Origin of the sequence: Nocardiopsis valliformis DSM 45023 (assembly GCF_000340985.1) — a bacterium.
Lineage (GTDB): Bacteria > Actinomycetota > Actinomycetes > Streptosporangiales > Streptosporangiaceae > Nocardiopsis > Nocardiopsis exhalans.
In genome coordinates, this window is the sequence record NZ_ANAZ01000040.1 from 1 (window position 1) to 57,304 (window position 57,304).

The 57,304-nt window shown below is 70.8% G+C and carries 51 protein-coding genes, 3 pseudogenes and 1 riboswitch (1 of these 55 cut by a window edge); of the genes and pseudogenes, 36 read left to right on the forward strand and 18 right to left on the reverse strand.

The window, feature by feature from the left end; genetic code table 11:
• Together D457_RS0126870 and D457_RS0126875 are read right to left on the reverse strand one after the other, a co-directional pair.
• Window positions 1-454 (reverse strand): annotated as a pseudogene (locus tag D457_RS0126870) (RNA-guided endonuclease TnpB family protein); the annotation flags it as partial.
• 331 nt (window positions 455-785) lie between these two features.
• Window positions 786-1,505: pseudogene (locus D457_RS0126875) on the reverse strand (NADPH-dependent F420 reductase); the annotation flags it as partial.
• A gap of 770 nt (window positions 1,506-2,275) precedes the next feature.
• A riboswitch (TPP riboswitch) is annotated at window positions 2,276-2,377 on the forward strand.
• Here D457_RS0126875 and tenA point away from each other — a divergent pair.
• Together tenA and D457_RS0126885 are read left to right on the forward strand one after the other, a co-directional pair.
• The gene (gene tenA, locus D457_RS0126880) at window positions 2,367-3,020 is read left to right on the forward strand and encodes a thiaminase II (protein WP_017583777.1); all 654 of its coding nucleotides are present in this window, start codon (window positions 2,367-2,369) and stop codon (window positions 3,018-3,020) included. It overlaps the preceding riboswitch by 11 nt.
• A gap of 79 nt (window positions 3,021-3,099) precedes the next feature.
• Window positions 3,100-4,368, forward strand: coding sequence for an NAD(P)/FAD-dependent oxidoreductase (locus D457_RS0126885; protein WP_017583778.1), 1,269 nt, complete (start codon window positions 3,100-3,102; stop codon window positions 4,366-4,368).
• 101 nt (window positions 4,369-4,469) lie between these two features.
• On the opposite strand, the gene D457_RS0126890 is transcribed toward D457_RS0126885, so the two are convergent.
• Window positions 4,470-5,339, reverse strand: a complete 870-nt coding sequence (locus D457_RS0126890) for a universal stress protein (protein ID WP_017583779.1) — start codon at window positions 5,337-5,339, stop codon at window positions 4,470-4,472.
• 221 nt (window positions 5,340-5,560) lie between these two features.
• Between D457_RS0126890 and D457_RS0126895 the strand changes: the two genes are divergently transcribed.
• The 10 genes and pseudogenes from D457_RS0126895 (at window position 5,561) to D457_RS0126940 (ending at window position 17,690) form a co-directional block, all read left to right on the forward strand.
• A complete protein-coding gene (locus D457_RS0126895) occupies window positions 5,561-6,487 on the forward strand; it encodes a universal stress protein (protein WP_017583780.1) in 927 nt (308 codons plus the stop codon).
• 256 nt (window positions 6,488-6,743) lie between these two features.
• On the forward strand, window positions 6,744-7,694 hold the full coding sequence (locus D457_RS0126900) for an alpha/beta hydrolase (protein WP_017583781.1): 951 nt from the start codon (window positions 6,744-6,746) through the stop codon (window positions 7,692-7,694).
• A gap of 29 nt (window positions 7,695-7,723) precedes the next feature.
• A pseudogene (locus tag D457_RS37850) lies at window positions 7,724-8,263 on the forward strand (cytochrome d ubiquinol oxidase subunit II); the annotation flags it as partial.
• Window positions 8,264-8,378: 115 nt separating this feature from the next.
• Window positions 8,379-8,591 (forward strand): hypothetical protein, encoded by a 213-nt coding sequence (locus D457_RS37325; protein WP_017583783.1) that lies wholly within the window; start codon window positions 8,379-8,381, stop codon window positions 8,589-8,591.
• A 288-nt stretch (window positions 8,592-8,879) separates the two neighbouring features.
• Window positions 8,880-12,251 carry a pyruvate carboxylase gene (locus tag D457_RS0126915; protein ID WP_017583784.1) on the forward strand — a complete coding sequence of 1,124 codons (3,372 nt, stop codon included), beginning with the start codon at window positions 8,880-8,882 and terminating at the stop codon, window positions 12,249-12,251.
• Between the two features lie 217 nt (window positions 12,252-12,468).
• Window positions 12,469-13,269, forward strand: a complete 801-nt coding sequence (locus tag D457_RS0126920) for an SAM-dependent methyltransferase (protein ID WP_017583785.1) — start codon at window positions 12,469-12,471, stop codon at window positions 13,267-13,269.
• A gap of 85 nt (window positions 13,270-13,354) precedes the next feature.
• Complete coding sequence (locus tag D457_RS0126925; RefSeq protein WP_026117071.1) at window positions 13,355-14,632, forward strand: hypothetical protein; 1,278 nt, start codon at window positions 13,355-13,357, stop codon at window positions 14,630-14,632.
• 9 nt (window positions 14,633-14,641) lie between these two features.
• Complete coding sequence (locus D457_RS0126930; RefSeq protein ID WP_026117072.1) at window positions 14,642-15,289, forward strand: HAD family hydrolase; 648 nt, start codon at window positions 14,642-14,644, stop codon at window positions 15,287-15,289.
• A 91-nt stretch (window positions 15,290-15,380) separates the two neighbouring features.
• Window positions 15,381-16,094, forward strand: a complete 714-nt coding sequence (locus tag D457_RS0126935; protein WP_026117073.1) for a PIG-L deacetylase family protein — start codon at window positions 15,381-15,383, stop codon at window positions 16,092-16,094.
• A 348-nt stretch (window positions 16,095-16,442) separates the two neighbouring features.
• The gene (locus D457_RS0126940; RefSeq protein ID WP_017583789.1) at window positions 16,443-17,690 is read left to right on the forward strand and encodes a lipase family protein; all 1,248 of its coding nucleotides are present in this window, start codon (window positions 16,443-16,445) and stop codon (window positions 17,688-17,690) included.
• A 60-nt stretch (window positions 17,691-17,750) separates the two neighbouring features.
• On the opposite strand, the gene D457_RS33530 is transcribed toward D457_RS0126940, so the two are convergent.
• Window positions 17,751-19,001 (reverse strand): PucR family transcriptional regulator, encoded by a 1,251-nt coding sequence (locus D457_RS33530; RefSeq protein WP_017583790.1) that lies wholly within the window; start codon window positions 18,999-19,001, stop codon window positions 17,751-17,753.
• 538 nt (window positions 19,002-19,539) lie between these two features.
• Between D457_RS33530 and D457_RS0126955 the strand changes: the two genes are divergently transcribed.
• From D457_RS0126955 to rpsN, 6 genes are all read left to right on the forward strand, one after another.
• Complete coding sequence (locus D457_RS0126955) at window positions 19,540-20,391, forward strand: NAD-dependent protein deacetylase (protein ID WP_017583791.1); 852 nt, start codon at window positions 19,540-19,542, stop codon at window positions 20,389-20,391.
• Between the two features lie 280 nt (window positions 20,392-20,671).
• The gene (locus D457_RS0126960; RefSeq protein WP_017583792.1) at window positions 20,672-21,892 is read left to right on the forward strand and encodes an FAD-dependent monooxygenase; all 1,221 of its coding nucleotides are present in this window, start codon (window positions 20,672-20,674) and stop codon (window positions 21,890-21,892) included.
• Window positions 21,893-22,101: 209 nt separating this feature from the next.
• Window positions 22,102-23,217, forward strand: coding sequence for a CobW family GTP-binding protein (locus D457_RS0126965; RefSeq protein WP_017583793.1), 1,116 nt, complete (start codon window positions 22,102-22,104; stop codon window positions 23,215-23,217).
• Between the two features lie 60 nt (window positions 23,218-23,277).
• Entirely contained in the window at window positions 23,278-23,529 is a 252-nt protein-coding gene (gene rpsR, locus D457_RS0126970) for a 30S ribosomal protein S18 (RefSeq protein WP_017583794.1), read from the forward strand.
• Window positions 23,530-23,589: 60 nt separating this feature from the next.
• Window positions 23,590-23,826 carry a 50S ribosomal protein L28 gene (rpmB, locus tag D457_RS0126975; RefSeq protein ID WP_026117076.1) on the forward strand — a complete coding sequence of 79 codons (237 nt, stop codon included), beginning with the start codon at window positions 23,590-23,592 and terminating at the stop codon, window positions 23,824-23,826.
• Entirely contained in the window at window positions 23,826-24,131 is a 306-nt protein-coding gene (rpsN, locus tag D457_RS0126980) for a 30S ribosomal protein S14 (protein WP_017583796.1), read from the forward strand. Before rpmB ends, rpsN begins: the two co-directional genes overlap by 1 nt.
• A 221-nt stretch (window positions 24,132-24,352) precedes the next feature.
• Here the strand turns inward: rpsN and D457_RS33535 are convergent, their stop codons facing one another.
• Both D457_RS33535 and D457_RS0126990 read right to left on the reverse strand, forming a co-directional pair.
• A complete protein-coding gene (locus D457_RS33535; RefSeq protein ID WP_017583797.1) occupies window positions 24,353-24,934 on the reverse strand; it encodes a hypothetical protein in 582 nt (193 codons plus the stop codon).
• 190 nt (window positions 24,935-25,124) lie between these two features.
• A complete protein-coding gene (locus D457_RS0126990; RefSeq protein WP_017583798.1) occupies window positions 25,125-26,141 on the reverse strand; it encodes a LacI family DNA-binding transcriptional regulator in 1,017 nt (338 codons plus the stop codon).
• Window positions 26,142-26,360: 219 nt separating this feature from the next.
• Between D457_RS0126990 and D457_RS0126995 the strand changes: the two genes are divergently transcribed.
• From D457_RS0126995 to D457_RS0127010, 4 genes are all read left to right on the forward strand, one after another.
• Window positions 26,361-27,656: an ABC transporter substrate-binding protein gene (locus D457_RS0126995; RefSeq protein WP_017583799.1), complete on the forward strand. Its 1,296-nt coding sequence runs from the start codon at window positions 26,361-26,363 to the stop codon at window positions 27,654-27,656.
• A complete protein-coding gene (locus D457_RS0127000) occupies window positions 27,653-28,540 on the forward strand; it encodes a carbohydrate ABC transporter permease (protein WP_017583800.1) in 888 nt (295 codons plus the stop codon). Before D457_RS0126995 ends, D457_RS0127000 begins: the two co-directional genes overlap by 4 nt.
• A gap of 1 nt (window position 28,541) precedes the next feature.
• On the forward strand, window positions 28,542-29,438 hold the full coding sequence (locus D457_RS0127005; RefSeq protein WP_017583801.1) for a carbohydrate ABC transporter permease: 897 nt from the start codon (window positions 28,542-28,544) through the stop codon (window positions 29,436-29,438).
• A 149-nt stretch (window positions 29,439-29,587) separates the two neighbouring features.
• The gene (locus D457_RS0127010) at window positions 29,588-31,219 is read left to right on the forward strand and encodes a glycoside hydrolase family 43 protein (protein ID WP_017583802.1); all 1,632 of its coding nucleotides are present in this window, start codon (window positions 29,588-29,590) and stop codon (window positions 31,217-31,219) included.
• 103 nt (window positions 31,220-31,322) lie between these two features.
• Here the strand turns inward: D457_RS0127010 and D457_RS37330 are convergent, their stop codons facing one another.
• A complete protein-coding gene (locus D457_RS37330) occupies window positions 31,323-32,042 on the reverse strand; it encodes a MerR family transcriptional regulator (RefSeq protein ID WP_017583803.1) in 720 nt (239 codons plus the stop codon).
• A gap of 106 nt (window positions 32,043-32,148) precedes the next feature.
• Between D457_RS37330 and D457_RS33540 the strand changes: the two genes are divergently transcribed.
• Entirely contained in the window at window positions 32,149-33,090 is a 942-nt protein-coding gene (locus D457_RS33540; RefSeq protein ID WP_017583804.1) for a CPBP family intramembrane glutamic endopeptidase, read from the forward strand.
• Between the two features lie 308 nt (window positions 33,091-33,398).
• On the opposite strand, the gene D457_RS0127025 is transcribed toward D457_RS33540, so the two are convergent.
• Complete coding sequence (locus D457_RS0127025) at window positions 33,399-34,154, reverse strand: LysE/ArgO family amino acid transporter (protein WP_017583805.1); 756 nt, start codon at window positions 34,152-34,154, stop codon at window positions 33,399-33,401.
• 92 nt (window positions 34,155-34,246) lie between these two features.
• Between D457_RS0127025 and D457_RS0127030 the strand changes: the two genes are divergently transcribed.
• Entirely contained in the window at window positions 34,247-35,152 is a 906-nt protein-coding gene (locus tag D457_RS0127030; RefSeq protein ID WP_017583806.1) for a LysR family transcriptional regulator ArgP, read from the forward strand.
• 305 nt (window positions 35,153-35,457) lie between these two features.
• Here the strand turns inward: D457_RS0127030 and D457_RS0127035 are convergent, their stop codons facing one another.
• Window positions 35,458-36,258, reverse strand: coding sequence for a hypothetical protein (locus D457_RS0127035; protein ID WP_017583807.1), 801 nt, complete (start codon window positions 36,256-36,258; stop codon window positions 35,458-35,460).
• 207 nt (window positions 36,259-36,465) lie between these two features.
• On the opposite strand from D457_RS0127035, the gene D457_RS0127040 reads away from it, so the two are divergent.
• On the forward strand, window positions 36,466-37,314 hold the full coding sequence (locus D457_RS0127040) for a TIGR03620 family F420-dependent LLM class oxidoreductase (RefSeq protein WP_017583808.1): 849 nt from the start codon (window positions 36,466-36,468) through the stop codon (window positions 37,312-37,314).
• A gap of 76 nt (window positions 37,315-37,390) precedes the next feature.
• On the opposite strand, the gene D457_RS0127045 is transcribed toward D457_RS0127040, so the two are convergent.
• Window positions 37,391-39,205, reverse strand: coding sequence for an AMP-dependent synthetase/ligase (locus D457_RS0127045; protein ID WP_017583809.1), 1,815 nt, complete (start codon window positions 39,203-39,205; stop codon window positions 37,391-37,393).
• A 549-nt stretch (window positions 39,206-39,754) separates the two neighbouring features.
• Here D457_RS0127045 and D457_RS0127050 point away from each other — a divergent pair.
• Together D457_RS0127050 and D457_RS0127055 are read left to right on the forward strand one after the other, a co-directional pair.
• Entirely contained in the window at window positions 39,755-40,969 is a 1,215-nt protein-coding gene (locus tag D457_RS0127050; protein WP_017583810.1) for an acyl-CoA dehydrogenase family protein, read from the forward strand.
• A 74-nt stretch (window positions 40,970-41,043) separates the two neighbouring features.
• The gene (locus D457_RS0127055; protein ID WP_017583811.1) at window positions 41,044-41,325 is read left to right on the forward strand and encodes a hypothetical protein; all 282 of its coding nucleotides are present in this window, start codon (window positions 41,044-41,046) and stop codon (window positions 41,323-41,325) included.
• Between the two features lie 13 nt (window positions 41,326-41,338).
• Here D457_RS0127055 and D457_RS0127060 read toward each other — a convergent pair whose 3' ends face one another.
• Window positions 41,339-42,058 carry a class I SAM-dependent methyltransferase gene (locus D457_RS0127060; protein WP_017583812.1) on the reverse strand — a complete coding sequence of 240 codons (720 nt, stop codon included), beginning with the start codon at window positions 42,056-42,058 and terminating at the stop codon, window positions 41,339-41,341.
• 163 nt (window positions 42,059-42,221) lie between these two features.
• On the opposite strand from D457_RS0127060, the gene D457_RS0127065 reads away from it, so the two are divergent.
• The 7 genes from D457_RS0127065 (at window position 42,222) to D457_RS33550 (ending at window position 49,913) form a co-directional block, all read left to right on the forward strand.
• Entirely contained in the window at window positions 42,222-43,094 is an 873-nt protein-coding gene (locus D457_RS0127065) for an FAD binding domain-containing protein (RefSeq protein WP_017583813.1), read from the forward strand.
• A gap of 2 nt (window positions 43,095-43,096) precedes the next feature.
• Entirely contained in the window at window positions 43,097-43,636 is a 540-nt protein-coding gene (locus D457_RS33545; RefSeq protein WP_017583814.1) for a (2Fe-2S)-binding protein, read from the forward strand.
• The gene (locus D457_RS0127075) at window positions 43,633-45,996 is read left to right on the forward strand and encodes an aerobic carbon-monoxide dehydrogenase large subunit (RefSeq protein ID WP_017583815.1); all 2,364 of its coding nucleotides are present in this window, start codon (window positions 43,633-43,635) and stop codon (window positions 45,994-45,996) included. Before D457_RS33545 ends, D457_RS0127075 begins: the two co-directional genes overlap by 4 nt.
• Window positions 45,997-46,100: 104 nt before the next feature.
• The gene (locus tag D457_RS0127080; RefSeq protein WP_039831960.1) at window positions 46,101-47,063 is read left to right on the forward strand and encodes an XdhC family protein; all 963 of its coding nucleotides are present in this window, start codon (window positions 46,101-46,103) and stop codon (window positions 47,061-47,063) included.
• 3 nt (window positions 47,064-47,066) lie between these two features.
• Complete coding sequence (locus D457_RS0127085) at window positions 47,067-47,978, forward strand: AAA family ATPase (RefSeq protein WP_017583817.1); 912 nt, start codon at window positions 47,067-47,069, stop codon at window positions 47,976-47,978.
• The gene (locus tag D457_RS0127090) at window positions 47,975-48,625 is read left to right on the forward strand and encodes an SRPBCC family protein (protein WP_017583818.1); all 651 of its coding nucleotides are present in this window, start codon (window positions 47,975-47,977) and stop codon (window positions 48,623-48,625) included. Before D457_RS0127085 ends, D457_RS0127090 begins: the two co-directional genes overlap by 4 nt.
• Window positions 48,626-48,683: 58 nt before the next feature.
• Window positions 48,684-49,913, forward strand: a complete 1,230-nt coding sequence (locus D457_RS33550; protein ID WP_017583819.1) for a vWA domain-containing protein — start codon at window positions 48,684-48,686, stop codon at window positions 49,911-49,913.
• Here the strand turns inward: D457_RS33550 and D457_RS0127100 are convergent.
• From D457_RS0127100 to D457_RS0127125, 6 genes are all read right to left on the reverse strand, one after another.
• A complete protein-coding gene (locus D457_RS0127100) occupies window positions 49,857-50,855 on the reverse strand; it encodes a LysR family transcriptional regulator (RefSeq protein ID WP_017583820.1) in 999 nt (332 codons plus the stop codon). The genes D457_RS33550 and D457_RS0127100 overlap by 57 nt on opposite strands.
• A 309-nt stretch (window positions 50,856-51,164) precedes the next feature.
• A complete protein-coding gene (locus D457_RS0127105) occupies window positions 51,165-51,650 on the reverse strand; it encodes a winged helix-turn-helix transcriptional regulator (protein WP_017583821.1) in 486 nt (161 codons plus the stop codon).
• A 70-nt stretch (window positions 51,651-51,720) separates the two neighbouring features.
• On the reverse strand, window positions 51,721-52,770 hold the full coding sequence (gene mgrA / locus D457_RS0127110) for an L-glyceraldehyde 3-phosphate reductase (protein WP_017583822.1): 1,050 nt from the start codon (window positions 52,768-52,770) through the stop codon (window positions 51,721-51,723).
• Window positions 52,771-52,845: 75 nt separating this feature from the next.
• Complete coding sequence (locus D457_RS0127115) at window positions 52,846-53,169, reverse strand: putative quinol monooxygenase (protein ID WP_017583823.1); 324 nt, start codon at window positions 53,167-53,169, stop codon at window positions 52,846-52,848.
• A gap of 111 nt (window positions 53,170-53,280) precedes the next feature.
• Window positions 53,281-53,478, reverse strand: a complete 198-nt coding sequence (locus tag D457_RS0127120) for a hypothetical protein (RefSeq protein ID WP_017583824.1) — start codon at window positions 53,476-53,478, stop codon at window positions 53,281-53,283.
• A gap of 29 nt (window positions 53,479-53,507) precedes the next feature.
• Window positions 53,508-54,011: a hypothetical protein gene (locus D457_RS0127125; RefSeq protein ID WP_017583825.1), complete on the reverse strand. Its 504-nt coding sequence runs from the start codon at window positions 54,009-54,011 to the stop codon at window positions 53,508-53,510.
• A 464-nt stretch (window positions 54,012-54,475) separates the two neighbouring features.
• On the opposite strand from D457_RS0127125, the gene D457_RS0127130 reads away from it, so the two are divergent.
• Window positions 54,476-55,732: a PucR family transcriptional regulator gene (locus D457_RS0127130; protein WP_017583826.1), complete on the forward strand. Its 1,257-nt coding sequence runs from the start codon at window positions 54,476-54,478 to the stop codon at window positions 55,730-55,732.
• A gap of 120 nt (window positions 55,733-55,852) precedes the next feature.
• Here the strand turns inward: D457_RS0127130 and D457_RS0127135 are convergent, their stop codons facing one another.
• A complete protein-coding gene (locus D457_RS0127135) occupies window positions 55,853-56,818 on the reverse strand; it encodes an LLM class F420-dependent oxidoreductase (RefSeq protein ID WP_017583827.1) in 966 nt (321 codons plus the stop codon).
• A gap of 201 nt (window positions 56,819-57,019) precedes the next feature.
• Here D457_RS0127135 and D457_RS0127140 point away from each other — a divergent pair, with 201 nt between their 5' ends.
• A protein-coding gene (locus D457_RS0127140) for a YbhB/YbcL family Raf kinase inhibitor-like protein (RefSeq protein WP_017583828.1) crosses the window boundary here: on the forward strand, window positions 57,020-57,304 show its 5' portion. Its footprint extends 246 nt past the window's final position; the window shows 285 of its 531 coding nt (coding positions 1-285); its start codon is at window positions 57,020-57,022; its stop codon lies beyond the right edge, outside the window.

Consider the following 57,304-nt stretch of genomic DNA (forward strand, 5'->3'; position numbering starts at 1 on the left):
TGAGCTGGTCCGGGGAGCTGGTGAAGCCCAGGTTCTTCAACCGTCCCGACACCGTCCAGATCGAGACGGTGCGGGCGTCCATCCGCCAGGACACACACCGGTCGTCGAAGGGTTGGGCGGCGTCCGGACGGAAAGCAATCGGGGTGGCCTCCACCTGTTCGCGCTTGGGTGAACCCTTACTCCCCAGGTTCCCCGCCTCCAGGTTGGCCTGGCGGGTGGTGTAGGCGTCGGCGACCTTGGCGATCACCCGCACCGCGGGCTGCGCCGAGAGACCGAACTCGGCCTTCAGCTGGTGGTAGACCTTCTCCTGCAGGGCGTACTTGTGCCGGGCCCCGCTGTCCTGGGCCACCTGCGAAGCGTGGTTCGCCGCCCGGTTGCAGGTGTGCAGGGTCGCCTCAAGCACCCTCGCCTGTACCGGCGAGGGCAACAACTTGACGCGCACGACCACCTTCATGATCGAACACACTAACGACACCACCCCCGCCCGCGGGGCCAAACCACAAAACTCCCCTGAAACCCACTGCCTGCCGCCTGCGCTCATGGTTCAGCGGGCAAGGCGATTCCTCCCGGGCGTGAACGCCCGGGCCTCCTCGCCAACAAGCAGGTGAACCCCACAGGCGTGAGCGGGGACTTGGGGCGAGGGCCGTTTCAGGACCGAGCGGACAAACCACAGTCACTCAACCGAGCTTTCCCGCACGGCCGCCGCCGGTGTCCCTGCCGGAGTGCCCTGGGTACGTATGAAGGCCTCCGCCGGTTCTGCGGCGGAGGCCTTCCGTCATGCCTGGTCAGAAGGTGCGCTCGGCCACCTTCACCCGCCGGCTCCCCTCCAGGGCGGCGCACAGCTCCCCGGCCGAGACCGGAGCGGCCGGGGCCTGCATCATCTGCTCGGGCGGCACCTCGGGATCGGCGAGGTAGATCCGGGTGTAGGCATCGGACTCGGGTTCGAAGCGCCAGCTTTCGGCCGGAGTTCCGGCGTCGACGGTGCCGAAGCCGAGTCGGTCGATCAGCGCGGCCGCCCGGGCCTTGGCGCCGGGGTCCTCACCGGCGATGGGCAGGGCGCTGCGGTCGGCGGCCCCGGCCGGGCGGGCGAGCTGGGGGATGTGGTGGGCCATGATGTTGTTGAAGGCCTTGACCAGCAGGGCGCCGGGCAGGAGCCGCTGGGCGAGTTCGGTCGTGGTCATCTCCTCGGAGTCGAGTTCGGCGATGCGACCGTCGCGGAAGGGATAGTAGTTGCCGGTGTCCAGCACCGTCCGCCCGCGCAGCAGTCCTTCGGGTAGAGCGCTGTAGGCGGTCAGCGGGATGCTGAGCACGGTCGCCTCCCCCGCACGGGCGGCCTCCTCCACGGTGGCGGCGGTGGCGTGCTGCCCCAGCTCTTCGACCAGACCGGTCAGGCTCTGCGGACCCCGTGAGTTGGCGATCACCACGTCGATGTCCGCCGCGACCGCCAGCCGCGCGATCGCGGTTCCGATGTTCCCGCTTCCGATAATCCCCAGAGACGACATCGTCTGCTCCTCTTCCTCGTGGTGGCCGTCCGGCGTCCGTGCGCACGTTGGCGCACGGAGCGCCTGGCCACGTTAGAACCTGACACCCGTGTCAGGGGCAAATCAGCGGTGGGTGAGGCGTGTCCGAAAGGAAGCAGGTGACCATGGACTTCTGGAAACACACGGACCGGGCGGCCGCGGCACACTTACGACCTCTCTCAGGATCTGGCGGGCGAGCTCGCCTCCCTCACCGACCAACTGGCTTCGACCACCGGCCTGGGTGCGTCCACTCGCGACAAGTACCGGCACAGCGCCGCCGCCTTCCTCATCTTGGCTGGCCCAGGCCCGCGGGGACGGCGCCGTGGACGGGGTCCCCTCACTGACCCGGCCGCGCGGAAGTTACGCGAGGCCCTTTGGTCGTGCTGGTTACCGCGAGCAGAAGCGGCTCTTGCGAACGATTCATGTTCGGGACGGGCAGCGAAAAAGAGCTGACCGATTGTCGGACTCTCATCATGACCGCGCCGGAACAGATGATCCGCTGCTGGTCAAAGACCTTTCTCAGATCAAGTCCCATGACGCTGGACACCCGCGCCTGCGGGGATAGTCCCCTGGTGACCGGGGTGGTCCGGCAGGTGCTGCCCGTCTCCGCGTCTGCGGGGGTAGTCCGGCATCGACGCCCTCGACCGGCCCGGGGTGGTCCTCGTCCCTGCGCCTGCGGGGTAGTCCCTGGGGCCGGGGGGGGGAGGCCGGACTCGCCCCGAACTCCTTGCGCCGGAGCGGAGCCGGTAGGGTCCGGCGCAGGCACGGGGTGCCCCGGCGAACGGCCGGGGCTGAGATCACACCCGTCGAACCTGCTCTGGATCGTGCTAGCGAAGGGATCGCCTGATGACTGGTTTCTGTGCCCGGGTATGGGAGGAGACCGCGTCGACACGAGACGCCATTGATGTCCTGCCGTTCGTCCAAGGGATCGGGGACGGGAGTCTGAGCCGGGAACGGTTCGACTACTACATGATCCAGGACGCCCTCTACCTGCGCGGATACGCGCGCGCTCTGGCCTCGGCGGCGGCCAAGGCCGAGACCAGCGACGAGATCGCGTTCTTCGCCAAGGCGGCGCACGGCGCGATCATGGTGGAGAGTTCGCTGCACGAGGGCAGCGTGGGCAGTATCGGGGAGGACGTTCGGCCCTCACCGACCTGCACCGCCTACACCTCCTACGTGCTCTCGATCGCGCACACCCAGGGCTACCCCGAACTGGTGGCCGGGGTGCTGCCCTGCTTCTGGGTCTACACCGACGTCGGGGAGCGGCTCATGGCCAAGGCCGGGGACCTCGCCGAGCACCCCTACGGCGAGTGGATCGCCACCTACGGCGACGAGGAGTTCGCCAGGTCCACCGAACAGGTCAAGGCGATCGCCGACCGGCTCGCCGAGGGTGCGGGTGAGGCGACGGTGGCGCGGATGCGCGAGGCGTTCGTGCGGGCCACGAACTACGAGTGGATGTTCTGGGACGCCGCCTGGCGCCGGGAGGCCTGGCCGCGATGACCGGGGGCGGCGCCGGCCGACCCTCGGTGCCCGGGCGATTCGGCCCGGCGGGCGGGAACCGCTTGCGTAGGCTGGTGCGATGACCGAGCTACCGCGCAACTGTGACGTCGTGATCGTGGGGGCGGGGCCGGCCGGCCTGGTGGCGGCGGCCGACCTCGCGGGCGCGGGGCTGGACGTGGCTGTCCTGGAGGCTGAGGACAGAGTGGGCGGCCGGGTCGGCGGCACCGTGGCGGACGGCTATGTCCTGGACCGCGGATTCCAGGTCCTCAACACCGGCTATCCCGCCGTGCGCCGTCGTCTGGACCTGGAGGCGCTGGACCTTGCGGCCTTCCCCAAGGGGATGGCCGTGCGCACCGACCGGGGGCTGCTCAGGCTGGCCCCCTCCCCTTCGGGTGCCCTGTCCGCACTGTCGCTGTTCTCCGGTGACACCGTCCGGGCCTCGGACCTGTTCCGTCTCGTGGGTATGGTCGCGGAGAACGCGCTACTGCCCGCCGAGCGCCTCAAGCAGCGCCCCGAGACGGACATACTCACCGAACTCCGGCGCCGGGGCCTGGGAAAGCGCGCGGTGGACACCCTGGTGCGCCCCTTCCTGAGAGGTGTCTTCCTCGATGAGAACCTCTCGACGTCCAGCCGGGTCAACGACCTGGTCTGGCGCTCCTTCGTCCGGGGTGCCCTGACAGTCCCGGCCGCTGGGATGCAGGCCGTTCCGGAGCAGTTGGCACGCAACGCTTCGGGAGCGTCCATCCACCTGGGCACCCGGGTGCGCTCGGTGGCCCCCGGCCGGGTCGAGGCCGAGGGGTCCGCCGTGCGGGCGCGCGCCGTCCTCGTGGCGGTGGGCCCGTCCCAGGCCCGGCGGCTCCTCCCCGACCTGGACGCAACGGACACCAACGCGACCACCACCTACTTCCACACCCGGCCCGTCACCGCCCACGAGGACCCGCTGTTGCACGTCGACGGGCGCACCGGCAGCGGCGGGCTCCGGCTGTCCGGGGTGATGGTGATGACCGCCACCGCACCCTCCTACGCCCCTCCGGGAAGGTCGCTCATCGCCTCTTCCGTCGTAGGGTCCCAGCAGCCGGACGAGGCCGTGGTGCGCGCCGAGGCCGCCCGCGTCCTGGGGACGCACCACGGCCACTGGGAGCACGTACGCACCGTGCACATACCGGACGCCCTGCCCTCAGCGCCCGCGCCGCAGGGGTACCTCCGGCTCCCGGTGCGGTTGGGAGAGGGTGTCTACGTAGCCGGCGACCACCGCGACACCCCCTCCATCCAGGGCGCCATGGTCAGTGGTGAGCGGGCCGCCGCGGCGGTACTGGCCGACCTGGCGGGCCGTACGGCGCCGGGATGACCCGGGGGTCCGTTACCGGGCGGACGGCGGGCCCGGGCAGAGGCGGCTCCCGGACGTCGCTTCGGCCGCGCAGGTCGGACCGATACCGGATCCGGCGGTTCTCACGCCTTCCGTGGTGCGCGCACCACGGCCACCGGGCAGCGGCTGTGCGAGATCACGCTCCGGCTGACCGACCCCAGCAGCAGCCCCGCGAAACCGCCCCGGCCGCGCGTGCCCACCACCGTCAGGTCGCAGTCCTGCGACAGCGCGGACAGCACCTGCACCGGGTGTCCCGCCTCAACGACCTCTTCGACCCGTACCCGCGGCCAGCGCCCGCGCACATCGGAGACCACCTCCGACAGCGTCCGGCGTGCCCGCGCCAGCGGCTCCGGAACACCCGGACCCGCTTCCTCGCGGCCGTGTTCCCGCACCGGGGCGGTCGAGACCGCGCGCAGTACCGCCCCTCGGGCGTCGGCCGCCGTGAACGCCCATTCCGCGGCCGCTCGGGCGTCGGCGGAGCCGTCGACACCGACCATGACACGTCTGTGGGCGGGGCCCGGTTCACGGTCGGGTACCACGACGACCGGGCACGAGGCAGCGACCAGCAGCTCCATGGCCATGGAGCCCGGCAGCACCGTGTCAACGGCTTTCATCCGACCGGCCCCGACGACGAGCGTGTGGGCCCTGTGGGTCTCGAGCAGCAGAGTCGGTTCGGGGTCGGCGGTGAAGTACTCGGCCTCCACCTCCAGTTCGGGCACGCGCTCCACCGCCCGCTGCCGTGCCTGGTCGATGACGCGGCGCGCGTACTCATCGACGTCGAACCCGGGCAGGCCACGGGGCAGCGCGTGATGGAGCGGCCAGGTGAAGGCGTAGACGACACGGAGGGGCAGCCCTCGCCGCCGCGCGTCATCCGCGGCCCAGTCCAGAGCCCGCTCGCTCGAAGGTGAGCCGTCGAAAGCGGCGACGACGGCCGCACGTGTTCGCGGAACCATTCTTCCTCCCCCACTCGTGCACGCCCTGTCCCTGATCCTAGAAGCGGGCGGCGCTCCGGGGCAGAGACGGACGCCCGCGTTTCGCAGGGCCGTAGGTCATGGAAAGGACAGGCCGGAGGCCGCTCCCCGTACCCCTACTGGGAGCGCAGCGATTCTGGTGCAAGACTGCTGAGCGGACCACAGGGTCCACAGCGCTGACGGCTGACCGAGGAGAGTTGTCGATGGTGGAGCACGAGTTGGTCGAACCGAAGGTGACGGTGGGGATCGACGGGTCACCGACGGCCGCCGCCGCCCTGCTCTGGGCTGCGGCGGAGGCCGAGCGACGCGGCTGGCCGCTGCACGTGGTGTACGCGCTGGCGATGCCGCTGGTGATGTCCGTCTACGCGGGACCCACCCGGTTCCCGCCGCCGGAGGAGGTCACCGAGCAGGGCCGTCGGGTCCTGACGGAGGCGGCCGGGCACGTGCACGGTGCGCACCCGGAACTGCGGGTGGAGGAAGTCCTGGCGTTGGAGGACCCGGCCACGGCGCTGTTGCGTCGAAGCTCACCGGAAGACCTCCTGGTCGTGGGTTCGCGCGGTCTGGGCGCGGCGCGTTCGGCGCTGGATTCCTCGGTGAGCGTCAGGCTGGCGGCGCGGGCCGACTGCCCGGTGGCGGTGGTCCCCGGTACCGCGGGGACCAAGCCCTCTGATCCGCCGCGCCGGATCGTGGTCGGCGTGGACGGTTCCGACAATTCCCGGCGTGCGTTGGCCTTCGCCCTGAGGGAGGCCGCACGGGTGGAGGACGGCTCGGTCGTGGTCGTACACAGCTGGCAGGTGCCGTTGCCGTTCGACTCCGAGTCCCTGGCCCGGGGCGGCTGGTCGCCCCCGGACGACCTTTTGGACCAGCGCTCCCAGGAGATGGTCGCGGACATGCTGGCACAGGTGACCGACGGTGAGAGCCGGGACGTGGGGGTCTCCGTCCTGCGCAGTGGCAAGGACCCCGCCGAGGCCATCGTGGCGGCGGGGGCGTCCGCGGACCTGATCGTGGTCGGTTCCCGGGGGCGGGGCAGCGTGCGAGGCCTGCTCCTGGGTTCGGTGAGCCAGGGCGTGCTGCACACGGCGACCGTGCCGGTCGTAGTACTGCCGAAGCACCCCCGTCCACGACGCTGACGACCCCTCCCGGCCCCGGAGCCCGGTGCACGGTTCCGGGGCCGGGGAACGTCCCCGGCCGCGGAGGAGTTCTCCTGTGTGTGGGGGGGATCACGCGCCGAAAAGCGGGGGGCCGCTCTCCCACCTGGAAGTCCGCTCCCCGAAGAGCGCTCTTCCGGCAGCCGCCCGCTCCTGTCGGCTCAGGCCCGGCCGATTTCGTTCGGCGGGCCCGGACGGATCCGCCGTTTCATCCCTCCGCCACCATCCGAGGAACCCGATGTCCCCGCTGCACCCCGACCTGTCTCGCGCCCGGTTCCTGCCCACACCGACCTTCGGGCCGCGCACGGCACGGCTGGCCCAACGGCTCACCGACCGTATGCGACCGGGACCGGCGCCCGCTGACCTCTCGCTCGAGGAGCACACCGTCCCGGGCCCCGAGGGAGCGCCGCCGCTCGGTCTTCGGGTCTACCGTCCCCGTTCGCTGACGACGCCCTCCCCCGCGCTGCTGTGGACCCACGGCGGCGGGTACCTCTTCGGCAGTCCGGTGCAGGACGAGCGGGGGAGCATCGAGTTCGCACGGGAGCTGGGCATCACCGTGGTCTCCCTCCGGTACCGCAAAGCGCCCCGGCACACCGCCCCGGCTCCGGTCGAGGACGCCTATGCCGCCCTCTCCTGGACGGTGGACAGCGCCGACCGGCTGGGCGTCGACCCCGGCCGGATCGCGATCGGCGGGGCCAGTGCGGGCGGTGGCATCACCGCGGCCCTGGCCCTGATGTGCCATGACCTTGGCGGCCACGAGCCCGTCTTCCAGCTGCTCGTCTACCCGATGCTGGACGACCGCACCGCACTGCGCACCGACCTGGACCGGCTCCCGACCCGGCTGTGGTCGGTGAGCAGCAACCGGTACGCCTGGCGCGCCTATCTCGGCGAGGAACCCGGGGGCGAACACATCTCCCCCTACGCGGCCCCCGCCCGGCGCGAGAACCTGTCCGGCCTGCCCCCTGCCTGGATCGGGGTGGGCACACTCGACCTCTTCCACGACGAGGACCTGGCGTACGCCGAACGTCTGCGGGCGGCCGGGGTGCCCTGCCGGACGGCCGTGGTACCGGGGGCCTTCCACGGATTCGAGGCGGCGATGCCCCAGGTGGACCTGTCCCGCGAGTTCCACCGGGCACAGACCGAGGCGCTCCGTTCGGCCTTCGGGGAGAGCGCTCCCCCGGCGCTCTGACAGGAGCCGCGCTTCCGCTCCCGGCGGGCATGTCGCCAACTTTGGAGAGTGCTCGAAACAATACAATCTGCCGTGATCCCGTCCGCGCGGGGCATCCGCTCCGGGCGGGACCGCGCTGGCGCCGACGACCGGAGGAGCAGCGGGCGAACAGCCGCTACGTGCTTCTCGAAGGCGCCGTCATCGGTGTGGGCCTTTGCCTGCCCCTCCTGGGCCGGACCGCCGGGTACCGCCGCCGGCTCGTGTCCCGGGTCGGACCGGTGATGCTGCTCAGCGAGGTGTGGTTGGTAGCGGTGGGCGGCTTGATGTTCGGGGTCTACCCATACGTGGAGGGCGAGGTCCTCAGCGCCTTGTACCCCCTGGTCCTCGCCCTGCTCACCAGCTGGGTCGTCCGTGACGCCGGGGTGTGGTTCCGGGCCCGCGGAACCACCGACCGCTGGCGTGCGGGGTGCGACGCCATGGTCTTCACCGGCAGCGCAGGCCTGGCCGTCTCCTGGTCCCTGGTGGTCGGCGCCCTGCCCTCGGGCATGTCAGGCCCGGCCCTCACGGTGACCGGGGCGGCGCTGATCCCCGTGGTGGTGGCCGTGTTCGGCACCTACGGGGTCGGGGTGAGCGCCCACCTGTTGTGTGTCCCCGAGAGCCGCGCGCTCGTCCGGCGCCACGCCTGGGCCGGACAAGATGTACCCGATGGCCGTGTTCCTCGCAGTGGTGACGGTGGCAGCGCTCGCCCCGGCCACCTCATACCTGCTGTCCAACACCGCCTCGCACAACGTGCTGCTCTCCCTGACCTTCATCGCGCTGCCCTGCTACACCGCGGTCGTGGCGACCCAGTGGTGGGGGCTGCGGTGGATCGCCCGGAACACCGAGCGGGCCGAACGGGAGCGCCGGTCGTTCTTCTGAACTGTGTTCTCCGCTGTGCCCTCCACCGTGTTCTCCGAAATTGGACTGCCTGAACTGCGCGGATTCCTCACGAATATCCCGGAACCGAACGGAACCGCGCGGCCCCCTGCGGGCAACCCCAACCGCACATGCCCCCGGCCCCTCTCGTTAGGGTTCCCATGGCCCCACCTCCGGGCATCACTCCCTGTGAGCGACGCCCGGGCACACGGCCACCCGCAACACCGGGCAGTACCGGCAACGGCGCCGGTCACGCCACAAGCGCACGACCGAAGCCAGGAGGCATCCGGCATGTTCGAGAAGATACTGGTGGCCAACCGCGGTGAGATCGCCATCCGCGCGTTGCGCGCGGGGCACGAGCTGGGGGCGCGCACCGTCGCCGTCTTCCCCCACGAGGACCGCCACTCGCTGCACCGGCTCAAGGCAGACGAGGCCTACCAGATCGGCGAACCCGGGCACCCCGTCCGTGCCTACCTCTCGGTCGACGAGATCGTCCGCGCGGCGCGGGAGGCGGGCGCCGACGCCGTCTACCCCGGGTACGGCTTCCTTTCGGAGAACCCCGACCTGGCGCGGGCCTGCGCCGAGGCGGGCATCACCTTCGTGGGACCGCCCGCCGAGGTACTGGAACTGACCGGGAACAAGGCGACCGCCATCGCCGCCGCCAAGCGGGCGGGCATCCCGGTCCTGGACTCCACCGATCCCTCCACCGACGTGGACGGACTGGTCGAGGCCGCCGAGGAGATCGGTTTCCCGGTCTTCGTCAAGGCCGTGGCCGGCGGCGGCGGCCGGGGCATGCGCCGGGTGGACACCCGCGCCGCCCTGCGCGAGTCCATCGAGGCCGCCATGCGCGAGGCCGAGACCGCCTTCGGCGACCCCACGGTGTTCCTGGAGCGCGCCGTGGTGGACCCGCGCCACATCGAGGTGCAGATCCTCTCCGACGGCGAAGACGTCATCCACCTGTACGAGCGCGACTGCTCGGTGCAGCGCCGCCACCAGAAGGTCGTGGAGCTGGCCCCGGCGCCCAACCTCGACCCGCGGCTGCGCGAGCGCATGTGCCAGGACGCCGTGCGGCTGGCTCAGGAACTGGGGTACCGCAACGCGGGCACGGTCGAGTTCCTGGTGGGCCGGGACGGCCAGCACGTGTTCATCGAGCTCAACCCGCGCATCCAGGTGGAGCACACGGTGACCGAGGAGGTCACCGACGTCGACCTCGTGCAGTCACAGATCCGGATCGCCTCCGGTGAGAGCCTCGCCGACCTGGGCCTGTCCCAGGACGCGATCGTGCTGCACGGCGCCGCCCTCCAGTGCCGCATCACCACTGAGGACCCGGCCAACGGGTTCCGGCCCGACACCGGGACGATCAGCGCCTACCGCTCCCCCGGCGGCTCGGGCATCCGCCTGGACGGCGGGACCGCCGCGGCGGGTTCGGAGGTCAGCGCCTACTTCGACTCCCTGCTGGTCAAGCTCACCTGCCGGGGCCGCGACTTCGCCACGGCGGTGAGCCGCGCCCAGCGCGCGGTGGCCGAGTTCCGGATCCGCGGCATCTCCACCAACATCCCCTTCCTCCAGGCGGTTTTGGAGGACGAGGACTTCCGTCAGGGCCGGGTGACCACCTCGTTCATCGAGGAGCGTCCCCAGCTGCTGACCGCGCGCCCCTCCGCCGACCGGGGCACCCGCCTGCTCACCTACCTGGCCGACGTGACGGTGAACAAGCCGCACGGTGAGCGCCCGCACCTGATCGACCCGACCGCCAAGCTGCCCGCCGTCCCCGAGGGCGACCCGCCCGCCGGGTCCAAGCAGCGCCTGACCGAACTGGGCCCCGAGGGGTTCGCGCGCTGGCTGCGCGAGTCCGACACCCTGGGGGTCACCGACACCACCTTCCGCGACGCCCACCAGTCGCTGCTGGCCACCCGGGTGCGCACCCAGGACCTGCTGGCTGCCGCGCCCGCGGTGGCGCACACCCTGCCCGAACTCCTCTCCCTGGAGTGCTGGGGCGGCGCGACCTACGACGTGGCGCTGCGCTTCCTGGCCGAGGACCCGTGGGAGCGGCTCGCCGCGCTGCGTGAGGCCGTGCCCAACGTGGCCCTGCAGATGCTGCTGCGCGGCCGCAACACGGTCGGGTACACGCCCTACCCCACCGAGGTCACCAACGCGTTCGTGCGCGAGGCCGCCGCGACCGGTGTGGACATCTTCCGGATCTTCGACGCCCTCAACGACGTCGAGCAGATGCGCCCGGCGATCGACGCGGTGCGCGAGACCGGCACCGGACTCGCCGAGGTGGCGCTGTGCTACACCGCGGACCTGTCCGACCCGGCCGAGAAGCTCTACACGCTGGACTACTACCTGAAGCTGGCCGAGCGGATCGTGGAGTCCGGCGCGCACGTGCTGGCGATCAAGGACATGGCCGGGCTGCTGCGCGCCCCGGCCGCCGCCCGGCTGGTCAGCGCGCTGCGCAGTGAGTTCGACCTGCCGGTCCACGTGCACACGCACGACACCGCGGGCGGTCAGCTCGCCACCTACCTGGCAGCGGTCAACGCTGGCGCGGACGCGGTGGACGGCGCCGTGGCGTCCATGGCCGGTACCACCTCGCAGCCGTCGCTGTCGGCGATCGTGGCCGCCTTCGACCACTCGGCCACCCCCACCGGGCTGTCCCTGGATGCGGTGAACGAGCTGGAGCCGTACTGGGAGGCGGTGCGCCGGGTGTACGCGCCCTTCGAGGCGGGCCTGGCCTCACCGACCGGCCGGGTCTACCACCACGAGATCCCCGGCGGTCAGCTGTCCAACCTGCGCACGCAGGCGATCGCGCTGGGGCTGGGCGACCGCTTCGAGGACATCGAGGCGATGTACGCCGCGGCCGACCGCATGCTGGGCCGGCTGGTGAAGGTGACCCCCTCCTCCAAGGTGGTGGGCGACCTGGCCCTGCACCTGGTGGGCGCGGGGGTCTCCCCCGAGGAGTTCGAGAAGGACCCGGACCGGTTCGACGTACCGGACTCGGTGATCGGCTTCCTCCGCGGCGAGCTGGGGGTTCCTCCGGGCGAGTGGCCCGAGCCGTTCCGCACCAAGGCGCTGCGCGGGCGCGGTGAGCCCCGGGCCACCGCCGAGCTGAGCGAGAAGGACCGCGCCGGGCTCGCCGAGGAGCCGCGCGCCACCCTGAACCGGCTGCTGTTCGCGGGCCCCACGAAGGAGTTCGAGTCGCACCGCGCCGCCTACGGCGACACCAGCGTGCTGGACAGCAAGGACTTCTTCTACGGTCTGCGCGAGGGCGAGGAGCACGTCGTGGACCTGGAGCCGGGTGTGCGTCTGCTCATCGGCCTCCAGGCGGTAAGCGAGGCCGACGAGCGCGGAATGCGCACCGTCATGACCACCCTCAACGACCAGCTCCGGCCGCTGCACGTGCGGGACAGGTCGCTGACCTCGGACGTCCCCGAGGCGGAGAAGGCCGACCGCAACGACCCCGCCCAGGTCGCGGCGCCCTTCGCCGGCGTGGTCACCCCAGTCGTGGCCGTGGGTGACGAGATCAAGGCCGGTGACACGGTCGCCACGATCGAGGCGATGAAGATGGAGGCCTCCATCACCGCCCCGCAGGCCGGTGTGGTCTCCCGGGTGGCCGTCGACGGCGTCCAGCGCGTGGAGGGCGGCGACCTGATCGTGCACCTGGGCTGAGGTAGTCCGTAAAGCCCTCTGCCCCGGGCGGCCGCCGGTGACGGCACCGCCCGGGGCGCCTCCCGGCACCACAACCCGACCCCACCAGCCAGAACACGCAAAACCTTACGCAGCAGGCGTTTCCGAACGAATATCGGCATCGGCGAAGGGCTTTGCGAACGCAAGTCTCGTCGGCCAGACTGGTCCCGCCCAGCCCCCCAGCTCGGATCGGACCAACATGAGCACCCCCTCTTTCCCCGAAGGCGTCGACCTCTCCGCCCCGCACTCCGCCCGCGTCTGGAACTACTGGCTCGGCGGCAAGGACAACTACCCCGTCGACCGGGAACTCGGCGACCAGATCCTGCACATTCACCCCAAGATCGCCGTCGACGCCCGCGCGGGCCGCGCCTTCCTCGTGCGCACCATCACCCACCTGGCCCGTGAGGAGGGCGTCCGGCAGTTCCTGGACGTCGGGACGGGGCTGCCCACCCACCAGAACACCCACGAGATCGCCCAGGCCGCCGCACCCGACTCCCGGGTCGTCTACGTCGACAACGACCCTATGGTGCTCGCCCACGCCCGCGCGCTGCTGACCGGCACCGCGGAGGGCGCCACCGAGTTCGTGGACCACGACCTGCGCGACGCCGATCAGGTTCTGGCCCGGGCCAGTAAGCTCCTCGACCTCGACCGGCCGGTGGGGCTGTCCATCATCGGCACCCTCGGCCACATCCCCACCCTGAAGGAGGCCGTGGACATCGTCCGCGCCTACCTGGCAGGGCTGCCCTCCGGCAGCTTCCTGGTGGTGGCCGACGCGGTCCTGCCGAAGGAGGGCAGCGCCGCGGACGCCCTGGACGAGTGGAACAAGGAGGCCGCCTTGGCCTACCGGGGGCACACCCTGGCGGAGTTCGCGTCCTACTTCGAGGGCCTGGAACTGCTGGAACCCGGAATCGGCCCCAGCCCCCTGTGGCGTCCGGAGCCGGTCGACGTCGGCAACACCCCGGACACCGACATGTACGGCGCGGTCGCCCGCAAACTCTGACCGGCGACCCCGACACGACGCCACAGGTCTCGCTCTGTAACGACTCCCACCGCTTCTGTCACCACCCCCGGTTACCTTCGGCGTCATGACCGAAGACCCCATGCACGAAGGCCCCCTACACGAAAACCCTCTGCCCGAAAACGCTGAGCAGCGCCCTCCCTCGAAGCAACGGGCCGGGTGGGGGCGGGAGCGGGTCCGCGCTGAGCTGGCACTGGCCGTCTGGGAGGTCGAACTGGCCGCGCAGACCGGCCTGCTCCCCCGTCTTCCCGACCGCCGTTTCGAGGTCGGCCCGGTGGAGGCGGCCCTGGCCGATCCCCGGGCCTTCCGCCTCCGCCTGGCGGCCGAGCACCGCCTCAACGCCACCGAGGCCGCCCGGCGGCTCTCCGTCTCCCGGGACCGCTTCACCCGCGTGGCCGCCGAAACCGGACTCCAGCCCGTGTCGCAGACCCAGGTACGCAAGTACGGCCGAATCCTCGACGTGCGCTACTACCGGGCCGCCGACGTCGACGCCCTCATCCCGCATGTGCGGGCCGACATCGTTCTCCGGGAGGCAGTCACAGCGGTCGGGCGCTCCGAGGCCGCGCGCAAGGCAGCCCGCACCAGGGCCCGCAACCGCGAACGCGCCGCGCGGGCCCGCCTGGACATGTACGCCCTCGAACCCGCTCCCGGTTCCCCCGCCACCCAGGTAGTGGCCCACGCCGCGGGCCTGACGGAGGGCCTGGACCGTCTCCCCGCCTTTCTGCACCCGTTCGTCCACGTCCCCGAGGCCGAGCACGTCACCGCTCTGGTCCACGACTGCCGGTTCACCACCGCCGAACACGCCGCCGTTCTCGACGGGGTCACCGAACGCGCCCGAGCCGCCCTCGACACCCTGGTGGACCCTGACGAGGTCTGGCGCAGGCTGGGTGTGTACCCGGGCTCCACCTGCGACCAGCCCGAGGAGCTGGCCGGTCACCTGCCCGCAAGCACGGTGGCGGCCTGGGCGGAGAACCCGCCCGAGTGGCTGTTGAGCGAACGTGCCGCTCTGGTCGCCGCGGAAGCGGAACAGGCCGCGCACCGGAGCCGCGAGGAGGAGGAACGCCGCGTCCTGCACCAGGCCGAGCACGCGCTGGCGTGTACCGACACCACCGTCGCGGAACTCTTCGGCCTGCCCGTCGACACCGTGACCCAGCTGCGGCGGCTTCGGGGAAAGGCCTGGAACTGGACCCACGTCAGTCAGCTGCGCGACCGTCCCCCGGCGTGGGTTCGCAGCCCGGAGGCCGCCCGAGCGGAGGTCGAGCGCAGGCGCGCCCGCAAGACCAAGGCCAAGGAGCGCAGGAAGCGCCGCGGGAAGCCCGGTCAGTGTCCACCTGGGATGCCCTAGGGTCGGCGAGTGGCTCCCCTCGTGCTCTTCGACCTTGACAACACCCTCGCCGACCGCGCGGAGGGCTTGCGCTCCTGGGCGGTGGAGTTCTGTGCCGAACACGGGATCCCCGGAGAGGAGGTCCCGTGGATCGAACGGGCCGACGGCGACGGGCTCGTGCCCAAGGAGGACTTCTTCTCGCAGGTCCGGGAGCGGTACGCGCTGAAGGATTCCGTGGCACAGCTGTGGTCCCGCTACCGGGAACGCCACCCGGCCCTCATCCCCGCTTTTCCCGGTGTGTTGGAGGGGCTCCACGCGCTTCGGGAGGCGGGCTGGCGCACCGGCGTGGTCAGCAACGGTTTCGCCGACATCCAGCGCCGAACCCTCACTCACAGCGGCGTCGCCGGGCGCGTCGACGCGTGGGCGGTCTCCGGTGCGGAGGGGGTCCGCAAACCGGATCGGCGGCTGTTCGAGATCGCGGCGCGGCGGTGCGGGGCACCGCTCGAAGGCGGCGGGTGGATGGTCGGCGACAGTCCGACGGCGGACGTGGTCGGCGGCCGAGGGGCCGGGCTGCGCACCGTCTGGATCGATCGCGGACGCCCCTGGCCCGAGAAGCTGCCCGCACCGGACCACTCCGTCACCGACGTGCGAGAGGTCTTCGCTCTGCTGTCCGGGTGAGGCCCGGGTGCGGCATCGGGCGCCTGGAGGGGTTCATACGATGGTGGACGACCTCAACCCCGCGGGAAGGCCCGCTGTGAAAGGAGTTCCGGTGGCTGACGCGCCCGAACGCGCACTGGTCGTGATGGCCCATCCCGACGACGCCGACTTCTCCTGTGCCGGGACCGTTGCGCTGTGGACCGAGGCCGGGACCGAGGTGGTCTACCTGATGGTCACCGACGGCGAGGCGGGTGGGGACGAGCTCACCCTGGACAGCTCGGAGATCGCGGCGATGCGCAGGGAGGAGCAGCGGCGGGCCGCCGCCGAGGTCGGGGTCAAGGACGTGCGTTTCCTCGGGCACCCGGACGGGAGGGTGGTGTCCTCCCTCGACCTGCGCCGCGACATCGCCCGGGTCATCCGGCAGGTCCGACCCGAACGCGTGGTCACCCTCAGCCCCGAACGCGACTGGGACAGTATCGCCGCCAGCCACCCCGACCACATGGCCACCGGGGAGGCGGCGATCAACGCGGTCTTCCCGGACGCGCGCAACCCGCACGCACACCGCGAACTCCTCACCGAGGAGGGACTGGCCCCGTGGACGGTCGCCCAGGTGTGGGTCGTCGGCGGGCCCAAGCCACACCACCCCTCGGACATCACCGACGTCTTCGAGCGCAAGATGGCGGCGCTGGCGGCGCACGAGAGCCAGATCGGGGACATCACCGAACTGGAGCCGATGGTGCGCCAGTGGATGGCCGCCAACGCCGCCGAGGCCGGACTGCCCGCGGGCCGACTGGCCGAGACCTTCCGCATCGTGCACACCGCCTGACCCGCTCGCGGCGCCCCGCGGATCTCGGGGCTCCGGGAGCCTCGGAGCGCACCAGCATTCGCCCAGTTCACAGCCGTGGCCTCCGGGTACCAGCCCTGACCGACCCACTCCGAAGTGAGCATTCACCGATCAGAGTCGCGCAACACACCCAATAGTGACCGCCCCACTCCGCCCGCATTCTCTGGGTGACGCACCGCACACATGGTGCGGCACCACCCCCGGAGAAAGCAGGAACACCCCGTGAGCAGAACACCCCGCAACCGGCGCCGCCGGTCGAGGACACCGAACCGATTCAGGGTTCGGGCGGCCGCGACCTGTACCGTCGGAGCACTCGCCGCCGGACTCTTCGTGGCCGCGCCCTTCGGTGAACGCGACAGCGACACCGAAACCGAACTCCTCAGCACCGAAGAACTCTCGGACGCGACCTCATCCCAGGCACTGTGGGATCAGATCGAACAACCCGGCCCCGAACACCTCAGCGCCGAGGACGAGGAGTTCTTCGAGGCGTCGAGCCCGCTACCCGAGGGGCAACCCGGCGACATCATCAGGGCCGAACCCGCCGACGCCTACACCGACGCCCTGAAGGTCGGCCACTTCCCCGCCGACGTCTGGCGGATCATGTACCTGTCCACCGACGCACTCGGCGAGCCCATGGCGGTCAGCGGCACCGTGATGGTTCCGCACGCCGAGTGGACGGGCGAGGGCGAACGCCCGCTCGTCGCCTTCGCGATCGGCACCCACGGGCTGGGCGCCCACTGCGCCCCCTCCATCGGCCTGGAGCACGGCCTGGAGTACGAGGCCTCCCTGATGGAGCGCGTCGTCGACGACGGGTACGCCCTGGCGATCTCGGACTACCAGGGCCTGGGTACCTCCGGCGACCACACGTTCATGGTCGGCCACTCCCAGGGGGCGGCGGTGCTGGACTCCCTGCGCGCCGCGACCCGCCTGCCCGAAGCCCAGCTGCCGGAGACCTCCCCGATGGGTGTCACCGGCTTCTCCCAGGGCGGCAGCTCCGCGGTGTGGGCCGCCCAGATGCATCCCGAGTACGCGCCCGAACTCCCCCTGACCGGTGTGGCCGCGGGCGGTGTACCCGCCGATCTCAACCCGGTCGCGGAGAACCTCGACGGCGGCCCGTACTTCTCCCTCCTGGCCTTCGCCACCCACGGGTACAATTCCGCCTACCCCGAACTGTCTCTCGACGACCACCTCACCGAGAGGGGCGCCACCCTGTTCGACGACGTCCGGAACCGGTGCGTGGTCGACGCCGTGCCCAAGGGCATGTTCCGGAGCATGGACGAGGCGTTCACCTCCGACCTGCTGAACTCACCCGAGTGGCAGGAGCGGCTGACGGCCAACAAGCCCGGCGAGAGCACGCCCACTGTGCCGCTTTACCTGTACCACTCGGTCCTGGACGACGTGATCCCGATCGGCCAGGCCGAGGAGCTGCGCGACACCTACTGCGCGGCCGGTGTCGAGGTGCAGTGGAAGCGGACCTTCTCCGGGCCGCATGTCGCCAGCCTGTACCTGGACAACCCGGGTGCCCACAAGTGGATGGGCGATCGTTTCGCCGGCAAGCCGGTGAACAGCACCTGCTGACCACCGGGCGCATACACGCTCTCCCTGACCACGGGCGCGCCGGGTGACCGTGACGTGTGCTCAGCCCACGGGCCCCGTACCGTCGCCGGTACGGGGCTCCGACTCCTCCCAACCGGTCAGAACCCGCACCCGCAGAGCCGCCTCCAGCTCGAATCGGCAGTCCGCGCTGAACAGGCGGGCACCGAAGAGCTCCTCCAGCTGGCGCAGCCGGTACCGGACGGTCTGCGGGTGGACGTGCAGCTTCTGCGCCACCTGCTTGGCGTTGAACCCGCACTGCAACCAGGCCAGGAGGGTCTCGGCGAGTCGCTCCCGCTGCACACTGCGCAGTTCGATCAACGGGGCCAGCCTGCGGGCGACCATCTCCCGCATCAGCTCCTCGTCGCGGAACAGGAGTGCGGTGATGAGGTGGTCGGCCCAGCGCACGATCTGTTTCCCCGGGATGATCCCAGCGTTGACCAGGGACAACGTCTCCCTGGCCCGGGCCAGGGAGGAAGGCGCCTCGGTCACGGACACCGTCGGGCCGACCGCGACGTGCCAGCCCCGCAGCGCCGTGCCCAGGGTACGCATCCGACCGGGCCCATCGGGGTCGGGGACGATCAGGCGGGGTTCGATCCGGTTGAAGTCGCTCAACACGTCCGAGGGCAGCGCGGCCGGCGGCGCGGTCTCCACATCACGGCCCCCGAGAACGACGACCGCCACCGCGGCGGGCGGTCGCCAGTCGGCGGCCAGCGCCATCTCTGCGACGGCCTCCGAAGCTGGCCCCGCCTCGGACAACAGCAGGTCGACCAGCCTGCCCCGGCGCCGCCGCACCTCACCGGCGACCTGGACCTGGGCCTGGTTGTACCCTTCCGTCGCCGCCCCGGCCAGCTCCTCCAGGAACAGGAACAGCGCCTCGGCCACCGGGCCGACGTACCGCTGCGGGAACACGTCCGGCTCGGCCATCTGGACCTCGCTGATCCGCCGCCACATCAGGACGACGGCGGTACGCATGGCCACCTGGAGGCTGTCCAGGCTGCGTCCCTCATGCGCCTCGCCCGCGCCCAGCGTACGAAAGCGTTCACGGAAGCCGTCGTCGGCCGGGGCGGTGACCCCGATCCGCGCGAGGAACCCCTCGAAGCCCTCCTCGACCGCCTCCCTGGTGTTGGTGAGGTAGGTGCGGTTGCCCGGTCGGGCGTACTCGGGCACCTTCTCCTGGATGCGCCGGACGACCATGTCCACCATGGAATCGAAGTGCGGTCGCAGCCGGTCAGCGACCTCATGCGGAAGGGGGGCGAGCGGGTTGGTCTCGGCGTACCCGAAGTCCGCTGTCACGGACACCTCCTGTTACACGGACACCTGACGGGGATGACAGCTGGCGGGTCAGGGCAACTGGTGGGTCGGAACGGCCGGCAGGTCGGAACAGCTGGCCGCCTGACCATGGTTGGGGCTCCCGCGGGCAACGCATAGTGACACGTGCCGCAGGAGCCCGTTCCCGCTTTTGTCACCGCGATGACAACGGAAGGGGATCAGTCGAGTTCAACCGACGGCGTGCGACCTCCCGCCGATCCGCCGGAAACAGCCCCAGGCAGCAGAGCGCGAACGTACACACCGACGGGATCGTACGCCGAAGAACCACCGGGGCTATCCCGGAAACCACCTGCGCGTTGCCGACCAGTTCCACCACGCAGTGCCACCACACAGAGGCAGGGCGAGGACCACCGCCATCGCCACTCCCACCGCCGGACCAGGCCCCAGCAGTCCGGAGATCGGGACGAGGAACAAGAGCAGGTTGGCCAAGAGCACCCGGAACTGGTGGGCGGTGGCCACTCCCCATCGGAAGGGGCGCGGCACCGCGACATATCCTCGAACCGTGACGAACACGCTCCACGCGCACAGCCCCAGCGAGGCCGCCGCCCGGGTACGTGAGGTCCTCGGCGCGGGTCCGGTGGTGGCGCTGACCGGCGCGGGGATCTCGACCGACTCGGGCATCCCCGACTACCGGGGCCCGGACTCACCGCCCCGCACACCCATGACCTACCAGGAGTTCGTCGGCGACGCCGTGTTCCGACGCCACTACTGGGCCCGCAACCACATCGGCTGGCGCCGTGTGGCGGAGACCAGTCCCAATGACGGCCACCGCGCCCTGGCCGACCTCGAACGCGCCGGGGTGGTCTCCGGTGTGCTCACCCAGAACGTCGACACCCTGCACGATGCGGCCGGCAGTGCCCGCGTCATCGACCTGCACGGCCGCTACGACCGGGTGATCTGTCTCGGATGCCGCGCGGTGACCAGCCGCGAGGCGCTGGCTGTACGCCTCACCGAACTCAACCCCGACTTCGCCGACGACGTGGCCGACGTCGAGGTCGCGCCGGACGCCGACGCCGTCCTGGCCTCCACCGAGCGCTTCCGGGTGGCCGACTGCTCCTCCTGCGGCGGGGTTCTCAAACCGGACATCGTGTACTTCGGCGAGAACGTACCCAAGCCCCGCGTCCTGGAGGCCTACTCGATGGTCGACCACGCGGCCGGGCTGGTGGTCGTCGGCTCGTCCCTGACGGTCTTCTCCGGGCGGAGGTTCGTGAAGCACGCCGCCGGTCAGGGCAAACCGGTGGTGATCCTCAACCGCGGCGCGACGCGCGCCGACGACATCGCGACCCTGACAGTGGAGCACGGCTGCTCGGAGGTCCTGCGCGCACTGGTGGACACCTACCTCACCCAGCGGTGAACAGCCCTCGGTAAACGTCGGCCGACAGGCCCCCCTTCCAGCACACCGCCACCTACCAGAAGGTACAGTTACGCTACGGCGGAACACGCGCCGGGAAGTTCTCCGGCGCCTGCGGCCCACCTCCGACGGCGCGTTGCCGCCAGGCAGGGCGCCGAGCGGGAGATGCTCGAAGGGCCCTGATCCGGACCGGCTCCCTCGCCCCACCGGCGCGCCGCCCCGCAGGCACGCCCGTGGCGGGCAAACCGGGAGGACCACGGCTTACGCACACACGGAGGTTCGCGTGCCCATCAGCAACAGGAACGTCCTCGTTTCGGGGGGCGGTGTGGCCGCAAGCGCGCTCGCCGTCTGGTTGGCCCGACGGGGTTTCGCCCCCACCGTCGTCGACCTCGCCCAGGGGGCACGGTCGAAGGGTGCCCATGTCGAGGTCTCCGGTCCGGGCATGGCCCTCCTGGACCGGATGGGGGCGGGCGAGGCGGTCCGCGCGCTGGGCGCCCCCGTCGCGGAGGTGCACACCCACGTCAGCGGACGCCGGGAACCGGTGCGGGTACCCGGCGAACCCGGGTGCCTGACCGTCCGTCACGACCACCTGGTCGGTGCTCTGCGCGAACAAGCGGAGTGGACCGACACCGGCCAGGTCAAGCACCTGCCCGGGGACACCGTCACCGCGCTGGAGCAGGACGAGGAGGGCGTGGACGTCACCTTCGCGAACTCACCCGGCCGCCGCTTCGACCTCGTCGTCGGTGCGGACGGGCTGCACTCCCCGGTCCGGGCCCTGGCCTTCGCCGGACCGGACGCGAACCACCTGCGCTACCTGGGCGCCAACACGGCGGTCTTCGAGACCAGCAACATCCTCGGCGCCGACAGCGCCATGGCCTGGCACATGTGGCCGCACCGGGGCTGTGTGGTCACGACCCTGCCCGGCGCAGACCGCGCCGAGGCGGTGTTCCTGATGCGTGACCACTTCCCGGTCCGCGAGGGCTCCCTGGATCGGAGCGCTCGCCAGAGGCTGGTAGAGGAGTTCTTCGACCAGGACGGCTGGAAGGTGCCCGAACTGCTGCGCGCCATGGGTGAGGGCGACCTCAAGATCGCCCCGGCGACGCAGGTCAGGATGGATGTGTGGGCGCACAACCGGGTGGTGTTGGTGGGCGACGCCGCCTATGGCCCGGGCCCGTTGAGCGGGCAGGGTCCGGCGATGGCTCTGATGGGGGCTCTGGCCTTGGCCGGGGAGCTGGCGGCCGCGGAGGGTGACCATGACCGCGCCTTCTTCTCCTATGAGGCCGCGGTGCGGCCCTCGGTGCGCGAGGCCCAGGCCGTGGCCCCGTACGTGATCGACAGCGTGGCGCCCGAGACCGGCCGCTACGAGACATGGATCCGGGAGCGGGCGGAGGTCGCTCTGGCCAGGGGCACCCGGCTGATGGGACGGCTCGGCCTTCGCCCGCCCCTGGACACCACCGGCAGGGAGTTCGCCGTGGAGCGTTACGCCGGCATCCTCGAGGCCTGAGCCCGACAGCCCTGGTTTCCGGGGATTCGGAAGACCTCGGCAGAGCGCTCTCCCATGGCCCGACCACGTGGCGGGCCTCCGGTGTTTCCCAACGCTGCGCCCCTGGCACAGGCGCTTGTGGAAGGTGCGAGCCGAGCCCTGTTCCCAAGTGCCGCGCGCATGCGTTACGGTAATGGTTATCGTTTTCATTAATGGGAGGGTCTTCCCCGATGAAAGAAGTGACCGCACCCCTGCGCGTGGTCGTGGTCTCCGGGCTGCACCGGCTCGCCCGGCGCAGCACCGTGGACGACCTGATCACCGATGTGCCGGGGTCCATCGCCATCCACCACGACCTCGACGGGATCGCCGAGGGCATCGTCCACCGCGTCACCCGTGACCGGTGGGGGACCCTCGGCCATCACCGTGTCGACCTGGACCATCTGTGCGCCTCCTGCACGCTACGCGAGGATCTGATCCCCACCCTGCTGGACCTGGCCGAACGCGGCGAACACTCCCTGTGCGTGGTGGAGACCTGGGACGGGGTCGAGCCCCGCTCGGTGGCCGAGATCGTCGCCTCCCGTACTGAGCTGCGTCTGGCCGCCGTCGTCACCGCGGTGGACTCCGAGCGCCTGCTCCCGGACCTGTCCTGCCACGACGACCTGGCCGACCGGTCACTGGACATCGCCGTGGAAGACGAGCGCACCGTCGCCGAGGTCCTCACCCACCAGGTCGAGTACCCCACCGTGCTCACCCTGCACGGGGCCCGCCACCGCGACGAGGCGAGGGCCCTCATCGAGCACCTGAACCCTGCCGCCGTGGTCATCCCGCCCGGTGGCGGACTGGTAGCCCTCATCGAGGGCCGTTTCGACCCCGAGAGCGCCGCCAACCGACTCAACCCGGCATGGGCCCAGTACACGGACCTGACCGACAATCGGGTGAGCACCCTCGTGTGGACCCGCAAACGCCCGCTGCACCCGGTCCGCCTGCACGAGTCCCTGGAGCGGATCGTGGCTGCCGGAGTGCGCGGGCGGGGCCGGATCTGGCTGGCCAGCAGGCCCGACACGCTCCTGGTCTGGGACGCCTACAACGATGCCCTGCTCTTGGAGAGCGCCGGCCCCTGGCTGGGCGCGCTGCCTGAAGCCGCCCTCGACATGGTCTCCGAGACCCGCCGCGCCTCCGCCCTCCTGGACTGGGACCCGGTGGTCGGCGACCGCCGCCAGCACCTGGCCTTCACCGGGGTCGACCTGGACGCCGAACGGCTCGTGGAAATCCTCGACTCCTGCCTGCTCACCGACGCCGAAGCCGGGCGCCCCCTGGTCGAGGACCCCTTCGCCGACGCGATCTGAGCCGCATCCCAGCCCCGTTGACACCCCGCACCACCCAAGACCGATCGGAGGAGAACTCCCTTGCCACCGAAGACCCACCGCGCCAAGGCACGCACGACCACGCGACGGTTCGCCAACCCTCTGGGCGAAGCCGACCACGTCGACTACAAGGACACCAACCTGCTCCGCAAGTTCATCTCGGAGAAGGGCAAGATCCGCAGCCGCCGGGTCACCCGGGTCACCGCCCGCCAACAGCGGCTGATCGCCGCGGCGGTCAAGAACGCCCGTGAGATGGCCCTGCTGCCGTACCCGTCCTCGACCAAGCAGAGCTGACCTCACGGCGAGCAGGAACCGACACCACCACAGAAACCACAGAACAGGAGGAGAAAAACCGTGTCCCGTGTATGCCAGGTGACCGGGAAGGCGCCCAGCTTCGGCAACGCCATCTCCCACTCCCACCGCCGCACCAAGCGCCGGTTCGACCCCAACATCCAGAACAAGCGCTACTGGCTGCCCAGCGAACAGCGCTTCGTGAAGCTGCGGCTGAGCGTCAAGGGCATGCGGGTCATCGACGCCCGCGGCATCGAACGCGTGGTCGCCGACATCCGTGCCCGAGGGGAGAAGGTCTGATGGCCAAGAAGAGCAAGATCGCCCGCAACGAACAGCGCAAGGTGATCGTCGCCCGCTACGCCGAGCGCCGCGCCGAACTCAAACAGCTGATCAAGAGCCCGCACACCGGCGAGACCGAGCGGGCGGCCGCCGTCGCCGAGCTGCGTCGCCAGCCCCGCGACGCCAGCGCCACCCGGGTGCGTAACCGCGACGCCGTCGACGGCCGTCCGCGCGCGCACCTGAGGAAGTTCGGCCTCTCCCGGATCCGGTTCCGGGACATGGCCCACCGAGGCGAGCTGCCCGGGGTTACCAAATCGAGCTGGTAACCAGCCCGAAAGCCGGGCCGACCGTCTGCGATCCGGTCGGCCCTCCCGGGTTCCCGGGGCTCTCCCTCCCCCGGGATCCCCTCCCCGCCCCGGGAACCCACCCACCGGCCCCAGGCGTCCGCGCGCCCCGAGCGGCCGGGCGACTCCACCGGAAGACCCAGAGAAGTCCTGCCCCGCCCCGGGACCTCAGGAAACCGGTCGGAAGAGGCGCCAGGAGCGGCTCAGACGCGCTGCTCGCCCCGCGCCCTGCACGGAAAACGGCGGGACCGCGCCTCGCGCCGCCTAGACCACTTCCTGAACCAGTCCCTGACCGCGGTCACGAACAATTCGACCTGGACGGTCAGGAAGATCACGACCGCACCGGAGACCGACAGCTGACCGAGGGCGGCCACCGTCGCTATCACGAGTTCGCGCCCCGTGTCCCTGGCGCCGGGGACGTGCGCCTCGTCGACGCCCGTGGGATCCCAGCGGCTCTCCGTCACGGGCACCAGTCGAGCGCCACCACGAACCTCCCCCGGCACGCACTCCCCCGGCAGGTAGAGAACCACCCGTACCGTGTCCCCGCCGTCAGCTGGCACGAAGTCCGCACTGCACGTCTCCTCCACCAACGTGCCCCTGCCCGCCTTCTTCTCCTGGGTCCCGAGATAGGTGCCCTCGGCCGTGCCCTCGGTCCCGCCGCGGCCCCTCTCGGCCTGGCGGTGCTCCCGGTAGTGCTGTTGGGAGAAGGACGCGGCCCCGTTGTAGACATACGAAGCACTGAACGCGAGCAGCCACACGCAGAGGAAGCAGCCCCAGAACGCCACCGATGTCTTCCCAGCTCTCCCCGCCACAGACCCGCACTCCCACCGCCCCTGGACACGGCCTCCCCGTGTACGCGGTGAGGACTCCAACGGCGCACGGGGCGCGGACCGCACCGGGGTCCGCAGGCACCTGGCCGCCCCGCCCGGGCCCGGGGGAGCGGGAAGGAATCCTCCGGCCCCTCACCGGCCGGAGTCACTCCTTGGGCGGGGCCGTGCTGTCGCGCTGGATCAGACGGGTGGCCAGCTCCACCCTGGTGGTCTCGGGCTCGTTGCCGTTGATCAGGTCGAACAGCATGCGGGTGGCCATCTGCGCCATGTCGCGCAATGGCTGCCGGACGGTGGTCAGCGGCGGGGTGGCCCACCTGGCTTCGGGGAGGTCGTCGAAACCCACCACCGAGACGTCGTCCGGCACGCTCAGGCCGCGCTTGTACAGGACCTCGTAGGCGCCACGGGCCATCTGGTCCGAGCCCGCGAAGATCGCGGTGGGGGGTTCGGGCAGGTCGAGCAGGGCCTCGGTGAGGTCCTTGCCGGTCCCGGCCATGAAGTCGCCGTGGGTGACGTAGCCGTCGGGCACCGCAAGCCCCGCGTCGCGCATGGCGCTGCGGTACCCGTCCACACGGGCGCGGCTGCACATGACGTCGGACGGCCCGGCGAGCATGGCGATGCGCCGGTGGCCGAGGCCGATGAGGTGCTCGGTGGCGGTGAGCCCGCCGTCCCAGTTGGCGGCGCCCACCGCGGGGACCTCGCGCGCGGGGTCGCCGACGGGATCCACGGTGACCACGGGGATCCCGAGGGCGTCGAGTTGGGCCTGCTGCTGGGAGGAGAGTTCGGATAGCACCAGGACGACGCCGTCGGAATGCCTGGCCTGGAGGTTGTCCAGCCACTTGCGGCCCGGCCTGCTGCGTTTGCGGTCGTGCACGGCGGAGACGACGATCCCGAAACCGGCGTCGTGCGTGACCTCCTCGACCCCGGTGAGGATCTCCATCGCCCAGGGGCTGCCCAGGTCCAGGAAGACGAGGTCGATCAGGCCGACCGGGCGGCGTTCCCGGTGGCGCCTGGGCTGGTAGCGGTGCTGTTCCAGGAGCCGTTCCACCTGGCGCCGCGTATCGGCGGCGACGTCGAGGTGACCGTTGATCACCTTCGAGACGGTGGAGACCGAAACCCCCGCATCACCAGCGATCTCGGCCAGGGTGGGGCGTCGCTTCGCCATGTGCCTCCTCGTCGTAGGGGGAACCCGGTTCCCCATGCTCCACTGCGCTGGATTCTATCTCGAAACTTTTCGAGGTTCACACCGCAACCTTCTCGCAATCAAAAGGCCTCTTGACGTGGGGGGCCAGGAGAACCTAGCGTCAGCCTTCCCGAAAGCTATCGGAAACATTTCGAAAGCTTTTGCTTCCCCCCGGACCAACGGAAGAACGGTGTACACGCCATGAGTCGCACCCACCGGATACGTGTGATCGGCAGTAGCTCCCTGGCCCTCTCCCTCCTCCTCGCCACCGGCTGCGGGACCTCAGGCCCCGGTGGCGGCGACACCCTGCAGGTCTGGGCGCTGGAGGACGCCCTCGTCAACGAGATCGTCGAGCGCGGCATCGAGGCGCACAACGACGCGCAGGACGTGCCCGCCGAACTGGTCACCTTCGTCAACGACGCCTACAAGCAGCGCCTCCAGGTGGCGTTGGGCTCCCCCAACGCCCCCGACGTGTTCTTCAACTGGGGCGGCGGGAACCTGGCGCAGTACACCCAGCAGGACCAGGTCCTCGACCTGACGCAGACCCTGGAGGACAACCCCGAGTTCCGGGACTCCTTCCTGCCCAGCGTGCTGGACGTGGCCGAGATCGACGGTTCCTACTACGGGGTCCCTCTCCTGGGGGTCCAGCCGGTCGTCATGTACTACAACAAGCCCGTCCTGGCGGAGGCCGGCCTGGAGCCGCCGGAGACCTTCGAGGACCTCTACGAGGCGATCGACGTGCTCCAGGAGGAGGGCGTCACCCCGATCGTCCTTCCCGGCGCGCAGGGCTGGACCCAGCTGATGTGGTTCTCCTACATGGTGGACCGGGTCGGCGGTCCGGACGTGTTCCAGGCGATCGTGGACGGGGAGGAGGGCGCTTGGGAGGCCCCTGCCGTCCTGGAGGCCCTGGAACTGTGCCAGGACCTGGTCGACCGCGGTGCCTTCGGCAACAACTTCACCTCCGTCGACTACGACAATGGGAGCGCTTCCGCGCTGCTGGCCAACGGTGACTCCGCGATGTTCCTGATGGGCAGTTGGGAGATCTCCCGGCAGCTGGAGGACAGCCCCCAGTTCGTGGAGAACGACGAGCTCGGCTTCACCTCCTTCCCCGTGTTGGAGGGCGGCGCGGGCGAGCCGAACGCGATCGTGGGCAACCCCAGCAACTACTTCTCGGTCAACAGCGACAGCCAGCACACCGAGGCGGCGATCGACTTCCTCGTCGAGACCCTGGCCTCCGACGAGTACGTGAGCGACCTGATCGACGTCGGCCAGGTGCCCCCGATCGAGGGCATCGAGGACCAGCTCCAGGAGAGCGACCACGCCGAGTTCGCTACCTTCACCCACGGACTGGTCTCGGACGCACCGACCTTCACCCAGTCCTGGGACCAGGCGCTGGACCCGGCCGCGGCCGAGGCCATGCTGACCAACCTCCAGCTGATCTTCCTCGGTGACCTCACCCCGGAGGAGTTCGCCCAGGCCATGGAGCAGACCCGGTGAGGACCTCCGCCACGGAGCGGCCCGGCTTCGTCTGGGTCGCTCCGGCCCTACTGTTCTTCGGCCTCTTCGGGCTGGCACCCGTGGTCGTCGTCGGCTACCTGAGCTTCACCTCGTGGAGCGGGCTGGGCAGCCCCCAGTGGGTGGGGCTGGCCAACTGGTCGGCGCTCCCGGGCGACGGCCAGGTGCGCGGCGGACTCGTCATCACCCTGACCCTGACCGCTCTGTGCTGGGCGACCCAGACCCCTCTCGCCCTGGCCTTCGGGGTCTGGTCAGCAGGCCATCAGCGCGTGCGGGCGGTGGTCAGCGCGGTCTTCTTCCTGCCGCTGTTGCTGTCCACCGCCGCCATCGCCCTGGTGTGGAAGGCCCTGCTCGATCCGAACTTCGGGGTCCCCGCACAGGTCAGGGAGTGGTTCGGGCTCAGCCACAGCAACGTGCTCGGCCACCCGACGCTGGCGCTGTACGCGATCGTGTTCATCGTGCTGTGGCAGTTCCTGCCCTTCCACATGCTCCTCTACCAGGCGGCCGCGAGGCAGGTTCCCCGCTCCCTCTACGAGGCCGCCGAACTCGACGGGGCCTCGGGGTTCCAGCGCTTCCTGCGCATCACCGTCCCTCAGCTCCGCCACACGATCATCGCGTCATCGGTGCTGATGCTGGTCGGGTCCATGACCTACTTCGAAACCGTCCTGCTGCTGACCGCCGGCGGCCCGGGCAACGCCACCCGCATCCTGCCCCTGCACATGTACAACCAGGGCTTCGTCGCCTTCGAGATGGGCTACGCGAGCGCCATCGCGGTGCTGCTGGTGGTCCTGGGAACCGGGTTGTCGCTGCTGGTGGTACGGGTGACCGGCTACTCGCGCATGACCAGCCAGAGAGAGGGGATGTGACATGGCCACCGCAACACGGCACAGGACACCTCCCGAAGCACCGCGGAACGAGCGCACCGGCGGACGGGTCAGGACACGTAACACCAGGCGTCCGGCCTACGGTGCCGGCATCGGCGCCGCCCTGTGGCTGCTGGTCGTGTGCGTGCCCCTGTACTACCTGGTCGCCACGAGCCTGCGCGGCCCGGGCGACTACATGTCGCAGGGCCCGCTGTCACTGCCCCAGTCCCTCACTCTGGACAACTACCGCAACGTCTTCGAGGTCGGGTTCCTCGGTTTCCTGGCCAACAGCCTGATCGTGGCGTTCGGCGCGATCCTGCTGGTCCTGCTGGTGGCGGTACCCGCGGCGTTCGCGATCGTGCGCAGCCGCAGCCGCGCGGTCCGGGTCAGCTTCCTGCTGTTCCTGCTGGGTCTGGCGGTACCGGCGCAGGCGGTGATCATCCCGATCTACCTCATCATCACCCGGCTGCACCTGTACGACAGCCTGCCCGCGATCATCCTGCCCACCGCGGCGTTCACGCTGCCAATCTCCATCATCGTGCTCACCAGCTCGCTGCGGGACGTGCCCGGGGAGCTGTACGAGGCGATGGCCCTGGACGGGGCCGCCACCTGGCAGGTGTTCCTGCGTCTGGTGCTGCCGCTGTCGCGTCCCGGTGTGGTGACGGTGGCGATCTTCGTCGGCCTCAACGCCTGGAACAACTTCATCTTCCCGCTAGTGCTCACCCAGAGCGCGTCCAACCGGGTTCTGCCGCTGGGGTTGTGGGCGTTCCAGACCCAGTACGGAACCGACGTGCCGGGGCTGATGGCCGCGGTCGTGCTGTCCACCATCCCGATCCTGGCCCTGTACCTGTTCGGGCGCAGGCACCTGCTGAGCGGGTTGGCGGCCGGTTTCGGCAAGTAGCCGCGATGTCCCGGGGCGGCTGGGCCGGGACCGACACCGTCCGCCCCGATCACCCCCTCGGTCCTTCCCTACCCCCGGGGTCCGGCTCCCCCTCCCGACTCCCGTGCCGGGCCCCGGGCCCTTCCATGCCACACCCCAGAAAGGCCGTGATGACGACCGCTCCCGCCACCGGCAGCCGTACCGGAACCCTCACCAATCCGGTCCTGCCCGGCTTCCACCCCGACCCGTCGATCCTGCGGGTCGGCGAGGACTACTACCTGGCGACCTCGACCTTCGAGTGGAGCCCGGGAGTGCTGCTCCACCACTCCCGGGACCTGGTGCACTGGCGCCCGCTCGGCGGGGTCCTGTCCGAGGACCGGCTGCTGGACCTGACCGGACACCGCGACGGCGCGGGCGTGTGGGCGCCCTGTCTGTCCTACAAGGACGGGACCTTCTATCTGATCTTCACCGACGTGGAGAACTACGCCGAGGGTTTTTGGGACACGCCCAACTACGTGACCACCGCCCCTTCGATCGGGGGCCCCTGGAGCGACCCGGCGCCGATCCACGCCAAGGGGTTCGATCCCTCCCTGTTCCACGACGAGGACGGCCGGAGCTGGGTGCTCAGCAGCCTGATGGACTGGCGGCCGGGGCGCCACGACTTCGCGGGGATCGTGCTCCAGGAGCTGGACACCGAGTGGATGCGCCTCCTGGGCGAGCCGAAGGTGATCTTCGAGGGCACGTCGGTGCGGGTCACCGAGGCTCCGCACCTGTACCGCGAGAACGGCTGGTACTACCTGGTGACGGCTGAGGGCGGGACCCAGTGGGACCACCAGGTGACGGTCGCCCGTTCCAGGGAGATCACCGGCCCCTACGAGGCGGACCCGGCCGGTCCCACGCTGTCCTCGCGCGAGCACCCGTCCCTGCCCCTGCAGAAGGCCGGGCACGGGAGCCTGGTCAGCACCCCCGGCGGCGAGTGGTTCCTGGCCCACCTCGCCTCGCGCCCGCTCACCGAACGCGGTCGTTGTGTGCGCGGGCGCGAGACGGCCCTGCAGCGGGTGGAGTGGGTGGACGGCTGGCCCCGGATCGAGGGCGGGGTCCCGCACGTGGAGGTCAAGGGCCCCGACCTGGAACCGCATCCCTGGCCGGAGGTTCCCGCCCGCGACGACTTCGACGCCCCGCTGCTGCGCCCGGAGTGGAGCACGTTGCGGCGCCACGTGGACGAGGAGTGGGTCTCGTTGACCGAACGCCCCGGCCACCTTCGCGTCCAGGGCGGGCAGTCCCCCTCCGGGACCCGTAAGCCGAGCCTGGTCGCCCGCCGAGTCCAGCACGAACGGTGCTCGCTGGAGACGGTGATGGAGTTCTCCACCGACACCTTCCAGCAGATGGCGGGCCTGACCGCGTACTACAACATGCGGCAGTGGCACTACCTGCGGGTCGGGTTCGACGAGCGGGACGGGGTGTTCGCCGGTGTGCTCAGCTCCGACCGCGGCCGGGTGCGCGAGGTGGGCGACCGGGTGGACGTGCGGGATTGGAAGCGCTTTCACCTGCGCGCGGAGTTCGACGGTGCGGAGCTGAGGTTCGCCCTGTCCCCGGACGGTCAGGAGTGGACCCCCGTGGGCGGGGTGCTGGACGCGAGCATCCTGTCCGACGACTACGCCGAGGAACGCTCGGCCGACGGCCGGACCGCGACCCTCTGGGGTTTCACCGGCGCCTTCCTGGGGTTGTGGGTCCACGACCTGACCGGCACGGGCTGCTACGCCGACTTCGACCACGCCACTTACCAGGGGGTCGAGGGCTGAGAGGCGGCGGAGAGCGCTCTTGTGGGATTGCCGAGCCGCAGAGGGCGCTCTCCGTGTCCGCCGCGCGCCAGGGGACTCTCCGCCACGGTTCGGCGCAGGCGAGTCACAGCCGGTCGAGCGCATCGAGCTGAGCGGGGTTCAGGCGCAGGCGCCGCAGCTCGTCGAGCAACCGCGCGAGCCTGCCCTGCAGCGGGTGCACGCCCGCGAGCGAGGGCGCTGACAGGTGCAGGCGCAGGTCGTCGGCGACGGCCCGCCGCGCCGCGTCGTCGGCGTCAGGAGCGAGATCGACGAGACCGTTGATCGCGGCGAAGAACGAGGGGGCGTCCTTCAGGCCGTTGATCGCGGCGAGGCCCTCCTCCACAGCGGAGGTGTCTCCGCCGGACAGGTGCACCACGAGCATGGCGATGTCGGAGTCGAGCCTGGCGGCCTCCGCCGGAAGGCCGGACGCCCTGTGTACGGCGGACAGGGCTCCGGCCACACCGTCCGCGGCTCCGGGGTCCCGCCGTTGCGCGCGCAGTGAGCGCACGCGTTCCCGTTGGGCCCGCAGGCGTGAGATCCGGGCGTCGATGTCTGCCTCCACCCGGTCCAGGACCTCCGTAGCCCCTGCGGACGACTCCTCGGCCAGCGCCTCCTGGACGTCGGAGAGACCCACGCCCACCTCGACCAGGTGCCGGACGCGCAGGAGCAGGACCAAGTCCTCGGCGGTGTACCGCCGGTACCCGTTCACCGACCTCGGCGGCTCGGGCAGCAACTCGATCTGGTGGTAGTGGCGCAACGTTCGCACGGTCACACCAGCCAGGTCCGCCAACTCCTGTGAACGCATCTTCTCCGCCTTCCAACCAACTTGACTACGACGCTACGTCATAGTTTGGAATGTGATCCGGGCACACCCGCCGCCACGGGCGGGTAGGAAAGGACTCGGACACCACATGAACGACCCCACGGCGAAGAACGCAGACGCGCTGTTCGACCGAGACGAACCGCAGCGGACCGACAACCTGTGCGCCGAAGCGTCCTACGTACGGGCGTTGCGGTCCAGGCCCCAACTCTGGCGCACCATCCTCGCCGTCGCCGTCGGCCTGGGGGCTCTGCTCCTCGTACTCTTCGTCGTGATCGTCCCGGCCGGGACCGCGCTGGACCGTCTTCTCGGCGTGGACCCCTTCGACCCGGCCGATCCCACTGTCACCGTCGGGTTCTGGCTGGCGGGCAACCTGCTGCTCGCGGCGCTGGTCCCCGTCTCGGGCCTAGCGCAGTGGGCCATCTACCGGGAGCGCCCCCGATGGCTGTCGTCGGTCGCGGGCCGGTTCCGGTGGCTGGTCATGGCTCGCGCCGCGGTGGTCGTGGCCCCGATCTGGATCGCCTACACGGTCGTGTTGCACCTGCTGATGCCGTTCGGGGCGCCCCAGTTCACTGCGGCGGCCATCATGCTCATGATCGTCGCAATCGTCGTTGTCCCCTTGCAGTCGGCCGGTGAGGAGTACCTCTTCAGGGGGCTGCTCTTCCGGGCCGTCGGCGCCCGCTTCCAACGGCCGGGCGTCGGCCTGGCGGTCGCAACGGTGGTCACCTCGCTGGCGTTCGGTGCGGTTCACGGTTCCCTGGACGGCTGGGCGCTCAGCTACTACGTTCTCGCCGGGGTGTGCTTCGCGCTGATGACACAGCGCACCGGCGGCCTCGAAGCGGCTGTCCTGGTCCATGCCGTCAACAACACCGTGCTGATGGTGTCGATGATCCTCACGGACCGTCTCAGCGACATGGCCGTGGTGACCGGACCGGTACTCGTGGTGCCGATGATCGTGATGGGTCTGGCCACCGTTGGCCTCTGGAAGCTGGCCCCGACCCTGCTCAAGCCCGTCTCAGCGGTCACGCCGTAGCAGCTCAAGGGGAAGCCGCGACGCTTGGGGCAGGCGTCGATCAGCCCGCTGGCATCTCTGTTCCACCCGTTCGGGGGCGACTCGCGGTCCGCGCGGTCCGGGCCAGCCCCATCCCCGCATTCGCGGGGATGGGGCTTTTTGACCTGCGACTTCAGACGGCAGGACCATGGAAATCTGCAAGTTGTGGCGACCTGGACACGGGAGACAAAACCCCCAAGCAATCCCATTACTCACCCTGGGGCTCCTCGGTGCTGCCCGCCAACGCCCAACCTTCGACCACCAGACGATGCCCCCACGCAGCACGGGCTTCAAGCTCCCAGGGCCAACCGGACGCCCAGGGTGAGCATGACGGCCGCGATGATCCCGTCGAGTACCCGCCAGGCCCCGGGACGGGCGAAGACCGGGCGGAGCAGGCGTGCGCCGAAGCCCAGGGAGAAGAACCACAGGAAGCTCCCGGCCACGGCGCCGCCCGCCCACCACCAGCGGGCGTCGCCGACCTGCTGGTTGGCGACCGACCCGAGGAAGAGCACGGTGTCCAGGTAGACGTGCGGGTTGAGCCAGGTGAGGGCGAGCGCGGTGAGGACCGCGGCCTTGAGACCGGTGTGCTTGCGGGTGTTGGAGGGCCTGGTCACGAGAGCGCTCTTCGGGCCGCCCTCCTGCTCGGGCTTGGTCGTGAGGGTGGTGTCCCGCTCCGGGAGGGCGCTCCGCGAAGCCGGGCCGACCGGACCGGCCCCCTCCTCCGCTGGCACCAGGACCTCCGCCTGCCCCGGACGCAGTGCCCGGTAGGCGGCGAACAGCCCGTACACCACCAGGAAGCCCGCGCCGAGCAGCCGGACGGCCACCATCACCGCGGGCAGGGCCTCGAGCAGGCCGCCGATGCCCACGACACCGGCAGTGATGAGCAGGGCGTCCGAGACCGCGCAGACCAGCACCACCGCCAGGACGGTGGCCGGCCTGCCGTCGATGCCGAGCCGGAGCAGGTAGGCGTTCTGGGCACCGATGGCCATGATGAGCGCCAGGCCGGTGCCCAGGCCTATCAGTGCGGGGAGAAGAGTGTCGTTCACGTGGGAAAGCCTGCCCCACCCAACTCATGCAGTAAAGCTAAACTTTCTCATAAGACCTAAGAGTTTCTTATGAGAGCACGTCAGGAGCCCGGATGCCCTTCCAGTTCGACCACCTGCGCACCCTGACCGCCCTCGTCGACGAGGGCACCTTCGAGGCGGCCGCCCGCCACCTGCACGTGACCTCCTCAGCGGTCTCGCAGCGGGTGCGGACGATGGAGCAGACCGCCGGCAAGGTGCTGGTCCAGCGCACCAACCCGGTCGTGCCCACCGAGGCGGGCGACGCGGTGCTGCGCTACGCCCGGCAGGTGCTACTGCTGGACCAGGACGTGCTCTCCGCGCTCCAGGCCACGGGGCGCGAGGGCGGCTGGGCCCGGGTACCTCTCGCAGTGAACGCCGACAGCCTGTCCACCTGGTTCCTGGAAGCACTCTCCGAGCTCCCTCCGGAGCTGGAGGCCGCCTTCGAGATCCACCGCGACGACGAGGAGCACACCACGAGTCTGCTGCGCTCGGGGGCGGTGATGGCGGCGGTGACATCCACCCCGGAGGCCGTCCAGGGCTGCTCCGTGGAAGGGCTGGGGATCATGCGCTACCACGCGGTGTGCAGCCCGGCCTTCGCCGAGCGGTACGTCAGCGGCGACCCCGAACTCCTCCTGGACGCGCCGGTGGTGAACTTCGACCGCAAGGACGACCTCCAGGACCGCTTCCTGCGCGACCTGACCGGAAGCCCCTCCCGAGGACCACGGCACTACATCCCGTCCTCGGAGGACTTCGCCCGCACCGTGCTGCTGGGGTTCGGCTGGGGGGTGGTCCCCGAGCACCAGTGCGCCCGGGACCTGGAGTCGGGTCGCCTGGTCGGGCTGTCCACCGAGCGCCCGGTGGAGGTCCGGCTGTATTGGCAGCGCTGGAACCTGAGGTCACCACTGCTGGACGAGGTAACCGAATGCGTGCGTGCCGGAGCCGCCGCCCGCCTGCACCCCTTCCGGGCAGAGCCGCGCTGAGCCCTGACCCGGGGTGTTGGCGCAGGGCAGGGCTCAGCGCGGTGTTGGTGCGGAGCCGGTTCAGCCGGGGTCGCGGTTCCGGCTGAACCGACCCGCACCTTCGCCGTGCCGTCGTCGGCACGACACCACCGGGGTGCGGAGCTTGTGTGCGCGTGTGAGCACGGTGTCGGGTTCCAGGACGTTGCCCCACAGGCCTGACGGGTCACGTCCTGCGCCCTGTTCCCTCCCTGACCGCTCCCGGCGGGCTCGCGCCCGGGTTCGCAGGGGGCGCGTATGACCATGCTGCGGGAACCGGTCCGAGAGCGCTATCCGAGACCTTTCGGGGTGTCGTTCTCCTGGTCGAGGATCACGAGGTCGCGTTCGGTGACCACCCCGAAATAGAGCGCCTTCTCGATAAGCACCTGTGCGCGCCACCCCTGTCCGTGGCCGCCGCCCTCCAGCTCGACCTTGAACTTGTCTTTGAGCAGGTAGTCGACGTGGGCGTTGACGGCGGCCGTGCCGATGTTGAGGCGTTCGGCGACCTGCCGCTGGGTGGGGACGGGCGGTGTGACGTCGCGCAGCCGGGGTTCGCAGTAGGCGACCAGGACCCGGTAGTAGGTGTGCCAGCGGTCCATACGGAAGCTGTTGGCCTCGGTGCGTTCGCCGGTGCTGTCCTCCCAGCCGTCGGTGTCCTGCAGGTCGCCGCCGGGGACGAGGATGGCGCTGCACGCCGCCGGGGCCATCACCAGGAAGCTGTGCTCGCCCTCGGCCCCGGGGATGCGCACCCGGGAGGTCTCGAAGGGCACCAGCATGCCGTGGGTGTTCGGGGGGACCTGGACGAACCCGGCCAGCCGCTCGGTGTTCTCCACGATGTAGGACTTGTTCGGGCTGAGGTTGCTGATCCGCCAGTGGTCCCCGTGGGAGATGATGTCCCCGGCGTGCCGGTGCACGGCACGGTCTCCAGCGGCCAGCCGCATGTCCACGTCCCGGTTGCGGCCGCCCCGGCCGAAGGTCCGGGTCTGGCCCGGAGCCAGGTGGTAGGTGTCCATGGGTGTGCCGCTGTCGTAGTCCTGCTGGACCGTGACGACCTCGTCGGCCTCGTCGATCAGGAGGGGATGCACGCTCATGCCGTCTCCAGGGGGTGAGGAGATGCCCGCGGGGAGGGGCCTGCTCCCGCAGGATACTTCCTGTCGCCCTGCCGGAAGACGAAGTCGCGGTTACACCGCTCGCCGCGGCCACGGCGAGGGTTCGACCGCTGTCCGGTCTCCCGCCGTAGGTTGGTGGCGGTACCTCCCCCCGCGCACTGACAGCACCGAGGACACCAAGGAGAAGCCATGGGTCTGGACGCGACACCGGTCGACCTGGGCAGGTACGGCGTGTGGCTCCGTCAGCAGGACCTCGACGAGGACGTGGCCGCCGAAGTGGAGCGCCTGGGCTTTGGCACGCTGTGGCTCGGCGGGTCGCCCTCAGCCGACCTGGAGCCGGTGGCCACGGCTCTGGCGGCGACGTCGCGGCTGGCGGTGGCCACGGGGATCGTCAACATCTGGGCCGAGTCCGCCGAGGAGGTCGCCGAAGCCTACGGCCGCCTGGAGTCGGCCTACCCGGGGCGTTTCCTGCTGGGGATCGGGGCCGGGCACCGGGAGGTCGACGGCCCGGAGGCGGCCACCCCGCTGCGGGGGATGCGGGACTACCTGGACGTGCTGGACCGTGCGGGTGTACCGGCCGACCGCCGGGTGCTGGCGGCGCTGGGGCCGAGGATGCTGGAGCTGAGCGCCGAGCGCACCGCCGGCGCCCACCCCTATCTGGTCAACCCCGCCCACACCCGGATGGCTCGCGGTGTGCTCGGGGACGGGCCCCTGTTGGCGCCCGAGCACAAGCTGGTGTTGGGCGCCGACCCCGAGGTGACCCGTCGGCAGGCCCGGGAGGGGATGTCCTTCTACCTGGGGATACACAACTACGCGGCCAACCTGGAGAGGTTGGGGTTCAGCGAGGCGGACCTCGCCGACGGCGGCAGTGACGCGCTGATCGACGACCTGGTGGCGCAGGGCGGCCCGGAGGAGGTCGCGGCCGTGCTGCACACCCACCTGGACGCGGGAGCCGACCACGTGGTGGCCCAGCCGCTGCCCGGGGAGTGCGGTCTGCTCGGAACCCTGGCCCGGCTGGCCCCAGCGCTGATCACCTGACTCCCAGGGGCGCCGCGGTTCGGGCGGCGCCCCCGGTTCGATCAGCGGTGGTGGCGGGCTGCCCCGGTAGGGGAACTCAGTCCTGGTAGAGCGCTTCCAGGTCCTTGGTGTAGCGGTTCACGACCACGCGGCGGCGGAGTTTGAGCGAGGGGGTCAGCTCCCCGGTGTCCGGGCCCCACTCACCGGACAGGACCCGGTGGCGTTTGACCTGTTCGGGTCGGCTGAGCCGGGCGTTGGCCGCCGCCACCGCGCGCTCGACCTCCGCGAGCACCTCGGGGTGGGTGGACAGGTCGGCGCCCCCAACATCGATACCCCGTTCCCGGGCCCACAGCGGCGTCATCTCGGGGTCCAGGACCAGCAGCGCCACCAGGAAGGGCCGGTTGTCGCCGTGCGCGAGGGCCTGGCTGACCAGAGGGTGTTCCTTGAGGGTGTTCTCCACCAGCGCGGGCGAGACGTTCTTACCGCCCGAGGTCACGATGATCTCCTTCTTGCGGTCGGTGATCCACAGGAAGCCGTCGTCGTCGACCCGGCCCACGTCACCGGTGGGGAACCAGCCGTCCTCGTCCACGGCCGCGACCACGGAGCCGTCCGCCTGGAGGTAGCCCCGAAACATGGAGGGGCCGCGCAGGAACACCTCGCCGTCCTCGGCCACCCGCATCTGGACCCCGTCGATGGGACGGCCCACCGAACCCAGGCGGTGGCGGCCCGGAGCGGGGTTGTTGAGGGTGGCCACGCCCACGGACTCGGTGAGCCCCCACACGTCCATGACGTTGATGCCCAGGGAGGACCAGAAGCGCAGTACGTCCACGGGCATGGGTGCGGAGGCGCTGGAGGGCAGGATCACCCGGTCCAGGCCCAGCCGTGCCAGCAGCGGGGTGAGCACGGACTCCCGAACGCCCTGGTAGCGCTCCCGGAGTTCGGCGGGGACCTCCTCGCCGCGTTCGAGGTACCCGTTGTACTCGGTGGCGACCTCGCGGGCGGAGTCGATGACGGTGGCGATCTCCTCGGGCAGGGCCGCGAGGGAGGCGCGCACGGCCGTGGCGAGTTTCTCCCACACGCGCGGCACCCCGACGAAGTGCGGGGGTCTGACCTCGGGCAGGACCCCGGCCAGGGCGGCGGGATCGGCGCACATCCATACGTGCGAGGCGCGGAACAGCGGCAGGTAGAGGGTGAGCAGGCGTTCGGCGATGTGGGCCAGCGGGAGGTAGCAGACGTGGCTGGGGTGGTCGGGCAGGTCCACGGCGGCGTCGAGGGAGGTGGCCTGGGCCAGGACCTGGCGATGGGTGATGGCCGCGCCCTTGGGGTCGCCGGTGGTTCCCGAGGTGTAGACGACGGTGACGAGGCGGTCGGGGGTGAGGTCGTGCCGGCGCTCGAAGGCCCCGGCGGGCACGGTGTCGGCCAGACCCGTGTAGGGGGTGTGGCCGCGTCCGGGGTCGGGCCCGTCCACGACCACGAGGGTTTCGAGGGGGGTCCGGGGGTCGTCGAGGAGCTTCTCCCAGTGAGCCGCCGCGTCGGCGTTCTCCACCACGGCCAGGCGTGCACGGCTGTGCCGGCAGATATAGCTGATCTGTTCGGGGGCTGCGGTGGAGTAGACGGTGGTGGGGACGGCTCCGGCGTGGACCAGGGCCATGTCGGAGAGCCAGTGTTCGGGCCGGTTACCCATCATGAGCAGGACGTGGTCGCCGGGGCGGACGCCGAGCGCGGCGTAGCCCTCGGTGAGTGCGGCGACGGTGTCGTGGGCCTGGGACCAGGTGAGGGTGGTCCAGTCGGTGGTGCCTGGTTCGCGCCAGGACAGGGCGGGCAGATCGGGGTACTCCCGCGCGTTGCGCAGGAACAGTTCGGGAAGGGTGCGGTTCGTGGGATCGTCAGCGGTGCCGGGAACGGAGGTCATGTGTACTCCTGGGGCAGCTTCCTCGACGGTGTGATCTAGAACACAAAGGAGCCTAACATTCCGGATTTCCAGGAAAAGGGTTCCGATTTGCGCTCTTGCGGGAAAAGCGAGCCGGGCGCACCGGGGGCATTCGGGAATGCGGCAGAGCACCCCTGAACGCACCGCTACACCGCGGCCGACGCCCGGAATCTCCGCGACGGCGGGGCCGACCGCCCCACGAGCGACCCCGCTCCGCCGAATGCACGCTTTCCGCAGGTGAATTCCGGGGACAAACACCACAACCCGGCTTCCGCCCCACTCAGCCGCCGCCCGACCCGCGCCGCGGCCGCCACCCGGGGGTCCGCCGACGCCTGGACAGTTCGGAAACCCAGATGCTACTCATGGGTAATACTCATGGGTAACCGCCGGTAACACCCAAGCCATCCCCTCGAACCCGCAACCCGGCACCGGCGCCCCGCCCGACCTCCCGCGCCCCAGCACGACCCCGTGCCCCCGCACGACCCGTGTCCCGCACAACCCGTGTCCCGCACAACCCAAGGAGCCCTCCCCATGCCCGACTTCTCCCTCCAGCTCCCCGAAGAGATCAGCGACGTCCGGGACTGGACCCACGGGTTCGCCAAGGACGTCATCCGCCCCGCGGGCGCCGAGTGGGACGAGCGGGAGGAGACCCCCTGGCCGATCATCCAGGAGGCCGCCAAGATCGGCCTGTACTCCCTGGACTTCTTCGCCACCCAGGCTTTCGAGGAGAGCGGCCTGGGCATGGCGGTGGCGATCGAGGAACTCTTCTGGGGCGACTCCGGCATCGGCCTGTCCATCATGGGCACCGGCCTGGCCGCCGCCTCCCTGAGCAAGACCGGCACCCCCGAGCAGATCGGCGAGTGGGCCCCGCAGATGTTCGGCACCGCCGACGACGTCAAGCTCGCCGCGTTCTGCGCCTCCGAGCCGGGCGCCGGTTCCGACATCTCCGCCATCAAGACCCGCGCCGTCTACGACCAGGCCAAGGACGAGTGGGTGCTCAACGGCGTCAAGACCTGGGCCACCAACGGCGGTATCGCGAACGTGCACGTGGTGATCGCCTCGGTCGACCCCGAGCTGGGATCGCGGGGCCAGGCCTCCTTCATCATCCCGCCGAACACCCCCGGCCTGTCCCAGGGCCAGAAGTTCCTCAAGCACGGCATCCGCGCCTCGCACACCGCCGAGGTCGTGCTCGATGACGTGCGCGTACCCGGCTCCTGCCTGATCGGCGGCAAGGACAAGTTCGACGAGCGCCTCGCCCGCGCCCGCGAGGGCAAGCGCTCCAAGGGCCAGGCCGCCATGAAGACCTTCGAGGCCACCCGGCCCACCGTGGGCGCCATGGCCGTGGGCTGTGCCCGCGCCGCCTATGAGTACGCCCGCGACTACTCGGTCCAGCGCGAGCAGTTCGGCAGGCCCATCGGCGACAACCAGGGTGTGGCCTTCCTGCTCGCCGACATGGCCACCCGCATCGACGCCGCCCGCCTGCTGGTCTGGCGCGCCGCCTGGATGGCCCGCAACGGCAAGGACTTCACCAACGCCGAGGGCTCCATGAGCAAGCTCTACGCTTCGGAGACCGCCACCTTCGTCACCCAGAACGCCCTGCGCATCCTGGGCGGCAACGGCTACACCCGCGAGTACCCCGTGGAGCGCTGGCACCGCGACGCCACCATCTTCACCATCTTCGAGGGCGCCAGCGAGATCCAGAAACTCATCATCGGCCGCACCATCACCGGCCTGCCGATCCGCTGACCCCGACAGGCACTCCCCCGCAGGGGTGAACCCCCGGGTGAGCGGGGAGGCTCAGGGGCGAGGAGGTGAGGCCGGTGTTCGAATGGCCCGCACTCGGCGCCCTGATCGCCGTGGCCGTGCCCGTCGTGATCATCTTCCTGGTGCTGGGCGTCTTCAGGATCGTCCAGCGCCAGGCGGAACGGGCCGTCCGCTCACCCGACTACTGGGACGAGGTCCCCGACGGCAAGCGCTACCCGACCGGCTGGGGTGAGGACGAGTCCGCCCAGGGCTCCGAAGACCGCTCTCCGGAGGAAACAGCGGAAAACACTCCGGAGGGGAACTCCGAACCGGATCCACCCCGCACGGAGGAACGCTAGCGGCCCGGGAGGCTCAGACGGCGCGGGCGACGGTGATGATATCGCCGCTCGCGCCGGTCAGTGGCCCCTGCTGCCAGTCCCCGTAGCGTTCGGCCACCTCGAACCCGGCCCCGGCCAGGAACCGGTCGATCCCAGCGGTGTCGAGGAAGCGCAGCACGCTCCGGTCCACCCGCAGAGGTTCGCCCGCACGCGTGGCGGTGGTCTCGGTCATCGTGACCACGCCCTCCGCCACCGACTCGATCCGGTGTTCCACCCGCAGCTCCCTGCCGTTGTGGTCCACCACCTCGGCGGCGTTCTCCGGTGTCCATCTCTCCCAGGCTCGCGCTTGCGGGTTACGAGTGCCGAACACGAACCGCCCGCCAGGCGTGAGCGCCGCGCGGATCGCTGCGAGGGAGTCCCGCAGCTCGTCGTCGGTGACGAACACCTGGAAGGCGTTGCTCGCCATGAACGCGAGGTCGAACTCGCCCTTCCAGGCGATATCCGCCGCCCTGCACTCCACCCACTCCACGTCCTGGCGCGTGCGCGCCCTGCGCAGTGAGGGCGCGTCCGGGTCGATCCCGAAGAGCCGACCCGTGTGCCCCTCCTGCCGGGCCCGGTGCAGCATCATCCCGGTCCCGCACCCCACGTCCAGCACGGCCTCGGCGGCCATGACGCGGGAGAGGTAGAAGTCGTCGCAGGCAGCCCACGGGTTGAGCACGTCGTAGAGCGCGGCGAGGTCGTCGTCCGAGTACATACGAGGCAGTATCACCGCGCGCTCCCCCGACCGCACTCCGTTTTCGCGTGCACGGAGCCGGAGCGGAGCTTCTCCCGGTTATTAAGCGACCCCTTAGGTCCGCGTTGACCTCCGCCCACGACTGGGTGTGCACTGCCTCACACCCAACGCGAAGGAGTCGTGCATGCAGGTCCCAGCACCGTTCGAGTACGAACGCGCGACCAGCGTCGACCACGCGATCGGTCTGTTGGACCGCTTGGGTGAGTCCGCACGGTTGGTGGCGGGCGGCCACAGTCTGCTGCCGATGATGAAACTCCGGCTGACCGACCTGGAGTACCTGATCGACATCAACGAGCTCCACGGGGAGCTCGGGTACGTACGGGTCGAGGAGGAACAGGTCCGGATCGGAGCCATGACGCGGCACCGTGAGCTCCTGGAGTCCGACGAGCTCCACGCGGTCTTCCCGGTCTTCCGTGAGGCCGAGCGGGTGATCGCCGACCCGATCGTGCGCAACCGCGGCACCCTCGGCGGTTCGCTCTGCCAGGCCGACCCCTCCGAAGACCTCTCGGCGGTGTGCGGCGCCCTCGGCGCCGTGTGCGTGATCCGAGGACCCGAGAGCGAGCGTCTGGTCACCATGGACGAGTTCCACCGCGGCCCCTACGAGACGGCCGTCGGGCACGGGGAGATGCTCGTCGAAGTGCGCTTTCCCTTGAGGCCCGGTGGCTCCAGCGCCTTCGAGAAGGTCGAGCGCCGCGCCGGTGACTGGGCTGTGGCCTCGGTGGCCGCGGCCGTGTGGCTGGACGGCGGCACCATCACCGACGCCGGGGTCGGGCTGGCGGCCGTGGGCCCGCACACCGTTCGGGTCGACGGGATCACCGAGGCCCTGCGCGACCAACGCCCCTCGGAGGAGCTGTACACCCGGGCGGGCGAGATTGCCGCGCGGAGCTGTGACCCCGCCACGGACACACGGGGCAGCGCCGAGTACAAGCGTCACCTCGCCAAGGAACTCACCCGACGGACGCTGCGCCGCGCCGTCGCCCGAACCGGGAAGGTCTGAGCATGCGCGTCACCATGACCGTCAACGGCGAAGAGGTCAGCAGGGAGATCGAGAGCCGTCTCCTGCTGGTGCACTTCGTCCGGGACCACCTGGGACTCACCGGCACCCACTGGGGGTGCGACACCAGCAACTGCGGCACCTGCGTGGTGTGGATGGACGGCGAGCCCGTCAAGTCCTGCACCGTGCTGGCCGCGATGGCCGGGGGCAAGGAGGTACGCACCGTCGAGGGCCTGGCCACCGACGGCGAGCTCGACCCCGTGCAGCAGGGGTTCATGGAGTGCCACGGCCTCCAGTGCGGCTTCTGCACCCCCGGGATGATGATGACCGCCCGCGCTCTGCTGGACCGCAACCCCGACCCCACCGAGGACGAGGTGCGCGAGGCGATCTCCGGGCAGATCTGCCGCTGTACCGGTTACGCGACCATCGTCCGCTCGGTGCGCTGGGCGGCGGAGCACGAGGCCGCCGCCAACGGAACGGCCGGCTGTCCGGCCCACCCCGAGGGCGGGGCCGCCGCGGACGGCGCCAAGGAGGAGGTTCGATGACTGCGGTGAACGACCACAAACCCGTCGGCCACGGCAGGATGCTCCGCAAGGAGGACCCCCGTTTCGTGCGCGGCCGGGGCCGTTACGTGGACGACGTCCAGCTCCCCGGGATGCTGCACCTGGCGATCCTGCGCGCCCCGATGGCGCACGCCCGGATCGTGTCCGTCGACACCAGCGCCGCGGAGGCGCACCCCAAGGTCAAGGCGGTCGTGACCGGCGCGGCCCTGGCCGAGAAGGGTCTGGCGTGGATGCCGACCCTGTCCAACGACGTCCAGGCGGTCCTGGCCACCGACAAGGTGCGTTTCCAGGGCCAGGAGGTCGCCTTCGTGGTGGCCGAGGACCACTACTCGGCCCGCGACGCCCTGGAACTCATCGACGTCGAGTACGACATGCTCGATCCGGTGGTCAACGCCCGCACCGCCCTGGCCGAAGGTTCCCCGGTGATCCGGGACGACCTGGAGGGCAAGACCGACAACCACATCTTCAACTGGGAGACCGGGGACGAGGCCGCCACCGAGGCGGTGTTCGCCAAGGCCGACGTGGTGGTCACCGAGGACATCGTCTACCCGCGTGTGCACCCGGCACCCATGGAGACCTGCGGGGCGGTCGCCGACTACGACTCCGTCGAGGGCCGCCTGACCCTGTGGTCCACCACCCAGGCCCCACACGCACACCGCACCCTGTACGCGATGGTGGCGGGCCTGCCTGAGCACAAGATCCGGGTCATCTCCCCCGACATCGGCGGCGGTTTCGGCAACAAGGTGCCCATCTACCCCGGGTACGTGTGCGCGATCGTGGCGTCCCTGGTGATCGGCAAGCCGGTCAAGTGGATGGAGGACCGCTCCGAGAACCTCATCAGCACCGGGTTCGCCCGCGACTACATCATGCGCGGCGAGATCGCCGCCACGCGCGAGGGCCGCATCCTGGGCATCCGTACCAACGTGCTCGCCGACCACGGCGCGTTCAACGCCCAGGCCGCGCCGACCAAGTACCCGGCAGGCTTCTTCGGAGTCTTCACCGGCAGCTACGACATCGAGGCGGCCCACGCCAAGATGACCGCCGTCTACACGAACAAGGCCCCGGGCGGCGTGGCCTACGCGTGCTCGTTCCGGATCACCGAGGCGGTGTACCTGGTCGAGCGGATCGTGGACTGCCTCGCCTACGAGCTGGAGATGGACCCGGTCGACCTCAGGTCGAAGAACCTGATCCAGCCGGACCAGTTCCCGTACACCACCAAGACCGGGTGGGTGTACGACTCCGGCGACTACGAACCCACCCTGCGCGAGGCGATGCGCATCGCCGGGTACGAGGAGCTGCGCAAGGAGCAGGCGGACAAGCGGGCACGCGGCGAGCTAATGGGGATCGGTGTCTCCTTCTTCACCGAGGCGGTCGGCGCCGGTCCGCGCAAGAACATGGACATCCTCGGCCTGGGCATGGCGGACGGCTGTGAGCTGCGCGTCCACCCGACCGGAAAGGCCGTGGTGCGGCTGTCGGTGCAGTCCCAGGGGCAGGGGCACGAGACGACCTTCGCGCAGATCGTCGCGGAGGAGATCGGTATCCCGCCGGACGACATCGACGTCGTGCACGGCGACACCGACAACACCCCGTTCGGGTTGGGCACCTACGGCAGCCGGTCCACCCCGGTGTCGGGCGCGGCCGCTGCCGTGGTGGCGCGCAAGGTGCGCGACAAGGCGCGGATCATCGCCTCGGGGATGTTGGAGGTGTCGGTCGCGGACCTGGAGTGGACCAAGGGGGCGTTCTCCGTCAAGGGCGACCCCGAGCGGTCGGTGACCATCCAGGAGATCGCGTTGCGCGCCCACGGCGCCGGTGACCTGCCCGAGGGGATCGAGGGTGGCCTGGAGGCCCAGGTCTGCTACAACCCGGAGAACCTCACCTACCCGCACGGGGCCTACATCTGCGTGGTGGACGTGGACCCGGGGACGGCGCAGGTGAAGGTGCGCAGGTTCGTGGCGGTGGACGACTGCGGTACCCGGATCAACCCGATGATCATCGAGGGTCAGGTGCACGGCGGCCTGACAGACGGGGTCGGGATGGCGCTCATGGAGATGATCTCGTTCGACGAGGACGGCAACTGCCTGGGCGGTTCGCTCATGGACTACCTGCTGCCGACCGCGTTGGAGGTTCCCGACTGGGAGACCGGTTACACGGTGACCCCGTCCCCGCACCATCCGATCGGTGCGAAGGGTGTGGGCGAATCGGCGACGGTGGGCTCTCCCCCGGCGGTGGTGAACGCGGTTGTGGACGCGCTGAAGCCGTTCGGGGTGCGCCACGCGGACATGCCGCTCACCCCGTCCCGGGTGTGGGACGCCATGCGCGGTCAGGCCGGTCCCTCGTTCTGAGGCCGGACCGGGATGGGCCCCACGGGCCGCACCGAAGCAGTGGTGCTCCGCCCAAGCGGGGAAGCACCACCGACAGCAGCATCCAGAAAGGGGTGGGCCACGCGATGGCCGCCGTTGACCTGTCGGACCGCGGGCGCGAACTACTCGCCGACAGAGTGCCCTTCGTCGAAGCGACCGTGGTCCGGGCGCAGGTCCCGGCCTCGGTCCGGCCCGGGGACGGGGCGATCGTCCTGTCCGACGGTTCCATCGAGGGTTTCGTGGGCGGGCAGTGCGCGCAGGGTTCGGTGCGCACCGCCGCCCTCGGGGCGATCCGGGACGGCCGCAGTGTTCTGCTGCGGGTGCTGCCGGGTGAGGAAGAGCCCTTCCCGGAGACCCCGGGTGCGCACGTGGTGGTCAACCCCTGCCTGTCCGGCGGCGCCCTGGAGATCTTTCTGCGGCCCCGTCTGCCGGATCCGGTGATCGGGGTGGTGGGTGACTCCCCGATCGTGTCCGTGCTGCGGGAGCTCGCACCACCGTTGGGGTTCGTGATCGAGGCGGGTGCGGGAACCCCCGTGGTGACGGGTGCGACCGCGGTGGTCGTGGCCAGTCACGGTGGCGACGAGGCCGCGGTCATCCGTGCCGCCCTGGACGCCGGAGTGGGGTTCGTGGGATTGGTGGCGTCGCAGCGACGAGGCGCCGCGGTGCTGGGTTCCATGGAGCTCGGCCACGGTGAACGGGGGCGGGTGCACTCCCCCGTGGGACTGGACATCGGGGCGAGCACACCGGCGGAGATCGCGCTGTCGATCCTGGCCCAGCTCACCCGGGAGATCCGGGTGGAGGGCCTGGCCGCCCCGCCCGCCCTCCCCTCCTCGCCCGCACCCTCCCCAGACGTGGAGAGCGCCCTCCCGAGCCACGAGGACACCACCACCCCGGAGACCCGGGTAGGGGCCGCCGTGAAGAGTGCGGTGGACCCCGTCTGCGGGATGACCGTGACCGTGGGGCCCACGACCCCGCGGCTGGAGGTCGGCGGCCGGGAGTCGTGGTTCTGCTGTCCCGGTTGTCGTGACCGGTACTCGGCGGAGGTGTAGCGCGTGCTGGATGTGGAGGAGGTCCGGCGGCGGCTGGACGAGCAGGACCACCTGGTGGACGAGGGCACCGCCACCGCTCTCTTCCTGGCCATGGCGCTCGGCCGCCCCCTATTGCTGGAGGGTGAGCCGGGCGTGGGCAAGACCGCCGCGGCCAAGGCGCTCGCCCGGGCCCTGGACGTGCCGATGATCCGCCTGCAGTGCTACGAGGGGCTGACCGCGGGTGAGTCTCTGTACGAGTGGAACCACCAGCGGCAGCTCCTGGCGGTGCGGTTGGCGGAGTCACGGGGTGAGCGGCTGGGCGACGGGGACCTGTTCACCGAGGAGTACCTCCTGGACCGGCCGATCCTGCGGGCGGTGCGGCAGGAGGGCCCGATCCCGCCGGTGCTGCTGATCGACGAGGTGGACCGGGCCGACGACGAGTTCGAGGCACTGCTGCTGGAGTTCCTGGGTGAGGCGTCGGTGACCGTGCCCGAGCTGGGCACCTTCACCGCAGAGCGTCCGCCGCTGGTGGTGCTGACCTCCAACCGCAGCCGTGACCTGCACGACGCCCTGCGCCGCCGCTGTCTCTACCACTGGATCACCTTCCCCGCCCCGGAGCGGGCCGCGGAGATCCTGCGCCGCCGTGTCCCGGAGGCGGGCGAGGCACTGGTGGGTTCGGCCACGGAGTTCGTGGGCCGGGTCCGGGGACTGGACCTGGACAAGGCCCCGGGGATGGCGGAGGCCATCGACTGGGTGTCGGCCCTGGGCGCTCTGGGTGTGACCGAGCTGGTCCGCGACGACATCGTGCGGACGCTGTCCGCGCTGACGAAGACCCCTGACGACCACGAAACCGTAGTCACGGCGCTGAACGACCTCGGCCATGGTCCCCCGGGGTCGGAGCGCGCCCCCAGAGCCCGAGCGGAGACAGCCACGTGAGAATCGACAACGAGTTCAGCGTCGACGCGCCCGTCGAGCGGGTGTGGGACCTGCTCACCGATGTGCAGGCGATCGCGCCGTGTCTGCCGGGTGCGCGTCTGACCGGTGTGGAGAGCGGCGCGGACGGGGACGTCTACTCGGGAACGGTACGGGTGAAGGTGGGCCCGGTGGTGGCCGCCTACGAGGGCACCGCGCGCTTCAGCCAGCTGGATGCCCGGGCGCGGCGCGCGGTGATCGAGGCCAGAGGGAAGGCGAGCCGGGGCGCGGGCAACGCGTCGGCTTCGGTCACGCTGGATCTCCGTGAGCGGGACGGAGGCACCACGGTCTCGGCGGGCACGGATCTGAAGGTCACCGGCAAGCTCGCGCAGCTGGGCGGCGGGATGATCAAGGACGTGTCCGAGCGCCTCTTGGGGCAGTTCGTGGAGAATGTGGAGGCCGAGCTCGCTCGCGCGCAAACGGAGGAACCGGCCATGGCGCTGGGCGAACCCGAGCCCGCCGAGGGCATGGGGAGCAGCGGAGGCGAGCAGGTCGAGCCGCTTGACCTGGGCAGGGCCGGCGGGAAAGCCTTCGTCCAGCGCCTGTGGCCGGTGCTGGCGGTGGCGGTCGTGGCACTGGGGCTCCTCCTCGGCTATGTGGTCTTCAGCTGACCCGGCGGGATTCGTTCCGCGGCGTTCACGGTGGCCGGGAACATCCCCCCTGCCGGGCGTGGACCGGGCGGCGTTCGCCATCGGCCTCACCGAGCGTCTGCGCGCTCACGGTGTCCGGGTGGATCTGGACGCCGCGGCGACCCTAAGCCGTGCGTTGGCGGTGGCCCCGCCAAGCGGACTCGACGGGCTCTACTGGACGCTGCGGGTGTGCCTGGTAAGGCGCAGGTGCGACCTCGCCGCGTTCGACTCGGTGTTCGCCGCCGTGTTCGGGGACGGTGTGCCGGGGGACGAGAGCACGTCTCCCCTGGCGGCTCCCCGGAGCAGGGCCGACGGTTCCCCCGCCCCCGACCCGGGGCCCGAACAGGAGGGAACGGTCGGCGCCGGGCTGCCGTGGGTGACCCTGCCACCGGCCTCTGGCGAGCCTCAGGAGAGCGCTCCCTCGACCACTCTTCCAGAACTGCTTCCCAGCGAGCTCGAAGCCCTCGCGAGGGCTCCGTTCGACCAGCTCTCGGAGACAGAGACCGCCCAGCTGGGAACATGGTTGGCGCAGCTGGGCCCACGTCTGCCCCGGCGCCGTGTACGTAGACGGGCCGCGGGGCGCTCTGGTCGCGGAGTGGCGCTGCGCCCCACTCTGGCCCGGGCCCGACGTACCGGATGGGAACCGCTGGAACTGGTGCGTACCCGCCCCGTGACCCGCCCGCGCCGGGTGGTGGTCCTGTGCGACGTGAGTGGTTCGATGCGGGCACAGGCATCGGCCTACGTCCACCTGATGCGGGCCTTCGCGTTGGCTGTGGAAACCGAGGCCTTCGCCTTCGGCACTCGCCTGACCAGGCTGACCCCGCTGCTGCGCGAGGGCACCGCCGAGGCAGCGGTCGCACGTGCCACCGGCGCCGTGGACGACAGGTTCGGCGGGACCCGTATCGCCGCGAACCTACGGACGCTGCTCGCCTCCCGGCACGGGGTGGCGGTACGCGGCGCGGTGGTGGTCGTGGCCTCGGACGGCTGGGACGGGGACGCCCCGGAGGCGATGACCGCGGCCATGGAGCGGCTGCGGCGGCGCGCGCACCGGGTGGTGTGGGCCAACCCCCGGGCCGCGGCCCCGGGCTTCGAACCTACGGTGTCCGGGATGGCCGCGGCCCTGCCGTTCTGTCACGCCCTGCTCCCCGCCCACACCTTCGCCGCCCTCAAGGACGTGGTGGAGGCCGTGGCCCGGGAGAGCGCTCTGTCGAGGTCAGGGGGCAGGCAAGCGGGGGGCGGTGTGGTTCCAGAGGGTGACGTGGACTCCTGAGCGGAAGCGGCCCCGGTGGACGCCTGAGCCGCGCAGCATGGCCTGGGTGGCGCGCGGGGTGGTGGCGAAGCGGATGAACTCCGCGGCCGGCCCCGCCTCGTCCCTGTCGGTGAGTGCGGTCGCGGACCAGCTGCCCGCGGTGCGGACCGGGGGTCCGGAAGGGACGAGCAGGCGGCCGGTGGAGAGGTCGTGGGAGATCGCGTATCCCAGGGCCAGACCCACGCCGTTGCCCTTCTTCACCTCGTCGAGGGCGCAGGCGTGGCTCTGGAACACCCGCTGGCGCGCCTCGGGTACGTCGAAGCAGCGGAGGACCGCGGGGACCAGGCCGGTGTGGTCCAGGGCGGAGGGGCCCAGCAGCCAGGTCTGTTCACGAAGGCGTTCGGGGGCGATCCGGCCGCTCGCGAGGGGGTGGCCGGGGCCGACCACGGTGAGCAGTTGGTACCTGAGGATGCTCTGGGAGGTCACCCGGGCGGACCCGGCGGGCTCCGGCTGTTCCCGGGCGGGCCCGATGGCGACGTCGACAGCGCGATCGCTCAGCAGTTCCTCGAACCGGCTGGGACTGTGCACGCTCAGTTCGACGTCGAGGTCGTCGGCACGGCCCACGAAGAGTTCGATGAGGCCGGGGGCCGCGTACTCGACGAACAGGCTGGAGGCCGCGATACGGAGCAGGCGGGTGCCGGCGGTCCCCGCCTGGCTGACCTCGCGCAGGGTGCGGTCCTGGAGGCCGAGCAGTTCGGTGGCGCGTCCGGCCAGGCGCAGGCCGCCGGGGGTGAAGGCGAGCCCGGCGCCGGTTCGGGAGAAGAGTCGATCACCGAACAGTTTGCGGAGTTTGCCGATGTGCAGTGAGACGGCGGCCTCGGAGACGTCGAGTTCGCGAGCGGCACGTTTGACCGACCCCAGGCGGGCCACCGCGGAGAACGCTCTCAGCTGGGTGGGGGTCACCGGCCACCCCCGCTGACGGGAAGGGCGGATCGGAGACTGGCGGGCAGGGCGGGGAAGGCGGACAGGAGGGGAGTGGCCGGGGGAAGAGCGGGGAAGAACGTCCGGTGCCGGGGGGCAGGCATGGCGACCTTTCGGACAGGGGGATCGGGGCCAAGCTAGGGGACGCCTGACCACCCCACAAGGGACCTCTGCCCCTAAAGGAACAAAACGCGCAAAGGTTTCCCTACGGCCGCTTGAGGCATAACCGGGAACTCTCCGGCTCCGGGGCGCCGCCCGTCCCGTACACGCTCCGCCCGGCAACAGCCGGGATCAGCCCTCGGCGCGGCGGCGCCGGACCGCCATGCGCAGTTCGTCCGGGGAGACCTCGCGCCCGTCCTCGGTCAGGTACCCCACCCGCACCGGCGCTCCGGTGTCGTCCTCGACCAGGGCCAGTGGCCCTCCGCCCTCCTGGAGATGGGTGTCGCCCCAGTCCTTGAGCGCGAAGACCGCGGGCATGAGGTCGGCGCCCATGTCGGTGAGAACGTACTCGTGCCGGGTACGGCTGCCCGGTTCCTTGTAGGGCTCGCGGCTCAGCAGCCCGGCCTCGGTGAGCTGTTTGAGCCGAGCCGCGGCCACCGCCTCGGTGACACCGACCCGTTCCACGAACAGGTCGAAGCGGCGCGTGCCGAAGAAGGCCTCGCGCATGATCAGCAGCGCCGAGCGCTGTCCCACGATCTCCAGCGCCTTCGAGATCGAACATCCCCGGGGCTTCCAGGAACGCAGATCGGCGAGCGCGGGATCGAGTTTGATCGGCATACCGCCAAAGTACCCGCTCGTCCCGCGCCCGAACAGAAGACCGCGACCTCCGCCCGCGTGCTCCCGGCGGTCACTCCTTGGAGGCGGTGGCGGCCCACCAGATATTGACGTCGGAGTCGACCGCCCACCGGTCGATGTCGCGCAGTTCCTCCTCGGAGAAGTCCGTGTTCTCCACCGCCTTGAGGTTCTGCTCCAACTGCTCCGCGCTGGAGGCGCCGACCAGCGCCGTGGTGACGGTGCGCGGCCCCTGGTCCCGCAGAACCCAGGAGACGGCCATCTGCGCCAGGGTCTGACCGCGCTCGGCGGCGATCTGATTGAGCGCCCGAGCCCGGCCGAGCACCTCCTCGGTGAGCATGTTCTCCCGCCAGCTGGGCCGCCCGATCCCGGCGCGGGAGTCCGTGGGCACGCTTCCGTCCAGGTAACGGGAGGTCAGCAGCCCCTGGGCCAGGGGCGAGAAGGCGACCATACCCATGCCTTCGTCGGTGGCCGCCTCCAGCAGCCCGTCCTCCACCCAGCGGTTGAGCATCGAGTACGAGGACTGGTGCACGATCAGGGGCGTACCGAGGTCACGCATGATCGCCGCCGCCCGGAGGGTCAGCGACGGAGCGTAGGAGGAGATCCCCGCGTACATGGCCCGCCCGGACACCACCGCGTGGTGGAGGGCCAGCATGGTCTCCTCCAGCGGGGTGTCAGGGTCGGGCCGGTGGCTGTAGAAGATGTCGACGTAGTCCAGGCCCATGCGCTTGAGGGACTGGTCCAGCGAGGACAGCAGGTACTTGCGCGAACCGCCCTGCAGGTGCGGCCCGGGCCCCATGACGTAGCCGGCCTTGGTGCTGATCACCAGCTCTTCCCGGTAGGGGCCGAAGTCCTCGGCCAGGATCCGGCCGAAGTTCTCCTCGGCCCTGCCCGGCGGCGGGCCGTAGTTGTTGGCCAGGTCGAAGTGGAAGACGCCGAGGTCGAAGGCGCGGCGCAGGATCCGGCGCTGCCCTTCCAGGCCCCGGTCACCACCGAAGTTCTGCCACAGTCCCAGCGACAGCCGCGGCAGCCTCAGGCCGCTCCTGCCGCAGGTCCGGTACTCCAGAGGGTCGTACCGGTCCTCGCTCGCCACGTACGTGCCCAAACGTCCGCTCCCCTTCAGCCTGTCCAACCCGTTCAGCCGGTCGAAACCGGCCCGCAGTCTCCGGTCGCGCCGACGTTACCCGTCGATCGTGAGTTCGCCCATGCGGTCCCAGCCCTCGCCCTCGACCTCACGGCTGACGATCAGCGGGGTCTCCTTCAGCAGCGGCTTCATGGCGGCCAGTCCGGCCTTGAAGTGGTCGCTGGTGACGTGGGCCTCGGCCGCGCCGTCCTTGAACGCCTCGACGAGCACGAACTCGTCGTCGCGCTCGACGCTGCGGGACCACTCGAACCACAGGTTGCCGGGCTCGGCGCGGGTGGCCGCGGTGAAGTCGGCGACCTCGTCGAGGAAGCTGTCCGTAGCCTCCGGCCTGGTCCGGAACTTGACGACGATCAGGATCATCCCGCATCTCCTTCGTGTTGTGCCACGGGGCACGCGGTCGTGCCGTGCCCCACGGTCCCCACTCTTGCAGAGCTGGGCGGGCCCGGGCCCTGCACGCGGGTGTTCGTCGCCTCACGGGATGCCGTGGCCGAGGCCGCACCGGGCCAGTGTGTCGATGGATCCCCCGACGCCCTCGTGGACGCGCAGGGGGTCGCCCTCGAAGTGGTGCAGCAGGCCATCGTCCACCAGGCCGCCGGGCTCGGAGTTGCTCTCCAGGTGGCTGCGGGGAGGGCCGTGGGGGTTCGCACGTTGCGCAATCCTGGTACCCACGGCCGCTCCCCCACTGATCGGGGCGGTGCTCAGGCGCCGCCGAGGGTGGTGCCAGGCAGACGGGTGGCACGCCACTCACCGTCGTTACCCTGCCGGACCTCCAAAGCGCCGGGGGTCTCCTCGGCGTGAACCAGTTCGACGTTGGCGATGAGGGTGTCGCCGTCCAGGTCGGTGCTGACGGTGACCTCACCGACCTCGATGGCGTCAGCGCCGGGCACGTTGGCGACGTACTCGGGGAAGGCCTCCGCGCAGTCTTCCGCACCCTCGCTCTGGGCGATGATCGTGGCCTGGGCGCTCTCGTCGACGAAGGCGCAGCCCGCCTCGCCGTCCAGGGCGGCGAAGGAGGCGAGGAATCCCTCGGCTACGGCCTGGGCCGCCGCGGCGGCCTCGTCCTCGCTGGGCCCTTCGGCGCCTTCCAGAGCACCCTCGGCCGCTTCCTCGGCGGCAGTCTCTTCGGGGGTCTCGTCGTCGCCTCCGCAGGCGGTGAGGGCGAGGAACAGGGGCAGGGCAGCGCACAGGAGGGTACGTCGCATGGGGGTTGCCTTCCGGGAGCGGGTTGGGTCGGCCGACGGCGGACGCCGGTGGCGTCAGCGCCGTCGAGGCGATCCGTGACGCACCATTGTTACCGCATTCACCCGTTTGATGACTACGCGTACCCGCTTTTTCCTTCCCTGTGCTCCGCGAACCAGGAAAATCACGGATTCGGATGCGGAAACAACCCTCCGATCCCAGCGAGAAGCGGAGCGGGAGGCCGCGCTCCGGTCCTCCTATGAGGGGGCCGGGGCTTGCCCGTGGGGACGGCCTCTGGTGATATGGGTGAGGGTGACCGACATCACGGCATCCACTGGCGCACAAGGCACGCGCGGGCGTGCCGTCAACGGAACCGTGCACGCGCGGGCGGGCTGTCGACTCGGCGCACGCGTGAGCGTGCCCGAGGAGGCTCTGCACGCCGACGCGTGCCGGAGGGGTTCCGCCGTGCGTCCGCGCCGGAGGTGACATGTCGTACCGACTACGGGAGGGCGCCCCGGGCACCCTCGTCGCGGACCTGCCCCCAGGGCTCGGCGCCAGGCTCCGCCCGCTGGTCCCGTACCTGGTCGAGGAGGCCGTGGACGGCATCGCGCGCCGGGCTGAGGCACACAGCCAGCCCTTGGAAGCGGCGCACGCGGACTCGGTCCGGGCCGCGATCGACACCGCGGTGCACGCCTTCCTGGACCGGCTCGAGGCGGGCCCCGGGGCCGAGCGGGCGGACTCCGTCGCCCGAACCTTCCGCGCCTTCGGGGAGAGCGAGGCCAGGCAGGGGCGCACCCTGGAGTGCCTGCACACGGGTATGCGCACGTCCGCGGCGGTGGCCTGGCGGCGGCTGGCCCGGGCGGACTCGATCGACCGGGACCAGATGGCCGCGCTCGGCGAGGCGATCTTCGCGTTCCAGGAGGAGATCTCCACCGCGGCCGCCGAGGGCCACGTCCAGGTGCGCGGAGCCGGAGTGGAGGCGCTGCGGCGCAGACGGGCCCGGCTGCTGGAGGTGCTGCTGGCCGAGTCTGGGACGGAGCCGGAGGCGCGGGCGCTGTCGACACTGGCGCGGGCGGCCCGGTGGCGCGTGCCCGAGCGGGTGGCGGTGGCGTTGCTCTACCAGGGGCCGCCCCACCAGGAGAGGGCGGGGGTTACGGTCCACCAGGAAGGTGCGGGGGCATCGGCTCCGGTGCTTCCCCCGGACGTTCTGGTCGACCTGGACAGGTTGGAACCGTGTGCGCTGGTGCCCGACCCCGAGGGGCCGGGGCGGCTGAGGTCGTTGGAGCGGTCGCTGCGGGGGTGCGGCGCGGTGCTGGGCCCGACGGTGCCGCTGGCGGAGGCTCCGGCGTCGTTGTCGCGGGCGCGGGAACTGGCGGAGCTGGTGCGCAACGGGGTGGTGGCGGGGCCTGGAATTCTGAGGTGGAGCGACCACCTGCCGGAGCTGTTGCTCTCACGGGACACGGCGCTGGTGGCCGAACTGGCCCGGGTCCGACTGGCCCCGTTGGCGGGGATGCGGACACCGCAGCGGGAGCGGATGGCCGACACCCTGTTGGCGTGGTTGGAGTCGGGGTTCAACGCCAACGAGGCGGCCGAGCGGCTGCGCATCCATCCGCAGACCGTGCGATACCGGATGCGGCAGCTGGAGGAGCTGTTCGGGCCCAGGCTGCGGGAGCCGGGGGCCCGGTTCGAGTTGGAGCTGGTACTGCGGGCGCGCAGGCTGCTGGGTCCGCTCGGCCCAGAGTGAGGAACATACCGAACGGTCGGGATGTCCCCCGCATGGTGGTGCGCGGGGAACATCCCGAGAGGGGGCACGGTCAGCCCCGGACGGTCCCGGTCAACCCAGACCGGCCCCGATCGCCTTCGGTCAGCGACGGGGTGCCAGGGCGCGGATCACGTCGGCCGGGTCCAGGCCGGGCGGACCGATCGGGGCGATCACCGGGGTGCTCACCCCCGCCTCCACGTAGGCCTCGATCCGCTCCCGGCAGTACTCGGCGGGGCCGTGCACGATGAGCTCGTCGATGACGGAGTCCGGGATCGCGGCGAGCGCTCCCTTGCGGTCCCCGTCCTCCCATGCCTTCCACATGGGGTCGAGCTCCTCACGGCCCAGCCACTCGTGGAAGGCCCGGTAGACGGGCACGTTCAGGTAGGCCGAGATCGCCCAGCGGCCGATCTCGCGTGCGGTGTCGGGATCGGTGTCGGGGATGGCGAAGATCCGCGCGACGACCTCCTTCTCCGCCCCGAACTCACGCACGATCGGGGCGACCGTGCGCACGTCCTCCGAGGACAGCCAGTTGACGATCGCTCCGTCCGCCTCGCGACCGGCCAGGCGCAGCATGCCCTGGCGCAGCGCGGCCACCAGGATCGGCGGCTGCTGCTGGGGGACGGCCCCGAGCGTGAACCCCTTCACCGAGAAGGTGTCGTAGTCGGCCTTGATCTTCTGCCCGGTCAGCGCCTCGCGCAGGAAGCGCACGGTGTCGCGGACCTTCTTGTAGGGCTCCGTGAAGGGAATAGAGTTCCAGCGCTCCACGATGACGTTCGAGGAGGTGCCGATGCCCAGCGTGAAGCGGCCCGGCGCGGCGGCGGCCAGCGTGGCGGCGCTCATCGCCAGGGTGGCGGGGCCGCGCGTGTACGCGGGCACGATCGCGGTGCCCAGGCGCAGTTGGGGCGCCCACACACTGGCCAGGGCCAGCGGCGTGAACGCGTCGGTGCCGTTGGCCTCGGCCGACCACGCGTCGGTGTAGCCGAGGTCGGGCAGGGCCTCGAAGAGGGGGCGCTGATCGGCCAGGGGGATGCCTTCGAAGGGGACGGTGATGCCCCAGCGATCGGTCATGACGGCTCCTGTCGGTGGACCGGCCCGGCGACGGGACCGAACCGGATTCTTGTTCGGTGTCGGCACGACCGTACCTCGCGGCCCCGGGCGCGTAGTAGACCGCATCCGACCCTTCGGGGCTCGCGGGGCGTATGTTCGGGTGCAGCGCCCGCCTGCGGCGGGCCGGTACGGACATCCACGAGAGCGAAGGAGGCCATCGCCGTGGCCACGCCACCCTCCCCTTACGACTTCCTGCCCCGGGTCGACTCGTTCACCGTCCTCAGCGACGACGTCGTTGACGGCAAACCCCTGCCCAGGGCGCAGGTCAGCGGGATCATGGGCGCCGGAGGCGAGGACGCCTCCCCGCACCTGTCCTGGAGCGGGTTTCCCGAGGGGACCCGGAGCTTCGCCGTCACCTGCTTCGACCCGGACGCACCCACCGCGAGCGGGTTCTGGCACTGGTCCGTCTGTGACATCCCCGCCGAGGTCACCGAGTTGGCGACCGAC

Excerpts from the sequence above, each read along its gene's own strand:
- D457_RS0126920 (WP_017583785.1), top strand. The coding sequence starts at position 12,469 with ATGAGCACCCCCTCTTTCCCCGAAGGCGTCGACCTCTCCGCCCCGCAC.
- D457_RS0127075 (WP_017583815.1), top strand. The coding sequence starts at position 43,633 with ATGACTGCGGTGAACGACCACAAACCCGTCGGCCACGGCAGGATGCTC.
- D457_RS0126885 (WP_017583778.1), top strand. The coding sequence starts at position 3,100 with ATGACCGAGCTACCGCGCAACTGTGACGTCGTGATCGTGGGGGCGGGG.
- D457_RS0127040 (WP_017583808.1), top strand. The coding sequence starts at position 36,466 with ATGGGTCTGGACGCGACACCGGTCGACCTGGGCAGGTACGGCGTGTGG.
- D457_RS0126900 (WP_017583781.1), top strand. The coding sequence starts at position 6,744 with ATGTCCCCGCTGCACCCCGACCTGTCTCGCGCCCGGTTCCTGCCCACA.
- D457_RS33540 (WP_017583804.1), top strand. The coding sequence starts at position 32,149 with ATGAACGACCCCACGGCGAAGAACGCAGACGCGCTGTTCGACCGAGAC.
- D457_RS0127115 (WP_017583823.1), bottom strand. The coding sequence starts at position 53,169 with ATGATCCTGATCGTCGTCAAGTTCCGGACCAGGCCGGAGGCTACGGAC.
- D457_RS0126965 (WP_017583793.1), top strand. The coding sequence starts at position 22,102 with ATGAAAGAAGTGACCGCACCCCTGCGCGTGGTCGTGGTCTCCGGGCTG.
- D457_RS0127045 (WP_017583809.1), bottom strand. The coding sequence starts at position 39,205 with ATGACCTCCGTTCCCGGCACCGCTGACGATCCCACGAACCGCACCCTT.
- D457_RS0127035 (WP_017583807.1), bottom strand. The coding sequence starts at position 36,258 with ATGAGCGTGCATCCCCTCCTGATCGACGAGGCCGACGAGGTCGTCACG.
- D457_RS37330 (WP_017583803.1), bottom strand. The coding sequence starts at position 32,042 with ATGCGTTCACAGGAGTTGGCGGACCTGGCTGGTGTGACCGTGCGAACG.
- D457_RS0127065 (WP_017583813.1), top strand. The coding sequence starts at position 42,222 with ATGCAGGTCCCAGCACCGTTCGAGTACGAACGCGCGACCAGCGTCGAC.
- D457_RS0127005 (WP_017583801.1), top strand. The coding sequence starts at position 28,542 with ATGGCCACCGCAACACGGCACAGGACACCTCCCGAAGCACCGCGGAAC.
- D457_RS0127135 (WP_017583827.1), bottom strand. The coding sequence starts at position 56,818 with ATGACCGATCGCTGGGGCATCACCGTCCCCTTCGAAGGCATCCCCCTG.
- D457_RS0126925 (WP_026117071.1), top strand. The coding sequence starts at position 13,355 with ATGACCGAAGACCCCATGCACGAAGGCCCCCTACACGAAAACCCTCTG.
- D457_RS0127060 (WP_017583812.1), bottom strand. The coding sequence starts at position 42,058 with ATGTACTCGGACGACGACCTCGCCGCGCTCTACGACGTGCTCAACCCG.
- D457_RS33545 (WP_017583814.1), top strand. The coding sequence starts at position 43,097 with ATGCGCGTCACCATGACCGTCAACGGCGAAGAGGTCAGCAGGGAGATC.
- D457_RS0127010 (WP_017583802.1), top strand. The coding sequence starts at position 29,588 with ATGACGACCGCTCCCGCCACCGGCAGCCGTACCGGAACCCTCACCAAT.
- D457_RS0126890 (WP_017583779.1), bottom strand. The coding sequence starts at position 5,339 with ATGGTTCCGCGAACACGTGCGGCCGTCGTCGCCGCTTTCGACGGCTCA.
- D457_RS37325 (WP_017583783.1), top strand. The coding sequence starts at position 8,379 with ATGGCCGTGTTCCTCGCAGTGGTGACGGTGGCAGCGCTCGCCCCGGCC.
- D457_RS0126895 (WP_017583780.1), top strand. The coding sequence starts at position 5,561 with ATGGTGGAGCACGAGTTGGTCGAACCGAAGGTGACGGTGGGGATCGAC.
- rpsN (WP_017583796.1), top strand. The coding sequence starts at position 23,826 with ATGGCCAAGAAGAGCAAGATCGCCCGCAACGAACAGCGCAAGGTGATC.
- D457_RS0127130 (WP_017583826.1), top strand. The coding sequence starts at position 54,476 with ATGTCGTACCGACTACGGGAGGGCGCCCCGGGCACCCTCGTCGCGGAC.
- D457_RS0127030 (WP_017583806.1), top strand. The coding sequence starts at position 34,247 with ATGCCCTTCCAGTTCGACCACCTGCGCACCCTGACCGCCCTCGTCGAC.
- tenA (WP_017583777.1), top strand. The coding sequence starts at position 2,367 with ATGACTGGTTTCTGTGCCCGGGTATGGGAGGAGACCGCGTCGACACGA.
- D457_RS0127125 (WP_017583825.1), bottom strand. The coding sequence starts at position 54,011 with ATGCGACGTACCCTCCTGTGCGCTGCCCTGCCCCTGTTCCTCGCCCTC.
- D457_RS0127105 (WP_017583821.1), bottom strand. The coding sequence starts at position 51,650 with ATGCCGATCAAACTCGATCCCGCGCTCGCCGATCTGCGTTCCTGGAAG.
- D457_RS0127080 (WP_039831960.1), top strand. The coding sequence starts at position 46,101 with ATGGCCGCCGTTGACCTGTCGGACCGCGGGCGCGAACTACTCGCCGAC.
- D457_RS0126990 (WP_017583798.1), bottom strand. The coding sequence starts at position 26,141 with ATGGCGAAGCGACGCCCCACCCTGGCCGAGATCGCTGGTGATGCGGGG.
- D457_RS0127050 (WP_017583810.1), top strand. The coding sequence starts at position 39,755 with ATGCCCGACTTCTCCCTCCAGCTCCCCGAAGAGATCAGCGACGTCCGG.
- D457_RS0126995 (WP_017583799.1), top strand. The coding sequence starts at position 26,361 with ATGAGTCGCACCCACCGGATACGTGTGATCGGCAGTAGCTCCCTGGCC.
- D457_RS0126915 (WP_017583784.1), top strand. The coding sequence starts at position 8,880 with ATGTTCGAGAAGATACTGGTGGCCAACCGCGGTGAGATCGCCATCCGC.